48 protein-coding genes (2 of these 48 cut by a window edge) are annotated in these 56,218 nt (G+C 67.9%); 27 read left to right on the top strand and 21 right to left on the bottom strand.

What is annotated here, in order from left to right:
* Nucleotides 1-1,017, top strand: partial view of a glycerophosphodiester phosphodiesterase gene (locus ACRSCF_RS30595; RefSeq protein ID WP_244387681.1) — the 3' portion only. 147 nt of this gene lie to the left of the window's left edge; the window shows 1,017 of its 1,164 coding nt (coding positions 148-1,164); its start codon lies off the left edge, out of view; it ends in the stop codon at nt 1,015-1,017.
* Here the strand turns inward: ACRSCF_RS30595 and ACRSCF_RS30590 are convergent.
* Together ACRSCF_RS30590 and ACRSCF_RS30585 are read right to left on the bottom strand one after the other, a co-directional pair.
* A complete protein-coding gene (locus ACRSCF_RS30590) occupies nt 1,001-1,642 on the bottom strand; it encodes an NAD(P)H-dependent oxidoreductase (protein ID WP_034365457.1) in 642 nt (213 codons plus the stop codon). The genes ACRSCF_RS30595 and ACRSCF_RS30590 overlap by 17 nt on opposite strands.
* A 38-nt stretch (nt 1,643-1,680) precedes the next feature.
* A complete protein-coding gene (locus ACRSCF_RS30585) occupies nt 1,681-2,070 on the bottom strand; it encodes a MerR family transcriptional regulator (protein WP_034365460.1) in 390 nt (129 codons plus the stop codon).
* A 123-nt stretch (nt 2,071-2,193) separates the two neighbouring features.
* On the opposite strand from ACRSCF_RS30585, the gene ACRSCF_RS30580 reads away from it, so the two are divergent.
* On the top strand, nt 2,194-3,708 hold the full coding sequence (locus tag ACRSCF_RS30580; protein ID WP_203400183.1) for a M20 family metallopeptidase: 1,515 nt from the start codon (nt 2,194-2,196) through the stop codon (nt 3,706-3,708).
* Nucleotides 3,708-4,592 (top strand): alpha/beta hydrolase, encoded by an 885-nt coding sequence (locus ACRSCF_RS30575; protein WP_244387680.1) that lies wholly within the window; start codon nt 3,708-3,710, stop codon nt 4,590-4,592. The genes ACRSCF_RS30580 and ACRSCF_RS30575 overlap by 1 nt, the downstream gene beginning before the upstream one ends.
* On the opposite strand, the gene ACRSCF_RS30570 is transcribed toward ACRSCF_RS30575, so the two are convergent.
* Both ACRSCF_RS30570 and ACRSCF_RS30565 read right to left on the bottom strand, forming a co-directional pair.
* On the bottom strand, nt 4,579-5,331 hold the full coding sequence (locus tag ACRSCF_RS30570; RefSeq protein WP_016454204.1) for a 16S rRNA (uracil(1498)-N(3))-methyltransferase: 753 nt from the start codon (nt 5,329-5,331) through the stop codon (nt 4,579-4,581). The genes ACRSCF_RS30575 and ACRSCF_RS30570 overlap by 14 nt on opposite strands.
* 13 nt (nt 5,332-5,344) lie before the next feature.
* Nucleotides 5,345-6,442: an aminoglycoside phosphotransferase family protein gene (locus tag ACRSCF_RS30565; RefSeq protein ID WP_244387679.1), complete on the bottom strand. Its 1,098-nt coding sequence runs from the start codon at nt 6,440-6,442 to the stop codon at nt 5,345-5,347.
* A 92-nt stretch (nt 6,443-6,534) separates the two neighbouring features.
* Between ACRSCF_RS30565 and ACRSCF_RS30560 the strand changes: the two genes are divergently transcribed.
* The 3 genes from ACRSCF_RS30560 to rsmA all read left to right on the top strand — a co-directional run bounded on the left by ACRSCF_RS30560 (nt 6,535) and on the right by rsmA (nt 11,283).
* Entirely contained in the window at nt 6,535-8,970 is a 2,436-nt protein-coding gene (locus ACRSCF_RS30560) for an LPS-assembly protein LptD (RefSeq protein WP_034365500.1), read from the top strand.
* A 41-nt stretch (nt 8,971-9,011) separates the two neighbouring features.
* Entirely contained in the window at nt 9,012-10,439 is a 1,428-nt protein-coding gene (locus tag ACRSCF_RS30555) for a peptidylprolyl isomerase (RefSeq protein WP_034365467.1), read from the top strand.
* A gap of 76 nt (nt 10,440-10,515) precedes the next feature.
* Nucleotides 10,516-11,283: a 16S rRNA (adenine(1518)-N(6)/adenine(1519)-N(6))-dimethyltransferase RsmA gene (gene rsmA / locus ACRSCF_RS30550; protein WP_017404994.1), complete on the top strand. Its 768-nt coding sequence runs from the start codon at nt 10,516-10,518 to the stop codon at nt 11,281-11,283.
* A gap of 66 nt (nt 11,284-11,349) precedes the next feature.
* Here rsmA and ACRSCF_RS30545 read toward each other — a convergent pair whose 3' ends face one another.
* The 10 genes from ACRSCF_RS30545 to ACRSCF_RS30500 form a co-directional block, all read right to left on the bottom strand.
* Nucleotides 11,350-11,775 (bottom strand): barstar family protein, encoded by a 426-nt coding sequence (locus tag ACRSCF_RS30545; RefSeq protein ID WP_013804792.1) that lies wholly within the window; start codon nt 11,773-11,775, stop codon nt 11,350-11,352.
* A gap of 149 nt (nt 11,776-11,924) precedes the next feature.
* Nucleotides 11,925-12,344, bottom strand: coding sequence for a ribonuclease domain-containing protein (locus ACRSCF_RS30540; RefSeq protein ID WP_016447232.1), 420 nt, complete (start codon nt 12,342-12,344; stop codon nt 11,925-11,927).
* Between the two features lie 309 nt (nt 12,345-12,653).
* The gene (locus ACRSCF_RS30535; protein ID WP_016447231.1) at nt 12,654-14,963 is read right to left on the bottom strand and encodes an NADP-dependent malic enzyme; all 2,310 of its coding nucleotides are present in this window, start codon (nt 14,961-14,963) and stop codon (nt 12,654-12,656) included.
* Between the two features lie 208 nt (nt 14,964-15,171).
* Entirely contained in the window at nt 15,172-16,638 is a 1,467-nt protein-coding gene (locus ACRSCF_RS30530; RefSeq protein ID WP_016454206.1) for a M81 family metallopeptidase, read from the bottom strand.
* Nucleotides 16,635-17,930 (bottom strand): Zn-dependent hydrolase, encoded by a 1,296-nt coding sequence (locus ACRSCF_RS30525; RefSeq protein ID WP_034365470.1) that lies wholly within the window; start codon nt 17,928-17,930, stop codon nt 16,635-16,637. Before ACRSCF_RS30525 ends, ACRSCF_RS30530 begins: the two co-directional genes overlap by 4 nt.
* 32 nt (nt 17,931-17,962) lie before the next feature.
* On the bottom strand, nt 17,963-18,673 hold the full coding sequence (locus ACRSCF_RS30520; RefSeq protein WP_034365473.1) for an ABC transporter ATP-binding protein: 711 nt from the start codon (nt 18,671-18,673) through the stop codon (nt 17,963-17,965).
* Nucleotides 18,670-19,449, bottom strand: a complete 780-nt coding sequence (locus tag ACRSCF_RS30515; RefSeq protein WP_012207823.1) for an ABC transporter ATP-binding protein — start codon at nt 19,447-19,449, stop codon at nt 18,670-18,672. Before ACRSCF_RS30515 ends, ACRSCF_RS30520 begins: the two co-directional genes overlap by 4 nt.
* Entirely contained in the window at nt 19,446-20,438 is a 993-nt protein-coding gene (locus ACRSCF_RS30510) for a branched-chain amino acid ABC transporter permease (RefSeq protein WP_016447228.1), read from the bottom strand. The genes ACRSCF_RS30515 and ACRSCF_RS30510 overlap by 4 nt, the downstream gene beginning before the upstream one ends.
* Nucleotides 20,439-20,443: 5 nt before the next feature.
* A complete protein-coding gene (locus ACRSCF_RS30505; RefSeq protein ID WP_016447227.1) occupies nt 20,444-21,304 on the bottom strand; it encodes a branched-chain amino acid ABC transporter permease in 861 nt (286 codons plus the stop codon).
* Between the two features lie 194 nt (nt 21,305-21,498).
* Nucleotides 21,499-22,704 carry an ABC transporter substrate-binding protein gene (locus ACRSCF_RS30500; RefSeq protein ID WP_034365479.1) on the bottom strand — a complete coding sequence of 402 codons (1,206 nt, stop codon included), beginning with the start codon at nt 22,702-22,704 and terminating at the stop codon, nt 21,499-21,501.
* A gap of 244 nt (nt 22,705-22,948) precedes the next feature.
* Between ACRSCF_RS30500 and ACRSCF_RS30495 the strand changes: the two genes are divergently transcribed.
* Together ACRSCF_RS30495 and ACRSCF_RS30490 are read left to right on the top strand one after the other, a co-directional pair.
* Nucleotides 22,949-23,953, top strand: coding sequence for a FadR/GntR family transcriptional regulator (locus ACRSCF_RS30495; protein ID WP_034365481.1), 1,005 nt, complete (start codon nt 22,949-22,951; stop codon nt 23,951-23,953).
* Nucleotides 23,954-24,062: 109 nt separating this feature from the next.
* The gene (locus ACRSCF_RS30490) at nt 24,063-25,091 is read left to right on the top strand and encodes a Bug family tripartite tricarboxylate transporter substrate binding protein (RefSeq protein ID WP_016454212.1); all 1,029 of its coding nucleotides are present in this window, start codon (nt 24,063-24,065) and stop codon (nt 25,089-25,091) included.
* A gap of 79 nt (nt 25,092-25,170) precedes the next feature.
* Here ACRSCF_RS30490 and ACRSCF_RS30485 read toward each other — a convergent pair whose 3' ends face one another.
* Entirely contained in the window at nt 25,171-26,529 is a 1,359-nt protein-coding gene (locus ACRSCF_RS30485; protein ID WP_016447223.1) for an aspartate aminotransferase family protein, read from the bottom strand.
* Between the two features lie 246 nt (nt 26,530-26,775).
* Between ACRSCF_RS30485 and ACRSCF_RS30480 the strand changes: the two genes are divergently transcribed.
* Nucleotides 26,776-27,744 carry a LysR family transcriptional regulator gene (locus ACRSCF_RS30480; RefSeq protein ID WP_016447222.1) on the top strand — a complete coding sequence of 323 codons (969 nt, stop codon included), beginning with the start codon at nt 26,776-26,778 and terminating at the stop codon, nt 27,742-27,744.
* 411 nt (nt 27,745-28,155) lie between these two features.
* Here ACRSCF_RS30480 and ACRSCF_RS30475 read toward each other — a convergent pair whose 3' ends face one another.
* Nucleotides 28,156-28,428 (bottom strand): DUF2061 domain-containing protein, encoded by a 273-nt coding sequence (locus tag ACRSCF_RS30475; RefSeq protein WP_034365483.1) that lies wholly within the window; start codon nt 28,426-28,428, stop codon nt 28,156-28,158.
* 138 nt (nt 28,429-28,566) lie between these two features.
* Between ACRSCF_RS30475 and ACRSCF_RS30470 the strand changes: the two genes are divergently transcribed.
* The 5 genes from ACRSCF_RS30470 to sigJ all read left to right on the top strand — a co-directional run bounded on the left by ACRSCF_RS30470 (nt 28,567) and on the right by sigJ (nt 35,580).
* The gene (locus ACRSCF_RS30470) at nt 28,567-32,355 is read left to right on the top strand and encodes a PAS domain S-box protein (protein ID WP_244387678.1); all 3,789 of its coding nucleotides are present in this window, start codon (nt 28,567-28,569) and stop codon (nt 32,353-32,355) included.
* On the top strand, nt 32,352-33,353 hold the full coding sequence (locus ACRSCF_RS30465) for an HD-GYP domain-containing protein (protein ID WP_016447218.1): 1,002 nt from the start codon (nt 32,352-32,354) through the stop codon (nt 33,351-33,353). Before ACRSCF_RS30470 ends, ACRSCF_RS30465 begins: the two co-directional genes overlap by 4 nt.
* Before the next feature lie 87 nt (nt 33,354-33,440).
* The gene (locus ACRSCF_RS30460) at nt 33,441-33,983 is read left to right on the top strand and encodes a GNAT family N-acetyltransferase (RefSeq protein ID WP_244387677.1); all 543 of its coding nucleotides are present in this window, start codon (nt 33,441-33,443) and stop codon (nt 33,981-33,983) included.
* A 102-nt stretch (nt 33,984-34,085) separates the two neighbouring features.
* Nucleotides 34,086-34,586 (top strand): NUDIX hydrolase, encoded by a 501-nt coding sequence (locus ACRSCF_RS30455; RefSeq protein WP_017407282.1) that lies wholly within the window; start codon nt 34,086-34,088, stop codon nt 34,584-34,586.
* A gap of 70 nt (nt 34,587-34,656) precedes the next feature.
* The gene (gene sigJ / locus ACRSCF_RS30450) at nt 34,657-35,580 is read left to right on the top strand and encodes an RNA polymerase sigma factor SigJ (protein ID WP_034365486.1); all 924 of its coding nucleotides are present in this window, start codon (nt 34,657-34,659) and stop codon (nt 35,578-35,580) included.
* On the opposite strand, the gene ACRSCF_RS30445 is transcribed toward sigJ, so the two are convergent.
* The 3 genes from ACRSCF_RS30445 to fur form a co-directional block, all read right to left on the bottom strand.
* A complete protein-coding gene (locus ACRSCF_RS30445) occupies nt 35,581-36,795 on the bottom strand; it encodes a DUF1501 domain-containing protein (protein ID WP_074921138.1) in 1,215 nt (404 codons plus the stop codon).
* A gap of 16 nt (nt 36,796-36,811) precedes the next feature.
* Nucleotides 36,812-38,389 (bottom strand): DUF1800 domain-containing protein, encoded by a 1,578-nt coding sequence (locus tag ACRSCF_RS30440; protein ID WP_244387676.1) that lies wholly within the window; start codon nt 38,387-38,389, stop codon nt 36,812-36,814.
* A 143-nt stretch (nt 38,390-38,532) separates the two neighbouring features.
* Nucleotides 38,533-38,958, bottom strand: a complete 426-nt coding sequence (gene fur, locus ACRSCF_RS30435) for a ferric iron uptake transcriptional regulator (protein ID WP_013804774.1) — start codon at nt 38,956-38,958, stop codon at nt 38,533-38,535.
* Nucleotides 38,959-39,114: 156 nt separating this feature from the next.
* On the opposite strand from fur, the gene ACRSCF_RS30430 reads away from it, so the two are divergent.
* The 4 genes from ACRSCF_RS30430 to ACRSCF_RS30415 all read left to right on the top strand — a co-directional run bounded on the left by ACRSCF_RS30430 (nt 39,115) and on the right by ACRSCF_RS30415 (nt 41,889).
* Nucleotides 39,115-39,663 (top strand): outer membrane protein assembly factor BamE, encoded by a 549-nt coding sequence (locus ACRSCF_RS30430; RefSeq protein WP_016447212.1) that lies wholly within the window; start codon nt 39,115-39,117, stop codon nt 39,661-39,663.
* A 123-nt stretch (nt 39,664-39,786) separates the two neighbouring features.
* Nucleotides 39,787-40,623, top strand: a complete 837-nt coding sequence (dapB, locus tag ACRSCF_RS30425; protein ID WP_047219245.1) for a 4-hydroxy-tetrahydrodipicolinate reductase — start codon at nt 39,787-39,789, stop codon at nt 40,621-40,623.
* A gap of 30 nt (nt 40,624-40,653) precedes the next feature.
* Nucleotides 40,654-41,385, top strand: a complete 732-nt coding sequence (locus ACRSCF_RS30420) for a MotA/TolQ/ExbB proton channel family protein (RefSeq protein WP_203400179.1) — start codon at nt 40,654-40,656, stop codon at nt 41,383-41,385.
* Nucleotides 41,386-41,409: 24 nt separating this feature from the next.
* Nucleotides 41,410-41,889, top strand: coding sequence for an ExbD/TolR family protein (locus tag ACRSCF_RS30415; RefSeq protein ID WP_016447209.1), 480 nt, complete (start codon nt 41,410-41,412; stop codon nt 41,887-41,889).
* A gap of 13 nt (nt 41,890-41,902) precedes the next feature.
* Here ACRSCF_RS30415 and ACRSCF_RS30410 read toward each other — a convergent pair whose 3' ends face one another.
* Complete coding sequence (locus ACRSCF_RS30410; RefSeq protein ID WP_034365503.1) at nt 41,903-43,147, bottom strand: mechanosensitive ion channel family protein; 1,245 nt, start codon at nt 43,145-43,147, stop codon at nt 41,903-41,905.
* Nucleotides 43,148-43,499: 352 nt separating this feature from the next.
* On the opposite strand from ACRSCF_RS30410, the gene leuS reads away from it, so the two are divergent.
* The 3 genes from leuS (at nt 43,500) to holA (ending at nt 47,957) form a co-directional block, all read left to right on the top strand.
* Nucleotides 43,500-46,235: a leucine--tRNA ligase gene (gene leuS, locus ACRSCF_RS30405; protein ID WP_034365489.1), complete on the top strand. Its 2,736-nt coding sequence runs from the start codon at nt 43,500-43,502 to the stop codon at nt 46,233-46,235.
* A gap of 157 nt (nt 46,236-46,392) precedes the next feature.
* Nucleotides 46,393-46,899 carry an LPS assembly lipoprotein LptE gene (gene lptE, locus ACRSCF_RS30400; protein WP_016447206.1) on the top strand — a complete coding sequence of 169 codons (507 nt, stop codon included), beginning with the start codon at nt 46,393-46,395 and terminating at the stop codon, nt 46,897-46,899.
* Nucleotides 46,900-46,904: 5 nt separating this feature from the next.
* Nucleotides 46,905-47,957, top strand: a complete 1,053-nt coding sequence (gene holA, locus ACRSCF_RS30395) for a DNA polymerase III subunit delta (protein ID WP_133072709.1) — start codon at nt 46,905-46,907, stop codon at nt 47,955-47,957.
* A gap of 10 nt (nt 47,958-47,967) precedes the next feature.
* Here holA and ACRSCF_RS30390 read toward each other — a convergent pair whose 3' ends face one another.
* The gene (locus tag ACRSCF_RS30390) at nt 47,968-48,270 is read right to left on the bottom strand and encodes a hypothetical protein (protein WP_016454224.1); all 303 of its coding nucleotides are present in this window, start codon (nt 48,268-48,270) and stop codon (nt 47,968-47,970) included.
* A 178-nt stretch (nt 48,271-48,448) separates the two neighbouring features.
* Here ACRSCF_RS30390 and ACRSCF_RS30385 point away from each other — a divergent pair, with 178 nt between their 5' ends.
* The 6 genes from ACRSCF_RS30385 to ACRSCF_RS30360 all read left to right on the top strand — a co-directional run.
* The gene (locus ACRSCF_RS30385) at nt 48,449-49,729 is read left to right on the top strand and encodes a glutamate-5-semialdehyde dehydrogenase (RefSeq protein ID WP_012207797.1); all 1,281 of its coding nucleotides are present in this window, start codon (nt 48,449-48,451) and stop codon (nt 49,727-49,729) included.
* Between the two features lie 89 nt (nt 49,730-49,818).
* Nucleotides 49,819-51,276, top strand: a complete 1,458-nt coding sequence (gene trkA / locus ACRSCF_RS30380) for a Trk system potassium transporter TrkA (RefSeq protein ID WP_016447202.1) — start codon at nt 49,819-49,821, stop codon at nt 51,274-51,276.
* A 9-nt stretch (nt 51,277-51,285) separates the two neighbouring features.
* Nucleotides 51,286-52,752 carry a TrkH family potassium uptake protein gene (locus tag ACRSCF_RS30375; RefSeq protein WP_016447201.1) on the top strand — a complete coding sequence of 489 codons (1,467 nt, stop codon included), beginning with the start codon at nt 51,286-51,288 and terminating at the stop codon, nt 52,750-52,752.
* 81 nt (nt 52,753-52,833) lie between these two features.
* Nucleotides 52,834-54,129, top strand: coding sequence for a glutamate--cysteine ligase (gene gshA / locus ACRSCF_RS30370; protein WP_012207794.1), 1,296 nt, complete (start codon nt 52,834-52,836; stop codon nt 54,127-54,129).
* Nucleotides 54,130-54,226: 97 nt separating this feature from the next.
* On the top strand, nt 54,227-56,095 hold the full coding sequence (locus tag ACRSCF_RS30365) for a potassium transporter Kup (protein ID WP_026062036.1): 1,869 nt from the start codon (nt 54,227-54,229) through the stop codon (nt 56,093-56,095).
* A gap of 50 nt (nt 56,096-56,145) precedes the next feature.
* On the top strand, nt 56,146-56,218 hold the beginning of the coding sequence (locus tag ACRSCF_RS30360) for a benzoate/H(+) symporter BenE family transporter (protein WP_034365490.1). Its footprint extends 1,109 nt past the window's final position; only the first 73 of its 1,182 coding nucleotides appear in the window; its start codon is at nt 56,146-56,148; its stop codon lies off the right edge, out of view.

Genomic DNA, 56,218 nt, shown 5'->3' with positions numbered 1-56,218 from the left:
GGCGCATCGGCGCTGCGGCCAGAGCACACGCTGGAGGCATACCGCGAGGCCATACGCGCGGGCGCCGACTTCATCGAGCCCGACCTGGTCATCACGCGCGATGGCGTGCTGGTGGCGCGGCATGAGAACGCCATCGCCATCCTGGCGGCCGACGGCAGCCTCAAGGAGGCCACCACCAATGTGGCCGACCGTCCCGAGTTCGCGGCGCGCAAGACCACCAAAACCATCGACGGGCAGGCGATCACGGGCTGGTTCGTGGAGGATTTCACGCTGGCCGAGTTGAAGACGCTGCGTGCGCGCGAACGCATCCCGGCGATCCGCCCGGCGAATGTGCAGTTCAATGACCGTTTCGAGGTGCCCACGCTGCAGGAGGTCATCGACCTGGCCCGAGCCGAGAGCGCACGCACGAGCCGCACCATCGGCATCTATCCCGAGACCAAGCACCCGAGCTACTTCCAGTCCATCGGCCTGCCGCTGGAGCCCGCGCTGCTCAAGCTGCTCGCGGACAACGGCTGGAACCATGCGCAGGCGCCGGTGTTCGTGCAGTCCTTCGAGGTCGAGAACCTGCGCTGGATCCGTGCGCGCAGCAACCTGCGCCTGGTGCAGTTGCTGGCGCCCAAGGGCAAGCCCTATGACAGCGTGGCACGCGGCACGGGCCCCGGCTATGCCGACATGGTCACGCCCGCAGGCCTGGCCGAGATTGCGCGCTACGCCAACGGCATAGGGCCGAGCAAAAGCATGGTGATCCCTGTGGTGCAGGGTGCGAATGCCGCGCCCACTGCGCTGGTGGCCGATGCCCATCGCGCGGGGCTGCTGGTCCATCCCTGGACGCTGCGGCCCGAGAACGCCTTCCTTCCCCTGAGCCTGAAATCGCCGCCCGCACAGGACGGCGCCCGGCGTGGCAATGCGCGCGCCGACATGGACGATTTCCTGCGCACGGGCATCGATGGCATCTTCACCGACGACCCGTCGGTGGGGCGAGCCGCCATTGACGCTTTGCTCAAGTCGCGGCCTTGATCGGACGTGCTGCCGTGCGCCGGCCCGCTGCCTGCGCCTGCTCCAGCCACTGCTGGCGGCGTGCGGCATCGGCGCCGAGCACGGGTCCGAAACTGTGTATGCGCACGGGCCGGATGCCGCTGAACTCCAGGATGGCACGGCGCATCTGGTGATGGCCCGGCATGTGCGCCAGCCAGCGGTAATACCAGGGCGGGGAATCCATGCTCACCAGCAGATCGGCGGTGCGGCCGGCCAGCAGCCGGTCCCACAGCATCGAGCCCTTGCGGTACTTGAAGGCGAAGCCCGGCAGAAAGATGCGGTCGATGAAGCCCTTGAGCAAGGCCGGCAGGCCGCCCCACCAGGTCGGATAGACCCAGGCCAGGTGGCTGGCCCACAGGATGTCGGCCTGGGCCTGCTGCAGGTCAGGCTCCAGGGGCTGATCCTGGCGATAGCCGGCGCGCAGCAGCGGGTCGAAGTCCAGTTCGCCCAGGCGCAGCGTGCGCACTTGGGCACCGCTGTCGCGTGCGCCCTGGGCGTAGGCATCGGCCAGGCCGGCGCACAGGCTGCCGGCCGACGGGTGGCCGAGGATGATCAGGATGCGCTGGGGATGATGGGGGTGCGGGGTGCTTGGAAACATGGCGGCCATGTTCGCCTTGCCCCAAGGGGCAGGGTCAAGACCCTGGATCAAGCCATGGCGGTTTCGCAGGCGCGTTCTCTGGAATCCGCCGGCTCCAGGCGGCATTCGAGCAGCTCACGCTCCAGTGCGGCCAGCTGCGCCTGCAGTCCCTGAAGGTGCTGCATCTGCGCCTGCACCTGCTCGCGGCGGCCGCGCAGCAGCCGGGCCAGCGCGTCCCAGCTGTCGGCGTGGTCCAGGCGCTGCAGGCCATGCAGCTCGTCGAGCCGAAAGCCCAGCCCCAGCGCCTGGCGGATGCGCTGCACCAGCACCAGGTCCTGCTGTCCATACACGCGGTAGCTGCCTGCCCGCGCCACGGCACCGAGCAGGCCCCGTGATTCATAGAGCCTGACGGCCTTGGGCGAGCAGCCGGCGCGTCGGGCGAGTTCTCCGATATACATGGGGCGTGATCGTAGTCGCTGGCGCCGGGCTCTCATGGTCTGCATGGCGTTGGCGCACAATGACCGGATCGCGGCGCTGGCTTCGCTCGAACGGTGCGCCCATCCCTGACACGAGGACCCACCATGAATGCACGCACTCCTTCACAACTGCTGCAGCCCGCAGCCGCGCTGGACCGGATCAGCCGCTCCTGGGACGAGCGCATCGTCCCGGCGCTGACCGAGTACATCGCCATTCCCGCCAAGTCGCCCATGTTCGCGCCCGACTGGGAGCAACAGGGCCACCTGGAGACCGTGCTGCGCAATGCGGCCGACTGGGTGCTGGCGCAGAGGGTGGCCGGCCTGACGCTGGAGATCGTGCGCCAGCCGGGCCGCACGCCAGTGCTGTTCTTCGAGGTGGAAGGCACGCAGGACAAGGCGGCCTCCAGCCCCACGGTGCTGATGTACGGCCATCTGGACAAGCAGCCCGAGTTCGACGGCTGGCGCAGCGATCTGGGTCCGTGGACGCCCAAGTACGAGAACGGCAAGCTCTATGGCCGTGGCGGCGCCGACGACGGCTATGCGGTCTACGCCAGCATTGCCGCCGTGCAGGAGCTCAAGCGCCAGGGCGTGCCGCACCCGCGCATCCTGGGCCTGATCGAGACCTGCGAGGAAAGCGGCTCGCGCGACCTGTTGCCCTATGTCGATGCCCTGCGTCCGCGCCTGGGCGATGTGGGCCTGGTGATCTGCCTGGACAGCGGCGCCGGCAACTACGACCAGCTGTGGCTGACCACCAGCCTGCGCGGCATGGCCAGCGGCACGCTGAAGGTGGAGATCCTCACCGAGGGCGTGCACTCGGGCGATGCCTCGGGCGTCGTGCCGTCGTCCTTCCGCATCCTGCGCCAGGTGCTGGACCGTCTGGAGGACAGCAAGACCGGGCGCCTGCTGCCCGCCAGCTTCCACTGCGAGGTCCCGGCCGACCGCATGGCCCAGATGCGCGCCACGGCGGCCATCCTCGGCGAGGAGACCTATGCGCGCTTTCCCTGGGCGCACTACGACTGCGGCGGCTCCACGCTGTTTGCCCTGCCCACCACCACCGACCCGGTGCAGGCGCTGGTCAAGCGCACCTGGGAGCCCACGCTGAGTGTCACAGGCGCAGAGGGCCTGCCCGCGCTGCAGGATGCCGGCAACGTGCTGCGGCCCTACACGGCCTTCAAGCTCAGCCTGCGCCTGCCGCCCCTGGTTGATGCCGCCGCCTGCGTGCAGGAGATGAAGGCGCTGCTGGAGGACAACGCGCCCTACCAGGCCCGTGTGACCTGGCAAGGGCTGTCGGGTGCCAGCGGCTGGAATGCGCCAGCTATGGACGGCTGGTTCGAGGACGCGCTCAACGCCGCCAGTCAGGCGCATTTCGGCGCTTCCTGCGGCTACATCGGGCAGGGCGGCACGATTCCGCTGATGAACATGCTCAGCCAGGGCTTTCCCAAGGCCCAGATGATGGTCTGCGGCGTGCTCGGCCCCAAGAGCAACGCCCACGGTCCCAATGAATTCCTGCACGTGCCCTATGCCAAGAAGCTCACGGCCGCCGTGGCCCAGGTGATCGCCGCCATGGCCGGGACGCAGGCAGCTTCCGAAGCCGGTGCCGGCACTGCCGGCGTGGCGTGATGGCAGCGTCTGCCCCCGCACCCGTTCCGGCATCTGCCTCGCAAGGCCAGGTCACGCGCCTTGCGTCCAGCGACGGCGCCGAGCTGTCACTGCGCGACTGGCCCGTGGACGAGGGCCCGGCGCGCGCCACCGTGCTGCTGGTGCACGGCCTGGGCGAGCACATCGGCCGCTATGCGGCGCTGGCCCAGCGGCTCAATGCCTGGGGCTATGCCGTACGCGGCTACGACCAATATGGCCACGGACGCTCGGCAGGGCCGCGCGGTGGCCTGACGGGCGACAACCGGCTTCTGGACGACCTGGCGGCCGTGGTGGATGACACGCGCGCCCGGCAACCGGCCGGCCAGCCGCTGGTGCTGTTGGGCCACAGCCTGGGCGGCCTGGTGGCGGCGCTGTTCGTGGCCCGGGCCATCCGGCCTGTCGATGCGCTGGTGCTGTCCTCGCCAGCCCTCGATGTGGGTCTGTCGCCGATCCAGAAATTGCTCGTTGGCACGCTGCCGCGCCTGCTGCCCGATCTGCGCGTGTCCAACGGCCTGCAGATTCCGTATCTCTCGCACGACGTGGCGGTCTGCGAAGCCTACCGCGCCGATCCGCTGTGCCACGACCGCATCAGCGCACGGCTGGCGCGCTTTCTGGCGCAGGGCGGCCCGCAGGTGCTGGCCCGTGCGGGCAGCTGGAGTGTGCCCAGCCTGTTGCTGTGGGCAGGGGACGACAGGCTGGTGGCGCCGGCCGGCAGCCAGGCCTTTTCCGACCGTGCGCCGCCGGCCGTGGTGCAGGCGCAGTGCTTTGACGGCGCCTACCACGAGCTGTTCAACGAAAGCGATGCCTTCGCCGCGCCCGTGTTCGCCAGGCTGCGGCAGTGGCTGGGCCGGTTCAGTCCAGCGTGAGCGCCGCCAGCGCGGCCAAGGGCGCGGTTTCCGCGCGCAGAACGCGTGGACCCAGCGTGACGGGCACGAAACCCTGGGCGCGGGCCAGGGCCTCTTCGGCCGGAGAGAGGCCCCCTTCGGGGCCCGATAGAAAGACCACGGGCGCATCCTCGGCCGTGGCGTCCACGATCTCGCCCAGCGGCCGGGTTCCCTCGCCCAGCGACAGCAGCAGCCGCAGCGTGCCGGGCGGCAGCTGTTTCGCGCCGCCCTCCAGCCAGTCTTGCAGGTCGGTGGGCGCATGCAGCGGCGGCACGCGGTTGCGTGTGCACTGCTCGCAGGCCGACACGGCCACGGCCTGCCAGTGCGCCAGCTTTTTCTCGGCGCGCTCGCCCTTGAGCTTGAGCACGCTGCGCTCGGCCACCAGCGGCGTGATGCTGGCGGCGCCCAGCTCGGCGGCCTTCTCCACCAGCCAGTCCATGCGTTCGTTGGCCGTGATGCCTGCCAGCAGGTGCACGGGGCGCAGCGGTTCGCGTTCCACGGCGTGGTGCGCGCCTATGCGCACGGCCACGTCGCTGCGGCCCATGCGCAGGACCGTGGCCTCGAACTCGCCGCCGCTGAAGCCTTCGCCGGCACGGCCCTGAAAGAGGGTGATGCCGTCGCCGGGCTGCAGGCGCAGCACCTGCACATGGCGCGCCGCACCGGGCGGCAGTTCGATGTCGTCGCCGCTGCGCAGCGCGATGGGGCAGTGAAAGCGTGGCATGGCGTACCTGTCCTCAAACGCGCCCGTAGGCCCAGCCCACCTGGGGCTGGATGTTCTCGATCTGGTCCACCAAGCGCAGCAGCGGCGTCAGCTCGCGGTAGCGGCTGCAGGTGGCGCGGATGTAGTGGATGAAGCGCGGCGTATCCGCCAGGTAGCGGGGCTTGCCGTCTCGCAGTGTCAGCCGTGCAAAGATGCCGGCCACCTTGAGGTGGCGCTGCAGCCCCATCCACTCCACGCCACGGTAGAACTCGCCGAAATCGTCGCCCCAGCCGCTTTGGCTGCGCGCGCCCACCAATCCCGACTTGCGTGCCTTTTCCCAGTAACGCACGGTAATGTCGATGACAAAGTCCTCTTCCCAGCTGATGAAGGCATCGCGCAGCAGGCTGGCGATGTCATAGGTCACTGGGCCGTAGACCGCATCCTGGAAGTCCAGCACGCCCAGCGGGCCGCTGGCGGTCACGGGCTGCATGAGATTGCGCGTCATGAAGTCGCGGTGCACGAAGACGCTGGGTGCCGCCAGGTTGTGGGCCACGATCTGGTCGAAGGCCTTGGCCAGCGTGGCCTGCTGCCTGTCGTCGAGCACGGTCTCGCGGTGGCGCGCGATGTACCAGTCGGGGAACAGCTGCAGTTCGCGGCGCAGCAGGGCGTCGTCATAGGCGGGCAGCACGTCGGGGCGCGAGGCGGTCTGCCAGGCCAGCAGCACCTCCAGCGCCGAGCGGTACCAGGCTTCCGCGTCCTGGGGCTTTTCCGGGTCCAGCGCTTCGATGACGGTGTGGCCGCCCAGGTCGGACAGCAGCATGAAGCCGTGCACGGCGTCCCAGTCCAGGATCTGCGGCACGGCCAGGCCGGCCGAGGCCATCAGCGCCTGCACCTTGGCGAAGGGCGCGCAGTCTTCCTTGTCCGGCGGTGCATCCATGACGATGAGGCTGGCGCCGGCGGCGGTGTCCAGGCGCAGATAGCGGCGAAAGCTGGCATCGGCCGAGGCAGGGCGCAGGGTTTCGGGGCGCAGCGCGTGGTGGGCGGACAGCGGGGCCAGCCAGGCGTCGAAGGCGGCATGGCGGGCGGGGTCGGCCCAGACAACGCCGGCCGTGGGGGTGTTTGGATGGCTCATGGATAATCGCGATTCTACAAACCGCCACCCCGGCGAATGCCCGGCGGTGATGCTAGGCTTGCGCCTTTGTCCACCCGCCGCTGTTGACCACCGTGTACCTCCGACCGCCGCTCCCCGATCCGCTGGCTGCCCGCGCGCCCGCGCGCCCCGCTGTACGCCCGCTGGCCTGGCTTGTGGCTCTCGCATGGGCCGGTGGCTCGACGCTGGCCCAGGCCCAGCCCGCTGCGGCCGATGAAGGCCGGCTGCAGCAGGTGCGCCCGCTGCGCCCCAGCACGCTGATGCAGGAAACCTACCCTGAGGCGGTCCGCTCCCAGCAGCCCGTCTACGTGCGCGGTGACGCGCTCAGCGGCCAGCCGGACATCAATGCGGTGATCGAGGGCAATGCCGAACTGCGCCGCGGCGACACCATGATCCGCGCCGACCGGCTCGAATACCAGGTGCCCGACGACCGCGTCAATGCCTCGGGCGCCGTGCACATCAACCAGGCCGGCAATGTCTACGAAGGCTCGCAGCTGGACCTGCAGGTCGATGCCTTCAAGGGCTTTTTCGACAACGCCGGCTACCGCTTCCTGGCCAACGGGGCCTACGGCAAATCCTCGCGCGTGGACTTCATCGACCGCGACCATGCCGTGGTCCATGACGCGACCTACACCACCTGCCAGCGCGATGACGAAGCCACCTGGCAGCCGGCCTGGATGCTGCGCGCCCGGACCTTGCACATCGACATGGCCGAGGAAGTCGGCGTGGCCGAAGGCGCGGCCCTGCAGTTCAAGGGCGTGACCGTGCTGCCCGTGCCGCGCATGAGCTTTCCGCTGTCGGACAAGCGCAAGTCGGGCCTGCTGCCCCCCACCATGGGCCTGGACAAGCTCAGCGGCATCGAATACACGCAGCCCTACTACTGGAACCTCGCGCCCAACCGCGACATGACCCTGTATCCCTCGGTCATGAGCAAGCGCGGGGTCAACCTGGGCGCCCAGTTCCGCTATCTGGAGCCCACCTATTCGGGCGAGGCCTACGCGGCCTACATGCCGGGCGACCGCCAGCGCGACCGTGACCGCTGGGCCTACTCGCTGCAGCACCGGGGCGTCATCAGCTCGCCCATCGGCGGCCTGGGGTTGAACATGAACCTCAACCGCGTCAGCGACGACAACTACTGGCGTGATTTCCCGCTGGCCGCCCGTACGCTGCGCGAGCGCCTGCTGCCCAGCGACGTGAACCTGTCCTGGGCGCGTGGCGACGGGGTGCTGACCCTGCGCAGCCTGTACTGGCAGACCATGCAGGACGCATCGGCGCCCATTGCCCCGCCCTACGGCATGAAGCCGCAACTGCAATGGCGCTACACGCCGCTGGACCTGCCGCACGGCCTGGACTTCAGCTTCGTGGCCGACACCACGCGCTTCGAGATCGACAAGCCCCTGGCCGGCATGACCTACAACAACGGCCAGCGCAGCTACATGCAGGCGCAGCTGAGCCGTCCCTTCCTGTCGCCGGGCGCCTTCATCACGCCCAGGATCCAGTTGCACACCAGCAACTACCAGGTGGACCGCCTGATGAGCAACGGCAGCCGCAATGCCTCGCGCACGCTGCCCACGGTCAGTGTGGACAGCGGCCTGGTGTTCGAGCGCGACACCACGCTGTTCGGCCGCCAGCTGCTGCAGACCTTCGAGCCGCGCGCCTTCTACACCTACACGCCCTACCGCGACCAGAGCTTTCTGCCGCTGTACGACACGGCGCGCAACGACTTCAACTTCGCGAGCATCTACTCCGAAAACGACTACAACGGCCAGGACCGCATTGCCGACAACCACCTGCTGACCCTGGGCGCGACCACACGCCTGATCGACGGGGCCACGGGCGCGGAGAAGGCGCGCTTCGGCATTGCGCAGCGCGTGCGTTTCTCCGACCAGAAGGTCATCCTGCCCGGCGAGGTGCCTGCCACCAGCCGGCTGTCCGACGTGCTGCTGGGTGCGGCCATCAACTGGACCGATGCCTGGTCCACCGAAGGCACGACCCAGTACAACCGCGACCTGAACCGCCCGGTGCGCACCACCTTCGGCGCGCGCTACAGCCCCAGCTCCTACCGCACGGTGAACGTGGCCTACCGTACCCAGTACGACACCGTGGCACGCACCGATGCCAGCAAGCTGGTCGATGTGGGCTGGCAATGGCCCATCAACGACCTCTGGGGCGACAAGGGCCGTGACCTGGGGGCCGGCCGTGGCCAGGGCGGCGGCCGCTGGTACACGGTGGGCCGGCTGAACTACAGCCTGAAGGACCGCAAGCTCGTCGATACCGTGGTCGGGCTGGAGTACGACGGCTGCTGCTGGATTGGCCGCGTGGTGCTGGAGCGCCTGCAAAGCTCCATCACCCAGTCCAACACCCGGCTGCTGTTCCAGATCGAGTTCGTAGGCTTCTCGCGGCTGAGCCTGGGTGCCGACCCGCAGCGCAGCCTCAAGCAGAATGTGCCGCGCTACCAGTACCTGCGCGAGTCGGTGACGCCGCCCAGCCGCTTCACCAATTACGATTAGAGCCAAGGCTCCAAACACGCTTTTTGCAAGGCATCTCTCCCATGCGTTTTCTTTCCCAGACCCATTGCTGCGCAGCGGCCGCTGTGGCGCTGGCCTTGCTGGCCACCACAGCCCAGGCGCAAGGCCTGCGTGTTCCGGGCCAGTCCAGGGCGCCCCAGGCCGGCGATGCCTCCGTCTCGCGCGCGCTGGACGCCACCAACCAGCCCTTGTCGCGTGATCGCGGCGGCAATGCCGGCGTGCGCTCGGCCGACTACATCGTGGCCGTGGTCAACTCCGAGCCCGTGACCAACAACGAGGTGCGGGCCCGCATGGCGCGCGTGGCGCAGAACATTGCCGAGCAGGGCGGCCAGATGCCGCCCGAGGCGCTGCTGGCCCGCGAGGTGCTGGAGCGGCTGATCGTGGAAAAGGCCCAGCTGCAGGAAGCCAAGGACACGGGCCTGCGCGTGGATGACTACGCCGTGGACCAGGCGCTGACCAATGTGGCGCGGCAAAACGGCCTGGACAAGGCCGGCCTGCAGTCACGCCTGCGGGCCGAGGGCGTGAACGAAAAGCAGTTCCGCGAAGAACTGCGCCGCCAGATCACGCTGCAGCGCCTGCGCGAGCGCGATGTGGACGGCCGCGTGCGCGTGACCGAAGCCGACATCGACCGCTACCTGGCCGAGCAGCGCAGTGGCGGCGCCGACAAGGCGCCGGCGGCCGTGAACCTGGGCCACATCCTGATCGCCGTGCGCGAGGATGCCAGCCCCGCCGAAGTGGCCGAGCGCGAAGCCCGCGCCAAGCAGGCTGCCGAGGCGGCCCGCACGCAAGGCGACTTCCTGGCCGTGGTCAAGGAGTTCTCCGATGTGCCCGACGGCCAGGGCGGCGGCGCCATGGGCATGCGCCCGCTGGACCGCTACCCCGAACTGTTCACCAAGGCCGTGGGCCAGACGCCGCAGGGCGGCATCGTCGGCCCCTTCCGTTCGGGCGCGGGCTTTCACGTGCTCAAGGTGCTGGAGAAGTCGCAGGCCGGCATGCCTTCCGTGGTCACGCAAAACCATGCGCGCCACATCCTGCTGCGCATCGGCGACCAGATGACCGAGGCCGATGCCGCCAAGCGCCTGGCCGACTACAAGCGCCGCGTGGACAGCGGCCAGGCCAGCTTCGAATCGCTGGCCCGCGAGTTCTCGCAGGACGGCAGCGCGCGCAACGGCGGCGATCTGGGCTGGGCCTCGCCCGGCCAGTTCGTGCCCGAGTTCGAGCAGGTGCTCAATGCGCTGCAGCCCGGGCAGGTCAGCGACCCGCTGGTCTCGCGCTTCGGTGTGCACCTGATCCAGCTCATCGAGCGTCGCCAGGCCGCGCTGACGCCGCGCGAGCAGCGCGACATGGTGCGCAACGTGGTGCGCGAGCGCAAGCTCGAAACTGACTACCAGACCTGGCTGCAGGAGCTGCGTGGCCGCGCCTACGTCGAGTACCGCGAGCCCCCGCAATAAGACACCCCCCAAGCAGCCATGGCTGCGGCAGTCCACAATGGAAGGCGGTGCCATGGCGCACCGCCTTGCTTTTTCTATGAAACACATTCCTCGCAAACGCTTCGGCCAGAACTTCCTGACCGATGGCGGCATCATCGACGGCATCGTGCGTGCCATCGATCCCCGGCCGGGCCAGTCCATGGTCGAGATCGGTCCGGGCCTGATGGCCCTGACCCAGCCCCTGGTCGAGCGCCTGGGCCGGCTCACCGTGATCGAACTGGATCGCGACCTGGCCGTGCGCCTGCGCCTGCACGAGCAGCTCGACGTGGTCGAGTCCGACGTGCTCAAGGTGGACTTTCGCGCCATCGCTGCGCGCCTGGGCGTGCCCAAGCTGCGCATTGCGGGCAACCTGCCCTACAACATCTCCAGCCCCATCCTCTTTCACCTGCTCGAGCAGGTGGACGTGGTCGAGGACCAGCACTTCATGCTGCAAAAGGAGGTCATCGACCGCATGGTGGCCTCTCCGGCCACGGCCGCCTATGGGCGGCTGACGGTCATGCTGCAGTGGCGCTATGCGATGGAGAGCGTGCTGTACGTGCCGCCCGAGAGCTTCAATCCGCCGCCCAAGGTGGACAGCGCCGTCGTGCGCATGGTCCCGCGCGAGGCGCCGGCGGCCCTGGACGCGAAGCTGCTGGAGGAGATGGTGCAGGTGGCCTTCAGCCAGCGGCGCAAGATCCTGCGCAACACGCTGGGGCGCTGGCTGGAAGCCAAGGGCTTTGACGGGGAGTTCGACCTGCAGCGCCGCGCCGAGGAAGTGCCGGTGTCCGAGTACGAGGCACTTGCAGCCCGGTTCACGCGCAGCTAGACGCAGGTGGCGCACGGCGCCAGCGCCCACATGGGACGCTGGCGCCGTGCAATCAATGTGCGGCTCTTACAGGAAAGAGTAGAAGCAGCGGAACGGGATCTTGCGCTCGGCCCAGTACTCGGCCGCGTCGCGGAAGCTGTCCAGCAGCTGCTCGCGCACTTCCTTGTCGAACTTGGGCGTGGTCGGGATCTGGTCGAGCACGAGCACAAAGCCCGGCTGCGGGCCGGCCTTGTGGATGGGGTCGGTCAGGCAGTCGTAGAGCGCGTCGAAGTTCTTGCCGAAATGCGCGGGGAAGAAGAACTGCGTGGCCAGCAGCTCCAGGATGTCGGCCTTGGTCTGCGCATGGGCCAGGTTGGCATACAGGAAATGGCACCCCAGCGTCTCGGCCGCCTGTTGCAGATCCTCCACCCTGTAGGCGCGGATGGACTGCACGATGTTGGCGCGCACGTTCCGCAAAGGGGTGTCCGGGATCTTACGAAGTGGTGCATCCATCTCCGTGGCTCTTTCTCTAACGTGGATGTGGCCTGCGGGTACGGGCACCTGGCCTGCGGCGTCCCCGGGCTGTGGATGAAATGCAGACCCCTGCCAGCGCACTGCGTCGGACGCGGAGGGTCGAACTGGCTGCAAAGACTGGGTCGAGGTCATTCGATGATCTTGCGAAAGCTGCTGTAGTGGTCGCTGGTGTAGTAGCAGGCATCGGGCTGCTGGGGCTCTCCGCCGCAGACGATGCGGCGGGCTCCGCGGTCACGCGAGCCGGGCGTGCGCACCGTGTACTCACGGTAGTAGCCGCGCGACTGGCGCGGCAGGATGCGCTCGCGGTTGCCGAACACCGTGCCGTCCTTGTCGTGGGCAAAAGGCCCGCCGCGCAGGATCAGCGTATAGGTGGAACGGCCTTCGCGCGGCAGCTCTGACAGAGTGACGGTGGCCATGGCCGCCGTCGAATCCGCGCTCTCGGGCGCCGAGCGGCGCGCATCAGCGAGCGAGGGCGACAGCACAAAGGCGGCCCCGACGATGAGCGCTAGACCGGACTGGTACGCCTTGGCGGCGGCTGCCTTCAGCATCAACTACACCTTTCAGAAATCCAGGGAAGCCCTGAAATCTCGACCCGCTAGTGTGACGGAACACCCCTCAAAATGCAAGTTCTGCCTAAAAAACAGGCAGCTTGACCGAGGAAATGTCTGGGGATTGAACAGTGAGAAGGCAACTCTGCGCCTGAGTTGCCTTCCATTCAATGCAAATGCCGCCCGTTGTCTCAAAAACGCGCGCGGCCAAAACGAGGGACACCGAGCAAGGGCCGCCCCGCAGCGAGGGTGTCGTCCCCCTCCCGCGAAGCGAGAGAGGGGGAAGCGGCGAAGCCGCTCAGGGGGTGCTTAACGGTTAGCGTTAGCGTCCGCCACCGTCAGCGCCGTCATGTTGACGATGCGGCGCACCGTCGTGCTCGGCGTGAGGATGTGCACGGGACGGGCGGCGCCCAGCAGCACGGGGCCGATGGCAATGCCGCCGCCAGCGGCCTGCTTGAGCAGGTTGTAGCTGATGTTGGCCGCGTCGATGTTGGGCATGACCAGCAGGTTGGCATTGCCCAGCAGCGTGCTGTTGGGCATGAGCTGGGCGCGGGCCTTGCCGTCCAGGGCCACGTCGCCGTGCATCTCGCCGTCCACTTCCAGCCAGGGGGCCTGCTCGCGCAGCAGCTCCAGGGTCTGGCGCATCTTGACGGCGCTGGGCTGGTTGCTGGAGCCGTAGTTGGAGTGCGACAGCAGGGCGGCCTTGGGCTTGACGCCGAAGCGCATCATTTCCTCGGCGGCCATGATGGTGATTTCAGCCAGCTGCTCGGCCGTGGGGTCGTAGTTGACGTGGGTGTCCACCAGGAAGACCTGGCGGTCGGGCAGCAGCAGGCCGTTCATGCAGGCATAGGTCTGCACGCCGGCGCGGCGGCCGATCACCTGGTCCACGTACTGCAGGTGGTGCGATGTCTGGCCCCAGGTGCCGGTGATCAGGCCGTCCACTTCGCCCTTGTGCAGCAGCATGGAGCCGATCAGGGTCAGGCGGCGGCGCATCTCGATCCTGGCGATGGGCACGGTGATGCCCTTGCGCTCGGTCATGCGGTGGTAGGTCTGCCAGAAGTCGCGGTAGCGCTCGTCGTGCTCGACGTTGACCACGTCGTAGTCCTGGCCCTCCTTCAGGCGCAGGCCGAACTTCTCGATGCGCTGGGCAATGATGGCCGGGCGGCCGATCAGCGTGGGGCGCGCAATGCGCTCGTCCACCACGATCTGCGCGGCGCGCAGGATGCGCTCTTCCTCGCCTTCGGCATAGGCCACGCGCTTCTTGGTGGCCTTCTTGGCCGTGGCGAACAGCGGCTTCATCATCGTGCCCGAGGCGTAGACGAAGGTCTGCAGATGGGCGCGGTAGGCGTCCATGTCCTGGATCGGGCGCTGGGCCACGCCGCATTCGGCGGCAGCCTGGGCCACGGCCGAGGCGATCTTCATCATCAGGCGCGGATCGAAGGGCTTGGGGATCAGGTACTCAGGACCGAAGCTCAGCTGCTCGCCCACGTAGGCTGCCGCCACTTCCTCGCTCTGCTCGGCCTGGGCCAGTTCGGCGATGGCGTGGACGGTGGCGATTTCCATCTCGGTGGTGATGGTGGTCGCGCCGCAGTCCAGCGCACCGCGGAAGATGTACGGGAAGCACAGGACGTTGTTGACCTGGTTGGGATAGTCCGAGCGGCCCGTGGCGATGATGGCGTCGCTGCGCACGGCCTTGACGTCTTCGGGAACGATTTCGGGGTTGGGATTGGCCAGCGCGAAGATCACCGGGCGCGCGGCCATCTTGACCACCATGTCCTGCTTGAGCACGCCGCCAGCGGACAGGCCCAGGAAGACGTCGGCGCCTTCGATGACCTGGCCCAGGGTGCGCAGCTCGGTGGCGCGTGCGAACTGGGCCTTGTCCTCGTCCATCAGTTCGGTGCGGCCTTCGTAGACCACGCCGGCCAGGTCGGTGACGAACACGTTCTCCCGGCGCAGGCCGACCTTGAGCAGCAGGTTCAGGCAGGCCAGGGCAGCGGCGCCCGCGCCCGAGGCGACGAGCCGGACCTCCTCGATCTTCTTGCCCGCGACCTTGAGCGCGTTGACCATGGCCGCAGCCACGGTGATGGCTGTGCCGTGCTGGTCATCGTGGAAGACGGGGATCTTCAGGCGGCGGCGCAGTTCGCGCTCCACGAAGAAGCACTCGGGCGCCTTGATGTCTTCCAGGTTGATGGCGCCGAAGGTGGGCTCCAGCGCGGCGATCACGTCGACCAGCTTTTGCGGGTCCTTCTCGTTGATCTCGATGTCGAAGACGTCCACGCCCGCGAACTTCTTGAACAGGACGGCCTTGCCTTCCATCACCGGCTTGGAGGCCAGCGCGCCGATGTCGCCCAGTCCCAGCACGGCCGTGCCGTTGGAGATCACGGCCACCAGGTTGCCGCGCGCCGTGTACTTGAAGGCGGCGGCCGGATCCTTGACGATCTCTTCGCAGGGCGCTGCCACGCCGGGCGAGTAGGCCAGGGCCAGGTCATGCTGGTTGGCCATGGGCTTGGTCGGCACGATGGTCAGCTTGCCGGGCTTGGGAAACTCGTGGTATTCGAGTGCGGCACGGCGCAGCTGGGCACGTTTATCGGAAGGGGTCGGGGCCGTGTTGTCGGACATCAAGCGTCTCCAGCGAAGGCATGGCCAACGCACGCGCGGATCAGCCCGCGTGCCGTCGGCCGAGGTAGGGGGGAACCGATTGTAGGCCGACAGGCAATAGCCGGGCCCTGCTGTGAAACTGTTGTGATGCCTGGTTGCCCAATGTCCTGCGGCGGCGGCGGTCTTTGCTTGCGCGGCGCCGCAAAGCCGGGCAATCACATGGCGTCCATCAGATGGCGTCCAGCGGAAACACCGGGCGGCTGACCCGGGCGAACGGAAAGCGCGAATAGTCCGAGGTGGTCACGCCGGGGCTGTCGCACTCGACCAGGCCGGCCGACAGCGGCACGAAGACGGGCCGGCAATACATGCGCGACTTGAGCAGCACGAAGCGAAAGCGCGTCGGGTCCATGCCCACGCAGTGGAACACGCCCAGGTCCCAGGGCTCGTGCGTCTGCTCGGTGATCACGATCTGCGCTGCGCCCGTGTCCAGGCAGACCGTGCGGCCCATGTGGCAGCGCTGGCCGGTGTAGATGGGGCCGCTGACCGTGTAGGCGCCGTCGCTGACGGCGCGCACCGTGCCGCGCAGCCGCAGCGGCTGCTTGTGAAGGCCGATGCGTTCCAGCGAGACCTTGTTGCCCAGCGCGATCTCCACCTCGGCGCCTTCGCCCGCCGCCGTGAGCGAGGCAACCGCTTCGGGGTCGCACAGCGGGCCCACGGCAATGCCTGACAGGCCCAGCTCCAGCGCGGTCTGCAGCACGTCCATGGTGTCGCAGGTGCCGCCGGACATGCAGTTGTCGCCATGGTCGAGCAGCAGCACGGGGCGGTCGGCGCCGTCGGCCAGGGCCTGGGCGCGGCGCAGCGAATCGGCCAGCGGCTCGCTGCGGTAGACGAAGTCGGCGCGGCGCTGCCAGATCCGGGCGGCCAGCGCGTCCACGCTCGCCTGGGTGGCCGCGCGTTCGTCGGTCCTGCAGGTGGCGACCACGCTCACGCAGGGCGCGGCGATGTCGGCCAGCGAGAAGCCGCCGAACACCGAGACCGCGGGCAGGCCCTCCGCTTCCAGGGCGCGCGCTGCGTTCACGGCGTCCAGCATGGGGCCGTCCAGCGTGGTGCTGCGCAGCGTATGGCTCATCAGGGGCAGGCGGTGCCAGCACACGGCGTAGCGCGCGCGGCCGGCCAGCATGTCCAGCAGCAGGCGGCCCGCATGCTCGCCGGTCTCGTACATGTCGATGTGCGGATAGGTCTTGAAGCCCACCATCACGTCGGCATTGCCCACCATTTTTTCGGTGATGTTGCCGTGCAGGTCCAGCGCCACGCCAACGGGCACGCCGGGTGCGGCGGCGCGCACGCGTTCGAGCAGGTCACCTTCGCCGTCGGCGCTGTTCTCGGCCACCATGGCGCCGTGCAGGTCCAGCAAGATGGCATCGCAGCCCGGCGCGGCCGCCACGATGCGGTGCGTGAGTTCGTCATAGGCGGCCGCATGCACGGGGCCGCTGGGATTGGAGGTGGCCGATACCGGCGTGACCAGGGTGGCGCCCGCCGCCTCGGCCAGGTCGATGAAGGCGGCCATGGCCGTGCGCATGCCCTTGTTGGCCGAATAGGCCGCCTCGCCATAGGTGGGCGCAAACGCCTCGATGGGCGTGGGCACGGGCGAGAAGGTATTGGTCTCGTGGTTGAGCCGGGCGATCAGGATCTTCATGCCGGCACCCCGCCGTCCGCTGCCTGCACCACGCCCGCGGCCGCCAGCATGGCGCGCAGCAGCACGTTGCAGCCGGCCTCCAGGTGGGCGGGCTCGGCATCCTCGATCTCGTTGTGGCTGATGCCGTCGGCGCAGGGCACGAAGATCATGGCGGCAGGCGCCACGCGCGCCAGGTAGACGGCATCGTGGCCCGCGCCGCTGACCACGTCCATGGCGCTGTAGCCCAGGTCGGCCGCATTGGCGCGCACGGCCTCCACCAGGTGCGGCGTGAAGGGCTGGGGCGGGAAGTAGACGACCTGCTCCACGCCAATGGTCACGCCACGCGCGGTGGCAATGCGCTCGCAGGCCGCGCGCAGTGCGGCATCCATGTCCAGCAACTGGCCGTCGTCCGGCGCGCGCAGGTCCACGCTGAGCTTGACGCCGCCCGGGATCACGTTGCGCGAGTTGGGAAACACCTCCAGCGATCCCACGGTGCCGCGCGCATGCGGCAGGCGGTCCAGGGCGATGCGGTTGACCTCGGCCACAATGCAGCTGGCGGCCAGCAGGGCGTCGCGGCGCAGCTCCATGGGCGTGGGGCCGGCATGGGCCTCCATGCCCTGCACGCTGACGTCGTACCAGCGCTGGCCCAGCGCGGCGTTGACCACGCCGATCACGCGTTCATGGTTTTCCAGCACCGGGCCCTGCTCGATATGGGCCTCGAAATACGCGCCCACCGCAGGCGCCGGGCCGGCCGGCCCGGCATAGCCGATGGCGCGCAGCGCCTCGTCCACGCTCACGCCCTGGGCATCGCGCTGGGCCAGCGCATGCTCCAGCGTGAAGGCATTGACGAACACGCCCGAGCCCATCATCACAGGCACGAAGCGCGAGCCTTCCTCGTTGGTCCACACGACCACTTCCAACGGGGCGCGCGTGCGCACCCCGCCATCGTTGAGCGTGCGCAGCACCTCCAGCCCGGCCAGCACGCCGTAGTTGCCGTCGAACTTGCCGCCCGTGGGCTGGGTGTCGATGTGGCTGCCCGTCATCACGGGCGGCAGCGCATCGTCCAGGCCTGCGCGGCGCGCGAAGATGTTGCCGATGGCATCGACGCGGATGCTGCAGCCAGCCTCGCGCGCCCACTGCACGAAGAGATCGCGCCCCTGGCGGTCCAGGTCCGTCAGCGCCAGGCGGCACACGCCGCCCTTGGGTGTGGCGCCTATGCGCGCCAGGTCCATCAGCGATTGCCACAGGCGGGCGCCGTCGGTGCGCAGCCCGGCCGCAACGGCGGCGGCTGCAAGAGGGGTACTGAGATCCATGAATGACTCCTGGGAATGCGAAAGGCGGTTGATCAGGCGATCCCTACACCGAGATACCGGTCCTTGATGGCGTCATCGGCCAGGAAAGCGGCATTGCCTGCCTCGTGCGCAATCGCACCCTGTTCGATGATGTAGTGGCGGTCGGCCAGCTGGGTACAGACCTCCAGGTTCTGCTCCACCAGCAAGATCGCCACGCCAGCGGCCTTGATGGTCTTGAGCTGGGCCACGATCTCCTCCACGATCACGGGCGCCAGGCCCTCGACGGGCTCGTCCAGCATGAGCAGGCGCGGCGCGTTCATCAGGGCGCGGCCTATGGCCAGCATCTGCTGCTCGCCACCCGACAGCTGCCCGCCGCCGTTGCCGCGCCGCTCCTTGAGGCGCGGGAAGATGCGGTAGATGTCGGCCAGCTGCCAGGGCGAGCGTTTGCGCTGGCCCAGCAGCAGGTTCTCCTCCACCGTGAGCAGCTTGAAGATGCCGCGGTGCTCGGGCACCAGGCAGATGCCGCGCTGGGCCACCTGGTGCGTGGCCAGCCGGTGCACGGGCTCGCCGCCGAAGCGGATCTGCCCCTGCGAGGGCTGCATCACCCCCGCGATGGACTTGAGCGTGGTGGTCTTGCCCGCGCCGTTGCGGCCCAGCAGCGTGACCAGTTCGCCGTCCTGCACCTGCAGCGACACGCCCTGCAGCACATGGCTCTTGCCGTAGTGGGCGTGTATGCTCTCGACCGAAAGCAGGGGACCGCTCATGCCTTTCCTCCCGTGATCATGTTGCCCAGATAGGCGCTGCGCACACGCTCGTCGGCGCGGATCTCGTGGGGCAGGCCTTCGGCCAGCACACGGCCCTGCTGCATGACGGTGATGGTGTCGGAGATGTCCATGACGATGTTCATGTTGTGCTCGATGAGCACCACGGTGTGCTCATCCCTGAGGCCCTGGATCAGGCGCTTCATCTCGTCCAGGTCATCGATGCCCATGCCCGAGGTCGGCTCGTCCAGGAAGATGGCCTTGGGCCGCGCGGCCAGGGCCATGCCCACCTCCAGCCGCCGCTGCTGGCCGTGCGAGAGGTTGCCGGCCGGCGTGTCCGCATGGCGCTCCAGGCCCAGGCGCGAGAGCACGCTGGCCACGGTGTCGGCCAGGGCGCGAGCACCCACGGGCGCGTTCCAGCAGTCCAGCGCCCTGGCGGGCGCCACGCCCTGGGCGGCCAGGCGCAGGTTCTCGCGCACGGGCAGGGTCAGGAACAGGCTGGTGACCTGAAAGGACCGTGCCATGCCACGCCGCACGCGGCGGTGGTCGGGCTCGCGCGTCACGTCGTGGCCGTCGAACACGATGCGCCCGCCGCTCACGCTCTTGGTGCCCGTGAGCATGTGGAACAGGGTGGTCTTGCCCGCGCCGTTGGGGCCGATCACCGAGTGCACGGTATGGGCGCGCACCTTGAGGTCCACGCCGCCCAGGGCGACGAACTTGTCATAGCGCTTCTCGACGCCCACGGCCTCGAGCAGGATGGGAGATGCTGCGGCGCTCATGCCTGGCCTCCTTTGGTTTCTGCAGCGGCCGCCTCGGCATCTGCCGGCCCTTTGCGGCGCACCAGGGCCCACAGGCTCTCGCCCAGGCCCCACAGGCCGCGCTGCAGGCCCAGGCTCACGATCATCAGCACCACGCCCAGCAGCAGCAGCCAGCGTGGCCACAGGGTGGACAGCCAGTCGCCCAGCAGCACATAGAAGGCCGCGCCCAGCACCGAGGCCAGCAGGTTGCCCGTGCCGCCGATCACGGTCATCACCAGGATCATTTCGCTGGTGTGGTACTCGGCATTGGACAGCGGGGCGATGCCCGTCATCATGGCGTGCAGCGCGCCGGCCAGGCCCGTGACTGCGCCCGAGATCACGAAGGCCTGCAGCTTCAGCAGCCTCAGGTCGTAGCCCACGGCGGCGGCGCGCTCCTCGTTGTCGCGCACGGCCAGCAGCGTGCGGCCGAACATGGAGTCGCAGACGCGGCGCAGCAGCCAGAACACCACCAGAAAGAGCACGGCCACAAAGCCGTAGTACTGCCAGGGCGTGGCCAGCGGCCACAGCGTCTGGCCGGCCACCGCGAGGGCGGGGCGGGGCACATCGAGCAGGCCGTTGTCGCCGCCGGTGATGTCCGTGGCCGAGTAGGCGATGAAGTAGAACATCTGCGCAAACGCCAGGGTGAGCATCACGAAATAGGTTCCGCGCTGGCGTATGGCCACCCAGCCGACGATGGCCGCGCCCACGGCGCCCATGGCGGTGGCGGCCAGCAGGGCCAGCGGCATGGGCAGGGGCCAGCGTGTCAGCAGCAGGGCGATGGTGTAGCTGCCCAGCCCGAAGAAGATGCCCTGCCCGAAGGACAGCAGCCCCGTGTAGCCCAGCAGCAGATTGCAGCCCATGGCCGCGAGGCCGAAGATCAGCACTTCGCTGGCCAGCGAGCCCGACTGCATGCACAGCGGCATGGCCACCACGATGGCCAGCGCGAGAAGGAGATGGGAATGCCTGGTCATGGTCTTCATCCTTTGCGGCCCAGCAGGCCATGGGGTCGCAGCAGCAGCACGGCGGCCATGGCCACGTAGATCATCAGGCGCGCGCCCTCGGGCCACAGCGTGCTCATCACGCTTTGCACGATGCCGATCAGCAGGCCGCCGACCAGTGCGCCGCCGAAGCTGCCCAGCCCGCCCACGACCACGATCACGAAGGCCACGCCCAGCGCCTCCACGCCCATGAAGGGCTCTGCGCCGCGTATGGGCGCGGCCAGCACGCCGGCCAGCGCCGCCGTGGCGGCGCCCAGCGCGAACACCAGGCTGAAGATGCGCAGCACGTTCACGCCCAGCAGGGACACCATCTCGGTCGATTCGCTGCCCGCGCGCACCGCGCTGCCCAGCCGCGTGCCTTCCAGCAGCCACCACAGCAGCACGGCCAGCACGGCGGTGAAGCCGATCACGAACAGCCGGTACTTGGGATAGACGAAGCTGCCCCACATCACCACGCCCTGCAGCAGATCGGGCACGGCCACGCTGTCGCCCAGCGGGCCCCATTGCACGATCACCAGCTCCTGCACCACCAGGGCCAGGCCCACGGTGACGATGATGTGGAACTCATGCGCCTTGGCATACACATGGCGCAGCATGAGCTTTTCCACCAGCCAGCCCAGCGCGCCCACGGCCAGCGGCACCACGATCAGGGACAGCCAGAAGCTCATGCCCCAGCGCGTCATCTGGTAGCAGAAATAGGCGCCCAGCAGGTAGAAGGCACCGTGCGCGAAATTCACGAAACGCAGCAGGCCGAAAACGATGGACAGGCCCACGGCCAACAGGAAATACAGCATGCCTATGCCGATCCCGTTGATGGTCTGAAGCAGATAGATGCTCATACAGGGTCCGAAACGATGGACGAAGGAGGCGAAGTGCCCGGTGGCTCTGAAGCACGCCGGTCATGGTGCTGTGCCTATGAAACTGGCGCAGCCTAAGTGAGGGACACCGAGGAAGGGCCGCCCCGCACCGAGGGTGTCGTCCCCCTCCCGCGAAGCGAGAGAGGGGGAAGGCGCGCAGCGCCTCAGGGGGAGCTCTAAACCAGCTTGCAGCCGGTCTGGTCTACGGGCAGGAAGGACTTGCCGGAGCTGACCACATCCACGTAGTCGTCCTTGTTCTTCATCTTGGACTTGGCCTTGCCCTTGAGCAGGTAGTAGTTCTTGAGCACCTGGTGGTCTGCCTTGCGCACCTCTTCCTCGCCCGTCAGGCCCTGGTACTTCATGCCTTCCAGCGCGGCGACCACGGCCTTGGGGTCGACCGTGCCGGCCTTGACGATGGCATCGATCATCAGCTTGGTGCAGATGTAGTGGCCGGCCAGGCTGTAGTTGGGATTGGCCTTGAACTTGTCGTTGCAGCGCTGCACCAGATCACGGTTGAGCGGCGTGTCCACCGTGTGCCAGTACTGGGCGCCGAAGTACACGCCGTCGCACAGGTCGGCGCCCAGCGACTCGAACTGCTCCAGCCCCGAGGCCCAGGCGATCAGGATGGTCATGTTCTTGTTCATGCCGAAGCTGATGGCCTGGCGCAGCGTGTCCGAGGACTGGGCGCCGAAGTTCAGCAGCAGCAGCACGTCGGGCTTGGCGGCCACGGCATTGGTCAGGTAGCCGCTGAACTCCTTTTCGGTCAGCGAGTGGTAGCTGTTGCCCACATGCTCGATGCCCTTTTCCTTGAAGATGTTCTTGGCCGCCGTCAGCAGGCCGTCGCCGAACACGTACTGCGGCGTGATGGTGTACCAGCGCTTGGCCTTGGGCAGGGATTCGATCAGCGGGCGCACGGTCTGCTCGATGGCGCCGAAGGTGGGTGCCGACCAGCGGAAGGTGGCGCTGTTGCAGTCCTTGCCCGTGATCTCGTCTGCGCCTGCGGTGGTGATGAAGATGCCGCCGGCCTTCTCGGCCTCCTTGCCCATGGCCAGCGCCTCCGACGACAGGATGCCGCCTGCGAAAAAGCGCGTGCCCTGCTGCTGCGAAGACTCCTGCAGCTTGCGCACGGCCGTGGCGGGCTTGCCCTCGGTGTCCAGCACGGTATAGGCCAGCGGGCGGCCCAGCGCCTTGCCGTATTGCTCTATGGCCAGCTTCATGCCCAGGTCCGCGTACTTGCCGTTGGCCGCGAAGGCGCCCGACATGGGCACGGGGCAGGCGAACTGGATGCTGTCCTTGGACTGCGCCCAGACGCTGCGGCCCAGGCCCAGCGATGCGGGCAATGCGCCCAGTGCCGAGAGTTGCAGGAGGTGACGACGTTGCATGGGATCTCCGTGATGGGGACTGAAGGCGCTGCGGCCCGGGTACGCTTTTCAGAGCAAGTTGCATGCCAGTCGAAACGGGTGCGTGCAGGCTCCTTGATTCATATTTATAGTGATAAATACAAGGAATAGGGCGCGTGCTAACCCTAGGCGCAAACGCCCACGCGCCATGGCGGTGCATACTGCACCAAACCCGTATGCAGACTGGGCGCGGACACGATCCGGTGCCCTTCCGGAGAACACAACAATGGCTACACCCAAGTCGGCCCCCCTGGCGATCCGGCAGCTCAAGCGCCCGGATCTGGTGGCCCAGGAGATCAAGCGCCTGATCACCGAAAAGAACCTCAGCCCCGGCGACCGCCTGCCGCGCGAAAGCGAGCTGCAGGCCCAGTTCCAGGTCAGCAAGGGAACGATCCGCGAGGCCCTCAAGTCGCTGGAAGTGCAGGGGCTGATCACCATCTCCACGGGCCCTTCGGGCGGGGGCATGGTCGTGGAGGTGCCGCTGGACCGCACGCTGCAGTTCATGCAGAACTACCTGTTCTTCCAGGAGGTGACCATCGACGACATCTACACGGTGCGCCAGATGCTGGAGCCCGAGCTGGCGGCAGGCGCCGTGCCCCATCTGACCGAGGCCGATTTCGAGGCCCTGGAGCACAGCATCGCCTGCTGCGATCCCACGCAAAGCAGCGACGACCTGGTGAGCCAGCGGCGCGAGGACGTGAACTTCCACGACATCCTGGCGGCCGCCAACCCCAACCCGTTCCTGCGCTTCACCTGCGAGCTGATCAACGAGATGATCCGCCAGCTCATCGTCTTCGCCAACCGTACTCCGCAGGCCGAGCACCGGCGCTTCGGCGAGGCCAATGCGCAGTTCCACCGCAGCATCGTGCAGGCCGCGCGCGAGCGCGATGCTGCGAAGGTGCGCGCATTGATGCAGGAGCACATGCGCGATGCGGCCAGCAGCGTCAAGCGCATGAAGGGCCGCATCCAGGGCCGGCTCATCCTCGATGCCGACAGCCTGCGCAGCCCGCGTCCGCGACGCGCCGTGCAGCCGGTGGAAAAGGCCGCAGCGACAGCGCCAGGGACTGCGTCAAAAACAACGGCAAGGGCGAGCACAAGGACCACCGCGAAGGCCCCCGCAAAAACCATCCCAAAGGCCTCCGCAAAGACGGCTGCGAAGACTCCGGCAAAGTCGCCTGCGAAGGCCACGTCCGCGCGTCCCGCTGCCGCACGCAAGCGCGCGGCCTCCTGAGCTGTCCCGCACCGGTCATCGGCGCCCCACGCCACGCGTTTCGCGCTGCCCGCTGCTGGTATGCTGCCGCGCGCTTGGCCTTCACGCATTCCCCTCACGAGACAACAGCATGAGACAAACCCCTTTCGCATCCTCCCGCACCCCGGTGCGCCGCGCAGCCCTGTGGCACGCCCTGGCCGGCGGCCTGGCGCTGGCGGCCACGCTGGCGGCGCCCCTCGCCCATGCCCAGGGCGCAGGCAGCTATCCGTCCAAGACCATTCGCCTGGTCGTGCCCTTCGCACCCGGTGGCTCCACCGACATCCTGGGCCGCCTGCTGGCGCAAAAGCTGGGCGAGAGCATGCACACCACGGTGGTGGTGGACAACAAGCCCGGTGCCAACGGCACCATCGGCTGCGACCTGGTGGCCAAGGCGCCGGCCGACGGCTACACCGTGGTGCTGGGCGACGTGGGCTGCATGGCCATGGCCAAGGGCCTGTATACCAAGCTGCCCTATGACCCGCTGCGCGACTTCGCGCCCATCAGCCTGGTGGCGCGCAGCCCGCTGGTGCTCACCGTGGGAGCGCAAAGCCCGTTCCACTCGCTCAAGGAGCTGACGGCGGCGGCCCAGGCCCAGCCCGGCAAGCTCAACTACCCCTCGTCGGGCACGGGCGGACCCAACCATCTGGGCGCCGAGCTGTATGCCATGCAGGCCAAGGTCAAGATCGGCCACGTGCCCTACAAGGGCAGCGCGCCTTCGGTGGTGTCGCTGGCCGCCGGCGAGACCGACTTCGGCTTTCTCACGGCCGTGACCATTGCCGCGCAGCTCAAGGCCGGCAAGGTGCGCGCGCTGGCCGTGGCCCACAACGAACGCCTGCAGTCCATGCCCGACGTGCCCACCATGTCGGAGGCCGGCCTCAAGGACTTCACGGCCGATGCCTGGTTCCTCGCGGCCGTGCCCGCAGGCACGCCCAAGCCCATCGTGGACCGGCTCTACGCCGAGATCGCCAAGGCCCTGCCCGCGCCCGAGGTCAAGGAAAAGCTGGACGCCATGGGCGTGCTGCCCTCGGGCCTCAAGCCCGATGCCTCGGCCCAGTTCCTGCGCGTGGAAGTGGACAAGTGGCGCGATGTGATCAAGAACGCGGGCATCACGCTGGACTGATTTCGCAGCCTTGCCGTTGCCATGCAAAAAGCCCCTGCGGCCTCACGGCCCAGGGGCTTTTCTCATGTGCCGGAGATGCTCAGTTCGTTTCGGTCAGGGCATCGCCCAGGGCGCTGACCAGCCGCTCGATCTCGGCCTTCTCGCTGATGAAGGGCGGCGCGATCTGGATGGTGTCGCCGCCGTAGCGCACGTAAAAGCCCTTGTCCCAGCACTTCATGGCGATCTCGTAGGGACGGCGTGCCGGCTCGCCGGGCAGCGACTCGATGGTGAAGCCCGCAGCCAGGCCGAAGTTGCGGATGTCGGCCACATGCTTTGCTCCCTTGAGGCTGTGCACGGCCTGCTCGAAGAACGGGGCCAGCGCGCGCACGCGGCCCGGGCCGTCCTCGCGCTGCAGCAGGTCCAGCGCGGCCACGCCCGCCGCGCAGGCAATGGGGTGGGCCGAGTAGGTATAGCCGTGCGGGAACTCCAGCATGTACTCGGGGCCGCCCGCTGCCATGAAGGTGTCGTAGATCTCCTTGCTGGCCACCACGGCGCCCAGGGGCTGGGCGCCATTGGTCACCTGCTTGGCGATGTTCATGATGTCGGGCGTGACGCCGAAGGCCTCCGCTCCCGTCATGGCGCCGCAGCGGCCGAAGCCCGTGATGACCTCGTCGAAGATCAGCAGGATGTTGTTCTGCGTGCAGATCTCGCGCAGGCGCTGCAGGTAGCCGGCCGGCGGAATCACCACGCCGGCCGAGCCCGAGAAGGGCTCGACGATGACGGCCGCGATGTTGCTGGCGTCATGCAGGGCGATCAGGTCCAGCAGCCGGTCGGCCAGCGCGCGGCCATCGGTGGCAGGCATGCCTTTGTGGAAGGACCCCAGCGCCGGCTGCGTGTGCGGCAGGTGGTCGGCCTCCACGCCCTGGCCGAAGGTCTTGCGGTTGCCCACCATGCCGCCGACGGAGATGCCGCCGAAGTTCACGCCGTGGTAGCCCTTCTCGCGCCCGATCAGCCGGGTCTTGCCGCCCTGGCCCTTGGCGCGCCAGTAGGCGCGTGCCATCTTCAGCGCCGTGTCGGCGGCTTCCGAGCCCGAGCCCGTGAAGAACACATGGTCCAGGCCTGCGGGCGTCAGCTCCTTGATCTTGTTGGCCAGCGCGAACGAGGCCGGGTGGCCGAACTGGAAGGCCGGCGCATAGTCCAGCTGCTGGGCCGCGCGGCCGATGGCTTCGGCGATCTCGCGGCGGCCATGGCCCAGGCCCGAGCACCACAGGCCCGACAGGCCGTCGAAGATCTTGCGGCCGTCGGCATCGGTGTAGTACGCGCCCTGGGCGCTGGTGATCATGCGCGGGCGCGCCTTGAACTCGCGGTTGCCGGTGAAGGGCATCCAGTGGGCCTCGAGCCAGGCGGCATCGGTGCGCGTGGCGGGGGCGGCGCTTTGTTCGGTGGGAACCAGGGTCATGGCGATCTCCTCGAGCCTAGGGAAGAAATGTGGATCGGCCCATTGTGAGCGCGCTGTTTGATTTCGCGAAGAGCACGATATCGAGGTTTACTTGCATATTTCTGCAAGTGACCAAGCGCCTGCCGGTCGCGGCATGGCGTGCGCGCATTGGGGGAATCCGTCGCCACTGCCGCCCCGTGGCTCCCCTATAGTGGCTCCCCTGTAGCGGTGGCCATGTCCGGCAAGCACACCGGGAGGCGAATGGCGATGGCGGAATTTTCTCTGGAGACCCCTGCGAGCCGCCGGGCACGCGATGGCCGTGCGCGCGCGGCGCTGGGCCAGCTGGGCGACATGGATCTGCGCCTGCTGCGCGTGTTCAAGGCCGTGGTCGAGTGCGGCGGCATGTCGGCTGCCGAGCTGGAACTGAACATCGGCAGCTCCACGCTGAGCCGCCACATGAAGGACCTGGAAGAGCGCCTGGGCCTGACGCTGTGCCGGCGCGGGCGCGCCGGCTTCGCGCTCACGCCCGAAGGCCACCGCATCTACGAGGCCACGCTGCAGCTGCTGGGCGGCGTGGAGGGGTTTCTGGGCCAGGTGGACGACATCCATGGCCGGCTGGCCGGTACGCTGGACGTGGCGCTGTTCGACAAGACCGTGGGCAATCCGCAGTCACGCATTCCCGAGGCGATAGGCCTGCTGCACGATCAGGCGCCGCAACTGCACCTGCGGCTGCACGTGGCCTCGATACAGGCCATCGAGCGCGGACTGATGGAGGGGCGCTGGCAGGTGGGCGTGCTGCCCTCTGCACCCAGTTCGGGCGCGCTGGACAGTGCCCGGTTGTTCGGCGAGCGCATGCAGCTGTACTGCGCTCCCGGCCATCCGCTGCATGGCGCCGACCATGGCGGGCTGGACTGGGACAGCCTGGGCGCACATGCCTTTGCAGGCCTGGGCTACCAGTCACCCAATATGGCGCTCAGCCACCAGGCCGGCCTGCAGCGCCAGGCCACGGGTTTTGACCAGGAGGCCATTGCCATGCTGGTGCGCTCGGGCCGCTACCTGGGATTTCTGCCCGACCACTATGCACAGGCCATGGAGGGCCAGGGTCTGCTGCAGGCCGTGGCCCCCCACCGGTTCTTCTATCTCTGTGATTTCTTCGCGGTCTGGCGCAGTGCCGTGGTGCCTGGGCGTGCAGCCCGTGTGTTCATCGACGCGCTGCTGGGCGTGCACCGTGAATGAACGGCTTTGCCACAGCCTTGGCAAGAGGAAAATCACAGGTTTGCGAAGAGGCTATACACAGCTTTTCACACAGCTTGTGCACATATTTTCCAGCGTATGCGCTTGACAATGTTTGGCATTGTGACCGGCGCCGGGGCTTCAGTCCGCCCCGATGCGGTCGAAAGGCATGTATGGATTCCGTGCCGGCCATGGGCCGCACGGGCAGCGCCTTGATACCAACGATTTCGCATTTCCCGGGTTCTTGCCACCATGCGCCGCCATGTCCACCTCTCTTGCCGCCACGGCAGGGCCGGGTTTCAGCCCGTGCCGCCATCGACCATCCTTGCCAGGGTTTCGGTCAGCCAATTGCCGAATGAGGCGTCCGCGCTGAAGGACCGCAGGGGCGTGGGCATGTTCGTGCTCCTGGCGGGTTCAGGCCGCAGCCGCAGTGGCTGTTGCGGGCGGCGCCATGCCGGCGCCCGCGTCGGCACGGCGGCGCAGGCCGCGCTCCCACAGCTTTTCATGGAAGAAGAAGGCCACGGCCTGCACCGTGGGCTCCAGCAGGCTGAGCGTCAGCGCGGCCCAGAGATTGCGGGTCACGGCATAGGCCACGGCCGCTGCCACGGTGACATGGATGACGTAGTAGCTGGCAGTCTTCAACAGCGTGCGGCGGTGGTGGTGAAGGGTCTGGCGGATGCGGCTCATGGGGCTCTCCTCGGGATGAGACTCCATGCTAGGTGCGCGAAATAGTTATGGCCAATCGAAAATGATCATCAAAGTTATAAATACTATCGATGGCCGGCGGTTGCGTGCTGCGGCCTTGTGCCATGCCGGGGGCGCGCCATGAGCTGGGACCAGATTTTCGTGCTCGGCTGGGCGCCGCATCCGCAATGGTTCCAGTGGCTGCATCCGGGCCTGGTGACGCTGTCGGTGCTGGTGGCCGTGGCCACGTCGGTGATGGCCATGCAGATTGCCGGGCTGGCGCGCGATGCCGCGTCGCCGCGCATACGCCGCGTGGGCGTGCTCACGGGCGCCTTCTGCCTGGGCGCGGGCATCTGGGCCATGCACTTCATCGGCATGCTGGCCTTCGTGCCCTGCACCTTTGGCGACTACGACCCCTGGATCACCACGCTGTCCATGCTGCCCAGCATGCTGGCGTCCTGGCTGGCGCTGACGCTGATGGTGCGGCCGCAGCTGTCCACGCAGGCGCTGGTGGGCGGCGGCGTGCTCATGGGGCTGGGCATTGGCTCCATGCACTACATCGGCATGGCGGCGGCCCAGACCTGGACCTCGATGCTCTACGACCCCTGGGGCGTGCTGCTGTCGGTGATCGTGGCGGCAGGCATGGCCATGCTGTCGCTGTGGGTGCGCTTCAGGCTGGGCAACACGGGCCGGCTGTGGCCCACGCTGGTGGCCGGCATCGTCATGGGCCTGGCCATTTCCTGCATGCACTATGCGGGCCTGTATGCACTGCGCCTCAAGCCCGAGATCGATGTGCTGGCGCAGATGGAGTCGCCCACGCATGCGCTGCTGGTGTTCTCCATCGTCGGCATGGTGGTGCTGATCTTCGGTCTGGTGTTCGCGGTCAACATGACGCTGCGCTACCGCCAGATCTACCGCCAGGTGCAGCGCAGCGAATCGCGCCTGCGCGCCGTGGTGGAGACGGCAGTGGACGGCATCGTGATGATCAACGGGCGCGGCAGCATCGTTTCGTTCAACGGCGCGGCCGAGCGGCTGCTGGGCTGGACGGCGCAGGAGGTGGTGGGCCGCAGCGCCAGCCTGCTCATGCCCGCGTCGGGCTGCGATGGCGATGGCGGCTCGCTGCAAAAGCATCTGGCCACGGGCTTTGCGGGCCTGCTGGGCTCCAGCCGCGATATCAACGCCATGCACAAGGACGGCACGCAGATCGCCGTGCGCCTGGCAGTGGGGCGGGTGGCGATTGCCGGCGATCCGCTGTACGTGGGCTTTGTGACCGATATCCGCGAGCGCCGCCAGATGCTGCAGTCGCTGCGCCGCAGCGAGGAGCAGTACCGCACCCTGATCAACAACGTGCCCGGCACCACGTTCCGCTGCCTGTACGACGGCAAATGGACGCCGCTGCTGCTCAGCCGCTCCATCGAGGAGTTGACGGGCTGGACCGAGCAGGATTTCACCGATGGCCTCACGGGCTGGGACCGGCTCATCCACGCCGAGGACCGCGACCGGCTGGAGGCTGCGGTGGCGCATTCTCTGGCGCGGCGCCAGACCTACAACGCCGACTACCGCCTGCTGCACCGCGACGGCAGCACGCGCTGGGTGTCCGAGACCGGGCGCGGCGTCTTCAACGAACAGGACGAACTGACCTGGATCGACGGCGTGATCATGGATCAGACGGCGGCGCGCGCGCGCAATGCCGAGTTCGAGGGCACGGTGCGCGCCATCGACCTGTCGCTGGCCACCATCGAGTACGACCTGCGCGGCCATGTGCTGCGCGCCAACCGCAATTTCCTGGACCTGTTCGGCTACCGGCTCGACGAGGTCGCGGGCCGCCACCACGGCATGTTCTGCGAGCCCGGCTATGCGCATTCGCCCGAGCATGTGCAGTTCTGGCGCCGCCTGGCCGAGGGCGAGTTCCAGGCCGGCGAGTTCCTGCGCTGCGGGCACGAGGGGCGGCGCATCTGGGTGCAGGCCACCTACAACCCCATACGCGGTGCCGACGGCCGGCCCTACAAAATCGTCAAGCTGCTCACCGACATCAGCGCCCAGCGCAAGCTGGCCCAGGAGCTGGTGCTGGCCAAGGAGCATGCCGAAGCCGCGGCCGCCGCGCGCAGCACCTTCCTGGCCAACATGAGCCACGAGATCCGCACGCCCATGAACGCCATCATCGGCTTCACCGAGGCGTTGCGCGAAACGGCGCTGCAGCCCACGCAGGCGCGCTACCTGGACACGGTGCACTACGCGGCGCGCTCCATGCTGCGCCTGCTCAACGACATCCTGGACACGGCCAAGCTCGACAAGGGGGCGGTGGAGCTGGAGATAGAGGACTTCTCGGTGCGCGAGCTGTGCCAGCAGATCCTGGCATCGCTGCGCATCACGGCCGATCGCAAGGGCCTGGACCTGCGCCTGGACTACGACCCGCACACGCCGGCCGCGCTGCGCGGCGACGGCATGCGTGTGCAGCAGATCCTGGTGAACCTGCTGGGCAATGCCGTGAAGTTCACCGAACGCGGCCATGTGCTGCTGCGCGTGCGCTACGAGCAGGGCGTGCTCCAGCTCGATGTGCATGACACGGGCATAGGCATCGCGGCCGAGAAGATCCACCGCATCTTCGACCCCTTTGCCCAGGCCGACGCCTCGACCACGCGGCGTTTCGGCGGCACGGGCCTGGGCACGACCATCTCGCGCCAGCTGGCCGAACTCATGGGCGGCAGCATCCAGCTGCACAGCACGGTGGGCGTGGGCACGGTGTTCGAGGTGCGCCTGCCCCTGCCGGTCGGCGAGAGCCCGCTGTCCGAGCGAGGGGCGGCCAGCCGCGGCCTGCCGCCGCTGCACATCCTGGCCGTGGACGATGTGCCCGAGAACCTGGAGCTGCTGCAGATCAACTTCTCCAGCCAGAACCACCAGATGGTGCTGGCCCACGACGGTGCCGAGGCGCTGCGCTGCGTGCAGGCGCAGGAGCCGCCTTTCGACGTGGTGCTGATGGACCTGCAGATGCCGGGCATGGACGGCCTGGCGGCGGCGCGCGCCATCCGTGTCTGGGAGCGGCAGCTGCAGCGCCGGCCCGTGCCCATCGTCGCGCTGTCGGCCAGCGTGCTGGAGAAGGACCGCAGCGACGCCACCGCCGCCGGCATGGACGGCTTTGCCTCCAAGCCGCTGGACATGGCGCGGCTGCAGGCCGAGATCGCACGCCTGCTGTCGCTGCAGGTGGCGCTCAAGGAGGCCAGGCCGCCCGCGCCCGCCAGCGCCCAGCCGGGGCTGCCTGATGTCACGGTGGACTGGGCCTCGGGCATTGCGCTGTGGGGCCGGGTCGATCCGCTGGTGGCCGCCATTCGGCGTTTCCTCAACGAACAGCTGGACCTGGCCGACCGCCTGCGCCGTGCCCTGCAGCGCCCCGGACCCGAGGCCTTGATCGGCCTGGCGCACCGCGTGCGCGGCGCGGCCGGCAACCTGGGCCTGCAGGCCGTGTACCGGCTGGCATCGCGCCTGGAAGGCCTGGCGCAGGAGGGCGCCGGGCAGCCGCAGCTGCTTGCCCTCATCGACCAGCTGCACCAGGCGCTGGATGCCGTCGCGCGCGAGCTGCGCCAGCGCCACCCGGCCGCCATGCCGATGGCCGAGGCACAGGGGGCGGCATCGGGCGAGGCGCCGGGCCAGGCGCAGGGCCATGCGTGGGCGCAGGCCGAGGGCGATGCGGCGCCCCAGGCGGGCGCACCCGCCCTGCCTGCCGATGCCCGGCCCTGGCTGGAGCGCATCGTGGCCGCCTTGCACAGCGGGGAGCTGGACGGGCAGGCCATGCAGGCCCTCGTGCGCATGCTGACGGCCGAACAGCTTCAGCCGCTGCAGCAGGCACTGGATAATTTCGACTTCGAGCGCGCGCAGGAATGCGCCCAGCAGTTGCAGCAGCAACTGCCCTCGAACGATGGAGACAGAGCATGAATGCGCCCAATCTATTGGCAACGGACAAGCGCCCGCGCCTGCTGCTGGTCGATGACGACCCGACCAACCTGCATGTGCTGCGCCAGATCCTGGGCGAGGATTACCGGCTCTCGTTCGCCACGGACGGGCGCAAGGCTCTGCAGCTGGCCCAGCACCAGCCGGACCTGATCCTGCTGGACATCATGATGCCCGAGCTGGACGGCTACGCCGTGTGCCGCCAGCTCAAGGCGCAGGCCGACACGGCCCGCATCCCGGTGATCTTCATCACCGCCCTGTCTGACGGACAGGACGAGGCCCTGGGCTTTGCCTCGGGCGCGGTGGACTACATCGTCAAGCCCGTGCGCGCGCCCGTGGTGCGGGCGCGGGTGCGCAACCACCTGTCGCTGGTCAAGCTCGACGAGCTGCGCAGCACGCGGCTGCAGATCGTGCAGCGCCTGGGCCGCGCGGCCGAGTACCGCGACAACGAAACCGGCATGCACGTGATCCGCATGAGCCACTACGCAAAGACGTTGGCGCTGGCGGCCGGCTGCACCGACGAGTGGGCGGACGACCTGCTCAACGCCGCGCCCATGCACGATGTGGGCAAGATCGGCATCCCCGACGCCATCCTGCTCAAGAACGGCCCGCTGACGGCCGAGGAATGGACCGTCATGCGCCGCCATCCGCAGATCGGCGCCGAGATCATCGGCGAGCACGATTCCCAGGTGCTGCAGATGGCCTACAGCATCGCGCTGACCCACCACGAGAAATGGGACGGCACGGGCTATCCGCAGGGCCTGGCGGGCGAGGACATCCCGCTGGCCTCGCGCATCGTGGCCGTGGCCGACGTGTTCGATGCCCTCACCACGGAACGCCCCTACAAACACGCGTGGACGGTGGACGACGCCATGGATCACATAGAGCAGCAGGCCGGCGCCCACTTCGACCCGCGCCTGGTGCCGCTGTTCATCGGCCTGCGCCCGCAGCTGGAAGACATACGCGAGCGCTGGAAGGATTGACGGGGAACCGATTCCGGCAGGGTGCGCCGGGGCTTGGGCAATCGCTTACCCTGGGCGGCCTGTCTCCGGCACCTGCCTGTCCTGCCCATGTCTTGTTCGCCTTCTCCCTCCTCTTCCTTGCCTGCCGCTGACCGCTTCCATGTCCGCGCACTGACCGCCGCCGACCTGCCCGGTCTGCTGGACATCCAGCGGGCCTGCTATGGCGAGGACTATGCCGAGAGCGGCGAGGTCTTTGCGCGGCGCCTGGCCGGCACGGCCCATTGCTCGCTGGCACTGGAGCAGGGCGGCCGTGTGCGCGCCTATCTCGCGGCCTACCGCAGCCTCATGGCCAAGATCACGCCGCTGCACGGTGACTTCGAGGCCGTCGAGCAGGCCGACACCCTGTACCTGCACGACATGGCCGTGCACCCCGAGGCCGCAGGCCAGGGCCTGGCCCGTGCGCTGCTGGCTCCGCTGTGGGAGCGGGCGCGCGCCGAGGGCCTGCGCCACACGGCCCTGGTGTCGGTGCAGGGCTCGCGCGGCTACTGGGAGCGCCATGGCTATGCCGTGCAGGCGTTGACCGATCCGCTGCAGCAGCAGCACCTGGTGAGCTACGGCGACGGTGCGCTGTACATGGCCCGGCCGCTGTAGGGCGGTGCTATGGGGCGCTACAGGGCGCCGTGTCGCGTGGTGGTCTGCAAGGAGCGGTGATGGGGTTTTTGGCCGGGGACGGGCCGGCCGCCTCTGGTCATAATGCGCGCCATGCCCGATCGCTGGAAACCCAATGTCACTGTGGCGGCCATCATTGAGCGCGATGGCCGTTTTCTGCTGGTGGAAGAAGACACGGCCGATGGCGTGCGCTACAACACCCCCGCCGGCCATCTCGACCCTGCCGAGTCGCCCATCACCGCCTGTGTGCGCGAGGTCGATGAGGAGACGGCGCACGACTTCGTGCCCACGGCCCTGGTCGGCGTCTACCTGAACCGCTTCGTGCGCACGCGCACCGGCTCCGACATCACCTATCTGCGCTTTGCCTTCACGGGCGAGCTGGGTGACTTCCGGGCCGGCCAGCCGCTGGACGACGGCATCATCCGCACGGTCTGGATGACGCTGGACGAACTCAAGGCCTGCACCGCCCAGCACCGCAGTCCGCTGGTGATGCAAAGCATAGAGGACTACCTGGCCGGCCGCCGCTACCCGCTGGAGCTGATCCACACCGATCCCAGCGTGCTGCAGGCTCCGCAGCCCCACTGAGTCACCAAGGCACCGAGCACCATGCCGGCCCTGTCTGTCACACAACGCCACGCTCCCGCGTCTTGATGGCATGCAGACCTCCTCCGCCACCGACTATCCCCTGGCCCTGTTCGAGCGCCACCGCCCGCGCCTGTTCGGCCTGGCCTACCGCATGCTCGGCCAGCGCGCCGATGCCGAAGACCTGGTCCAGGAGGCCTGGCTGCGCTGGCATGGCGCCAAGCGCGCCGGCATAGAGCAGCCCGAGGCCTGGCTGGTCTCCGTGACCACGCGCCTGGCCATAGACCGGCTGCGCCGCCTGCGCGCCGAGCGCGAGCACTACCAGGGCTTCTGGCTGCCCGAGCCCCTGGTCCAGCCCTGGGCCGAGGAGTCCGCACCCTCGGCCGAAGACCTGCTGGAGCGTGCCCACGACGTGTCCACGGCGCTGATGTTCGTGCTCGAGCAGCTCACGCCCGACGAGCGCGCCGCCTTTTTGCTGCGCGAGGTCTTCGATGCCGACTATGCCGAGGTGGCCCAGGCCCTGGGCCGCAGCGAGGCCGCCTGCCGCCAGCTCGTGCACCGCGCCCGCACCCATGTTCAGGCCGGCCGCCCGCGCTTTGCGGCGCCGCCCGAGGCCCATGCCGCGCTGCTGCAGCGCTTTGCGCAGGCCGTGCAGGGTGGGGACTTTGCGCAGATCCAGGCGCTGTTCGCGCCCGATGCCGAACTCATCAGCGACGGCGGCGGCAAGGTGCCCTCGTTCGGCCGCGTGCTGGAGACCGGCCGGCGCCTGGCCCTGCTGTACTTCGCCACCACGCGCCGCATGCGGCGCAACGGCCAGCGCCAGACCCTGCACCTGGCTCGCATCAACGGCCTGCCGGGCCTGCTGCGCTGCATCGACGGCGAGCTGGAATCCGTGCAGACGCTGCTGGTCGAAGACGGCCTGATCCGCCGCATCTACACGCTGCGCAATCCCGACAAGCTGTCCTGCGTGCCAGTGCCGCCGCAGGCGCTGCCGTAGTCAGACGAGTTGCAGGTCGCGGGGCGTCGCGCCTTCGAAGACACGCTGCAGCTGGGCCGGGCTCAGTCCATACATGCGCTGGAACAGGCCGCCCAGCACGGCGCGGTACTCGTTGAGCACGGGATGGTCGCGGTTCTGGAACAGGTTTTTCTGGTTGACCTCGACCTGCTCTCCCACGATGCGACCGCCCGCGCGCGCGGAAAGCCCGCCGCCCAGCAGCCAGTAGGTCGTGCCGTGGCCGTGGTCCGTGCCCTTGTTGCCGTTCTCGCGGAAGGTGCGGCCGAATTCGCTGATCACCACCACCACCGTATGGCGCCAGGCCTCGGGACCTATCTCCTGGGCAAAACCGGCCAGGCCCCGGCCCAGCTCGTCCAGCCGTCCGGCCAGCGCGCCTGTGGCGCCGCCCTGGGCCACATGCGTGTCCCAGCCGCCCACATCCACAAAGCCCAGGTCGAAGCGATCGCGCATCAGGGCCGCCATGCGCTGCGCCACCAGCGCAAAGCCCCGCGCGCTGATGGCGTCGCGCCCGGCCTGGTCCATCTCTTCCTGCACGCTGCGCTGCACTGCATCGCGCACGGCAAAGCCCTCCTGCACGGCCGTGGCCAGGGCAGTGCCTGCGTACATGGCGGCAATGGCCTGGCTGCGTCTATCGTCCAGCCCGCCCTTGCCCACGGACGCCAGGGCCATGTTGGCGGACGGCAGGCTGCCACGCAGCAGCAGTGGCAACTGGGGCGTGAACGACATGGGCGACACCGGGCCCCGCCCGTCCTGCCCCAGCACCTGGGCCAGCCGGTTCAGAAAGCCCGACTGGTAGCTGCGGCGCCCGTCCAGGCCCTGGCCCAGTTCGATGGAGTCCTGTGTCTCGAAATGGCTGCGCGACAGGTCGTGCGTGCCTGCAAAGGGCACGAAGCAGGCCTGGCCGGCCTGGAACAGCGGATGGATGCTGTCCTCCAGCATCGGGTGCAGGCCCCAGCGGCCATCCAGCGCCAGCGCGCCGCCGGCCTCGCCGGGACGGGGGATGGCAATGCTGGGACGGGCCTCGTAGTAGAAGTCGCTGTGCGTGGGCACCAGCAGACTGTTGCAGTCATAGGCACCGCGCAGAAACACCAGCAGCAGGCGCGGCGTGGCTGGCTGGAGGGCGGCCGCCTGCAGCCGGCCCAGGTGGGCGGCAAAGGGCAGGGCCGATGCCATGGTCAGGAAGTGGCGTCGCTGCATGGAAAGTCTCCGGGGTTCAGCGGAACATCATCTCGGGTGCGGACAGGAAGTAGGTATTCCAGTCCGCCGGATTGCGGGCCTGGGCCAGTGCCGCCTGCGTGGCTTGGCTCCACTGGGGCAGGCGCTGGCGCACGCTGGCCCGTTCCGACAGCATGGGGTAGGGCGGCTTCTCCAGCGCCTCCTTGGGGTCGGCGCGAAACAGCACGGCGCTGCGCGTGGCGATCTGGCGCGCCACCTCGAAGCGTGCCGCCATCTGGCCCGAACTGGCCCAGTCGGACTGCATCTGCGGATAGCCGTCCGGCGTCTCATGCGCGTAGAGGTTCTGGCCCAGCCGGTTGATCCAGCCCAGCACGGGCGCCACGTCGGCCGCCACGCGCTGGTCCACCGACAGCCGCGTGGCGGCCAGCACGTAGTGCAGCGGATCGCGGAACTTGCGGCCAAAGCGCGCGGCCTCCGGATCGGTCAGCAGCGCCGCCACGGTGGCTGCGATGTCGCCCCGGCTGCGCGTGAAGGCCTGTGCCGTGCGCTGCACCAGGGCCGGCGGCGGATCGTCGGCAATGAAGAACACCGCCAGCTTGTGCGCGATGAACTGCGCCGTGGCCGGCGCGGCGACGATGCGGTCCAGCGCCTCCTGGACCTCGGCCATGCCGCGCGCGTGCAGGGGCTGGCCCAGGAAGGTCTTGGCTCCGTAGTCGTGCCGGTTGGGATTGAACTCGAAGAATCCCGAGCGCAGGTAGTCGCCCTGGCGCCCGGCGCGCATGCGCGGCGGCGGCGTGCCGGCCGGCTGCAGATTGATGCCCACGCCTGTCAGGATGCGCGCCATCTCCTGCACGTCGGCCTGGGTGTAGCCGCTGCCCACGCCCATGGTGTGCAGCTCCAGCAGCTCGCGCGCGTAGTTTTCGTTGATGCGGCCCGCCGCATTGCTGGCGTTGTCCAGGTAGCGCAGCATGGCCGGGTGGCGCAGCGAGGCCTCCAGCAGGCTGCGGAAACTGCCCAGCGCATTCGGGCGTATGGCCTGCTCCTCGTAGTCGCCCACCCAGGCGCGGATATCGGCCTTGCGCAGGCTGACGCTGAAATGGTTCATCCAGAACCAGGTCATCTGCTCTTGCAGCTGTGCCGGCGAGTACAGCGCGCGGATCACGAAGCGCTTCTGGGCATCGCTGCCCAGCTGGTTCAGCGTGCGCTGGTAGGCCTGCTGCCGCGCGGCTTTTTCATCGGCCGATGCGGCGTCCTGCACGGCCTTGCGCTGGTCGTCCAGCTCCAGCAGCACCTGGTCCATGGGGCGCTGGCTGATGCCCAGCCCATCAATGCGCTGCTGCGCCTGCGCAGGCAGCGGCTGAGGCCCCGGCTGCAGTTGCCGTGCCAGCCAGGCCTTGAGGCCCAGGCGCTGCAGCTGCGCATCCTCGCTGTCGGTGGCGCCCCAGGTGACGCGGTCCAGCCATTGCTGGCGCTGCGCGGCGGTGAGCGGTGCCTCGGCCACTCCCTGCAGCGCGGCCGCTGCGGACGACGGCGGGGCCTGCAAGGGCGCACAGCCTGTGGCCAGGACGATGGCGGAGAAAGTGAGAGCGATGGCGAACGGCGAAGTGCGGCGCATGGTGTCTCGGTGGGTAGGGGGCATCCATTGGACGCCAGCATCCTCCACCCATGTGCTTCGCCCTGTAAAGCGCCGGTAGCAAAAAGTAAAAGGCAAAAAAAAGCGGAGTGCTCCACACTCCGCTTTTTCTGAGGGACCCGGCCTTATTTGCTGGGCCGGCTCGCGCATTCAGCGCACTGTCCGTACAGGGCCATCGAATGGTCCTGGATCACCCAGCCCTTGGCTTTGGCGATCAGGTTCTGGCGCTTTTCGATATCGGGATCGTAGAACTCCTCGACCTTGCCGCAGCTGGTGCAGACAAAGTGGTCGTGGTGCTGGCCTTCATTGAGCTCGTAGACGGCCTTGCCGCTCTCGAAATTGCTGCGGATGAGGATGCCTGCCTGCTCGAACTGCGTGAGCACGCGGTAGACCGTGGCCAGGCCGATGTCCGAACGCTCGTCCAGCAGCACGCGGAACACGTCTTCGGCCGTCATGTGGCGTTGCGCACCCGTCTGGAAGATCTCCAGGATCTTCAGGCGGGGCAGCGTGGCCTTCAGGCCGGTACTCTTGAGTTCGTCGATGTTCTTCATGTCTGGGTCTTTGGCAGAGACTGCCCGCTGGGCTGCCACCACGGCAGGTGCGGGACGGCGAACAAAATGGCCCTGGTGCCAGGGGCGTCGCATGATCGCAAGCCCCGGGGACCAGCCGCTACAATGATCCACGATCATATCCCTATGCTGATACCAATGCATGTTCAAGCCCGTTGCCGCGCCAGTGCGGCCCTGATGCTGTTGATCGGGGTGGCGCTGGCAGGCTGCAGCAGCCTCGATGGCGCCGCGCACCGAGTCGCCAATGTCGTCACTCCCTACAAGGTCGAGGTCGTCCAAGGCAACTTCGTCTCCCGCGAACAGGTCGAGGCCCTGCAGCCCGGCATGAGCCGCCAGCAGGTGCGTGACATCCTCGGCACGCCGCTGGTCACCAGCGTATTCCACGCCGACCGCTGGGAATATGTGTTCACCATCAAGCGTCCCGGCGTCGATTCCCAGGTGCGCAAGCTGACCGTCTTCTTCAACGGCGACCTGTTCGCGCGCTCCGAAGGCGACGAAATGCCCACCGAGGCCGAATTCGTCGCCAGCCTGGGCTCCAAGAAGAAGCTGGGCAAGATTCCTCAGCTGGAAGCCAGCGAGGAGCAGCTGTCCAAGTTCCCCGCTGCCAAGCCGGTCGAAGAGCCCGTGGCCGCCGAGCCGCCGCCCGCGGCGGCCAGCTATCCGCCACTGGAGCCCGGCGCCCGCTGATATCGCCGCCCGCGCGCCGCAAGGCATGCGGGCGTTTTTCCGTGGATGGCGGCTGCCGCGGTGCCTGCCGTGCGCCCGGGCAGCCACTTTCCACGCATTGAGCCTTTGCATCTCTTTCCCGACATGAACGCCACGACCGCCACTTCCTCCAGCAACAACCAGCGCCTGCGCGTGGCCGTGGCCGGCGCCTCCGGCCGCATGGGCCGCATGCTGATCGAGGCCATCGCGCAAAGCGATGACCTTGCGCTGACCGCCGCGCTGGACCGTCCCGACAGCCCTGCGCTGGGCACCGATCCCTCGGCCTTCCTGGGCCTGGCCAGCGGCATCGTCATCGAAAGCGATGTGCGCGTCGCGCTGTCCAAGGCCGACTGCCTGATCGACTTCACGCGCCCCGAGGGCACGTTGGAGCACCTGGCCATCTGCGCCGAACTGGGCGTCAGGCTGGTCATCGGCACCACGGGCTTCAGCGACGAGCAAAAGGCCCGCATCGCCGAGTACGCCCAGCGCACGGCCGTGGTGCTGTCGCCCAACATGAGCGTGGGCGTGAACGTGACCTTCAAGCTGCTGGAGATGGCGGCCAAGGCCCTGTCCAGCGGCTACGACATCGAGATCGTCGAGGCCCACCACCGCCACAAGGTGGATGCGCCTTCGGGCACCGCCCTCAAGATGGGCGAGGTCATCGCCGAAGCCCAGGGCACGAAGCTGGCCGACCGCGCCGTCTACGAGCGCTTCGGCCACACCGGTGCGCGCGAGGACAACACCATCGGCTTTGCCACCGTGCGCGGTGGCGACATCATCGGCGACCACACGGTGCTGTTTGCGGGCACGGGCGAGCGCATCGAGATCTCGCACAAGTCCAGCAGCCGTGCCGGCTATGCCCAGGGCAGCCTGCGTGCCGCGCGCTTCCTGGCGGGCAAGACCAGCGGCCAGTACGACATGTACGCCGTATTGGGCCTGTGACGAGGCTCGCAGCACGGGCAAGGTAAGACCATGAGCGGTCCACTCTGGCTCTGGTGGCAGCAAGGCGATGCCGTCGCGCGCGGCACGGCGCTGCTGCTGCTGGCGCTGTCGGTGGCCAGCTGGGTGGTCATCGTCTGGAAGGTCTGGTTCATGGCCGCCAGCCGGCGCCGCGTTCCCCAGGCCATTGCGGCCTTCTGGAGCGCGCCGGACCTGGCCTCGGGCCAGGCCCGCATGGGCGAGGGGGATCGCCAGCAACTGGTGGCACCCATGGCCGAGGCCGTGACACAGGCGCTGGCACCCATGGGCAGCGGCCTGGCGCTTGCGGGACGCGCGGCGCATTCCGTCCGCCTGACGCGGGAGCTTCGCCAGGCGCTGCAATCGGCCAGCCACCAGCTGCAATGGGGCCAGACCCTGTTGGCCACGGTGGGCGCCACGGCACCTTTTGTCGGCCTGCTGGGCACCGTCTGGGGCATTCACCACGCGCTGGCCACGCTGGCGGGCAGCGGGCAGATCGGCATCGAACAACTGGCCGGCCCGGTGGGCGAGGCCCTGGTGATGACGGCGGCCGGACTGGCCGTGGCCCTGCCGGCCGTGCTGGCCTACAACCTGCTGGGCCGGGCTGCGGCCCAGATGGAGGCCCTGCTGGAAGGCTTTGCCCATGACCTGCAGTCCATGTTCGGCACCCAGCCGGCGGAGCAGGCGCCGCACGATGACGGCATGGCCGTCGCCGGCCTGCCGGCCGGCCCCATGGAAGCGCCCTGACGGGGCGGCTCGCCAGGAGCGCACATGGCCTTTGGACGACTGAGCGGCAAGGAAAGCTCCTCCCAGCCCATGCACGCCATCAACGTCACCCCGCTGGTGGATGTGATGCTGGTGCTCGTCGTCATCTTCATCCTCGCGGCACCCATGCTGGCCGCCTCGCTGCGCGTGCAATTGCCCCAGGCCCAGGGCACCCAGCCCATGGCCGCCGCGGGCGAGGACGATGCGCTGCTGCTGGAGGTCGATGCGAAGGGCGCGCTCTGGATGCAGGGCCAGCCCGCCACGGCGGATGCGCTGCGTGAGCGCCTCGCTCAGCTCGGCGCGCGCAACCCCCAGGCAGAACTGCAACTGCGTGCCGACCAGGCCGTGCCCTATGGCCGCGTGGCCGAACTCATGGGCTGGGCCCACGCGGCAGGGCTGACGCGCATAGGCTTCGTGGCCGAGCCGGCGCGAAACCAGGATGGAAAACCCGCAGCCGTCCTGGGTCCCACCGGCGCCGGGCGCTGAAGCGATCAGGCGCTCAAGCGCCGCCGGGCCTGCGCCCGCGAACCAAGTCCTGTCCTTCGGGCCAGCGCTCGTTGCCCGCCAGCCGCAGATGCTGGCCATGGTCCGAGGAGCGCTGGTACAGACTGAGCCCGAACAGCGGCAGCATGCCGATCAGGTGATCGAAGATCGCGCCCTGTATGGCCTCGTACTCCACCCAGACCGTGGTGCTGGTGTAGCAAAACAGCTCCAGCGGCACCCCCATGGGAGAAGGCTCCATGGTGCGCACCAGCAGGAACATGTTCGGTGTCTTGTGGATGTGCGGATGGCGCAGCAGGTAGGCGTATGCATAGGCCTTGAACGCGGCCAGATTGCTCAGATGCTGCGCTGCCATCTCGCTGCCCGCCGGCGCATCGGCCATGCGCAGGCCGCCATCACTGCTCCAATAGTCCTTGAGGGGCTCGAGCAATGACAATTTCTGCCGCTGCTCTGCCGTCAGCAGGCGGATGGTGTGGGCGTCTATGTGCAGCGAGCGGCGAATGCGGCGCCCGCCCGACTCGAACATGCCGCGCCAGTTCTTGTAGCTGTCGCTCATCAGCCGCCAGGTCGGAATGGTGGTGATGGTCTTGTCCCAGTTCTGCACCTTGACCGTGTGCAGCGCGATGTCGATCACGAAGCCGTCGGCGCCGACCTGGGGCATCTCGATCCAGTCGCCCACGCGCAGCATGTCGTTGGAGCCCAGCTGCACGCCGGCCACGAAGGACATGATGGTGTCCTTGAAGATCAGCATCAGCACGGCCGAGGCCGCGCCCAAGCCGGACAGCAGCAGCAGCGGCGAGCGGTCCACCAGGGTGGCGACGATGAGCACGATGGCGATCAGGAACACCAGCAGCTTGCCCAGCTGCACATAGCTCTTGATCGAGTGCGCCTGCGTGGCCTTGCGCTCTTCCTTGAGGTCGTGCGCCTCGTTCATGGCATTGAGCAGGGCGCTGATCACGCGGGCCACGTGGTAGATGGTGCAGGCGATGGCCAGGTTCAGGATCAGGGTGGCCCACTGCGGCTGCAGCTGCGGTATGGCCTGCACGCCCGACTGCATGACCAGCGAAGGCACGGCCTTGGCCAGCCGCTGCAGCACGCTGTCGTGCAGTAGCACCTGGGCCCACTCCATCTCCACCAGCGTGCTGCGCATGCGTGGCAGCACGCGCAACAGCAGCCATTGCACGACAAAACCCGCGGAGCGGGCCAGCAGCACCAGCGCGCACAGCGCAGCCAGGGCCTGCATGACGGGATCCCAGCCGGAAATCAAAGACCAGTTCAGCAAGAGAAAACTCCAGGGCGCAGAGAAACCTGCCGCGCGATGGCGGCATGCCCGGGGATGTCCGTATCCGTTCCTGCGCAAGTCCGGGCTGGCGATGGCGGAACGTCTGCGGCGCACTGCCACAGAGGGTGCCAAGCATACGCAGCGCGGCTTTTCCCCGCGCGGCGGCCGGGCAACCGGGTGCCGATGGCGCAGTACCGCCTGCGGGCTTGTGGGCTGCTTGCGGCACCGGCGGGCCGGGGCCCTAAAATCGTCGGTTGATTCCGGCCATCCGGCTCGTCCGGCCACCTTGTCCGGCCCTTGGGGCCGCAGCACCATGCAAGAGAAATACAACCACATCGACGTTGAGCGCGCAGCGCAAGACCACTGGTCCGCCCGCGACGCCTACCGCGTGACCGAAGACCAGGCCAAGCCCAAGTTCTACGCCTGCTCCATGCTGCCCTACCCCAGCGGCAAGCTGCACATGGGCCATGTGCGCAACTACACCATCAACGACATGCTGGCGCGCCAGCTGCGCATGAAGGGCTACAACGTCCTCATGCCCATGGGCTGGGATGCCTTCGGCCTGCCGGCCGAGAACGCGGCGCTCAAGAACAAGGTGCCGCCTGCGCAGTGGACCTACGACAACATCGCCTACATGAAAAAGCAGATGCAGGCGATGGGTCTGGCCATCGACTGGAGCCGCGAAGTGGCCACCTGCGATCCCGACTACTACAAGTGGAACCAGTGGCTGTTCCTGCAGATGCTGGAAAAGGGCATTGCCTACCGCAAGACCCAGATCGTGAACTGGGACCCGGTGGACCAGACCGTGCTGGCCAACGAGCAGGTCATCGACGGCCGCGGCTGGCGCACGGGCGCGCCGGTCGAAAAGCGCGAAATCCCCGGCTACTACCTGAAGATCACCGACTACGCCCAGGAGCTGCTGGACCATGTCCAGGTGGGCGGCGACAAGGCCACGCTGACCGGCTGGCCTGAAAAAGTGCGCCTGATGCAGGAAAACTGGATCGGCAAGAGCGCGGGCGTGCGCTTCGCCTTCACCCACGACATCCGTGGCACCGACGGCCAGCCCATCCAGGACGGGCGCCTGTATGTGTTCACCACGCGCGCCGACACCATCATGGGCGTGACCTTCTGCGCCGTGGCGCCCGAGCACCCGCTGGCCCAGCATGCCGCGGCATCGCAGCCCAAGCTCGCGGCCTTCATCGAAGAATGCAAGAAGGGCGGCACCACCGAGGCCGAACTCGCGCTCAAGGAAAAGGAAGGCCTGCCCACGGGCCTGTTCGTCACCCATCCGCTGACGGGGGCCCAGGTCGAGGTCTGGGTCGGCAACTACGTGCTCATGAGCTACGGCGACGGCGCCGTCATGGGCGTGCCCGCGCATGACGAGCGCGACTTCGCCTTTGCGAAGAAGTACGGCATCGCCATCCGCCAGGTCATCGCGGTCGAGGGCGAGACCTTCAGCACCGAGGCATGGGCCGACTGGTACGGCGACAAGCAGCGCGCTGTCTGCATCGAATCCGGCGAACTCGACGGCCTGCCCCATGGGGCTGCCGTGGACAAGGTGGCCGAACTGCTGGCCACCAAGGGCCTTGGCGAGAAGAAAACCACCTGGCGCCTGCGCGACTGGGGCGTGAGCCGCCAGCGCTACTGGGGCACGCCGATTCCCATCATCCACTGCGAGGACTGCGGCGCCCAGCCCGTGCCTGCCAAGGACCTGCCCGTGGTCCTGCCCCAGGACCTGGTGCCCGATGGCTCGGGCAACCCCCTGGTCAAGAGCGAAGCCTTCCACGCCGGCGTGGTCTGCCCCTGCTGCGGCAAGAGCGCGCGCCGCGAGACCGACACCATGGACACCTTCGTGGACTCGTCCTGGTACTTCATGCGCTATTGCGACGCCAGGAACAGCGAGCAGATGGTGGGCAAGGGCACGGACTACTGGATGCGGGACCAGCATGCCGCCACCGGCGGCAGCGGCATGGACCAGTACATCGGCGGCATCGAGCACGCCATCCTGCACCTGCTGTACGCGCGCTTCTGGACCAAGGTCATGCGCGACCTGGGCCTGGTCAAGGTCGATGAGCCCTTCACCAAGCTGCTGACCCAGGGCATGGTGCTCAACCACATCTACAGCCGCCGCACGGCCAAGGGTGCCAAGGAGTACTTCTGGCCCAAGGATGTCGAGCATGTGTTCGACGAGACCGGCAAGATCGTGGGCGCCAGGCTCAAGGCCGAGGTGGACAGCGCCGACGGCCTGCTGCCCGTGGGCACGGACATCGACTACGAGGGCGTGGGCACCATGTCCAAGTCCAAGAACAACGGCATCGATCCGCAGGAGCTGATCGAGAAGTACGGCGCCGACACCGCGCGCCTGTACACCATGTTCACCGCGCCGCCCGAGCTGACGCTGGAGTGGAACGATGCCGCCGTCGAAGGCAGCTACCGCTTCCTGCGCCGCGTCTACAACTTCGGCGCCAAACTGTCGCAGATGGACATGGCCGGCGCCGTGCAGAGCGTGGCCGGCGCCAAGTCGCTGGACGACGTGGCATTCGGCAAGGCCGCCAAGGCCCTGCGCCTGGAGATCCACACCGTGCTCAAGCAGGTGGAGTACGACTACCAGCGCATGCAGTACAACACCGTGGTCTCGGGCGCCATGAAGATGATCAACGCGCTGGAGGACTTCAAGTCCCACGACGACGCGGGCGCCCAGGTGGCGCTGATCGAAGGCTTCGGCATCCTGCTGCGCGTGCTCTACCCGGCAACGCCCCACCTGGCCCATGTGCTGTGGAGCGAACTGGGCTACGCCGCCCACCTGGGCGATGTGCTGGACGCGCCCTGGCCCCAGGTCGATCCCCTGGCCCTGGTGCAGGACGAGATCTCTCTGGTGCTGCAGGTCAATGGCAAGCTGCGCGGGGCCATCCTCGTGTCCTCGACGGCCGACAAGGCCGAGATCGAGCGCATTGCCCTGGCCAACGAGGAATGCCAGAAGTTCACCAATGGCGCGGCGCCCAAGAAGGTGATCGTGGTGCCGGGCCGCCTGGTCAACGTCGTGGTCTAGGCCATGGCATGCCCCCTGAGGCGCTGCGCGCCTTCCCCCTCTCGCTTCGCGGGGGGGACGACACCCTCGCTGCGGGGCGGCCCTTGCTCGGTGTCCCTCGCTTTGGGCGCGACCGTTGCAAGGGCTGTGAGTGGCGCAAGCGCCTTGGAGAACTGATATGCAAAAACGTACCCTGCTCACCGCCCTGGCCCTGGCTCCGCTGCTGGGGGCCTGCGGCTTTCGCCTGCGGGGGGTGCCGACCTTCGTGTTCCGCTCGCTCTACATCCAGGCGGGCCGGGGCTCTCCGGTGGCGCGGGAGCTGTCGCGCAACCTGGCCAGTGCCAGCGACAAGCTGACCGTGCTGCGCGATCCGGCATCGCCCGACGATGCGGATGCGATCTTCCAGATCATCAGCGAGCGGCAGGAGCGGGTCATCGTCGGCATGAACGCGCTGGGCCAGGTGCGCGAGTTGCAGCTGCGCCTGCGCGTGCGCTTCAAGCTGCGCACGCCCAATGGAGACGAGCCGATCCCCGAGACCGAGATCCTGCAGCAGCGCGACGTGACGTACAACGAAACCAATGCGCTGTCCAAGGAGGCCGAGGAGGCCATGCTCTACAAGGACATGCGTACCGACATCGTCCAGCAGTTGCTGCGCCGCCTGTCGGCCGTCAAGAGCCTGACCTGAGCCCCATGCAGCTTGCCCTGAACCAGCTCGGCGGCCATCTGGCCAAGGGATTGCGCTCGCTCTACGTGCTGCACGGCGACGAGCCGCTGCAGCAGCAGGAGGCTGCCGACGCCATCCGTGCCGCCGCGCGCGCCGCGGGCTACACCGAGCGCAGCAGCTACACCGTGGCCGGCGCCCATTTCGACTGGAGCGCCGTGCTGGCGGCGGGTGGCTCGCTGTCGCTGTTTGCCGATCGGCAGATCATCGAGATCCGCATTCCCTCGGGCAAGCCCGGCAAGGACGGCGGCGCCGCGCTGCAGCAGATCGCCGAGGCGGCGCGCGGCAATGACAGCACGCTCACCCTGGTCATGCTGCCGCGCCTGGACAAGGCCACCAGGACCGGCGCCTGGTTCAGCGCGCTGGAAGCCCAGGGCATGACGCTGCAGATCGATCCCATAGAGCGCGGCCAGCTGCCGGCCTGGATTGCCCAGCGCCTGGCAGCCCAGGGCCAGCGCGTGGCACCCGGCGAGGAAGGCCAGCGCACGCTGCAGTTCTTTGCCGACCGCGTCGAGGGCAACCTGCTGGCCGCACACCAGGAGATCCAGAAACTGGCCCTGCTGCACCCCGCCGGCGAGCTGAGCCAGGCGCAGGTGGAGCAGGCAGTGCTCAATGTGGCGCGCTACGACGTGTTCAAGCTGTCCGAGGCCGTGCTGTCCGGCCAGTTGGCGCGCGTCTCGCGCATGCTCGACGGCCTGCAGGCCGAGGGCACGGCCGAGGTGCTGGTGCATTGGACCCTGGCCGAGGACATCCGCTCCATCTGCCGCGTCAAGGACGCCATGGCCGCAGGTCAGCCCCTGCCCATGGCCCTGCGCGCCCAGCGCGTCTGGGGCGTCAAGGAGCGTTTGTTCGAGCGCCTGCTGCCGCGCATCACCGACGTCCAGGCCGCGCGCCTGCTGCAATCGGCCCACGCGGTGGACGGCATCGTCAAGGGCCTGGCCTTCGAGGGCTGGCCCCGCGACGGCTGGCAGGCCCTGCGCCGCCTGGCCATGGACCTGGCCCAGGCCGGCGCCAAAGGCTGACGTACCGTTCCTAGCGCGTCTTTTCCAGCTGCGCCTGGGCCTTGGTGGCCCAGGTCTCCAGGTTGTCCAGCAGGTCCTTCTGGCTGAAGGAGCAGCTTTCCTCGCTGAACAGCGCGCTGGACTCCAATCGGTCCAGCAGATTGAGCAGCACTTCGCCGTAGCGCGGCGGCAGGGCCTGCAGCAACTCCGAGGAAGCCCTGGCCTGCTGCCCGAGCACGGCGGCCGGCAACTGCTGCTGTGCCAGTTGGGCGAAGCCCGCGCGCAACTGTGCGAGCTGCTGGGCGGCGAGAAGAGTGTCGTGGCTGGTGGACATGGCGGGAAAACCTCTGCGTACTGGGCAGCAGTGTAGGGTGGCCGCGACATCCTGCCGGCCGCCGGAACGCGGGGTTTGCCCTCTGGTGGCCGTGCGAGGACGCATCCCAGCCGCATGTTGGCGCGGGGCATGCCCGCTCTCGGTGCGCAAATGGGCGCAACTCGGCGAGAATCTCGGAATGAACGCGCTCAATATCGTCGAATACACCCACAACCTGGGCGTTCAGGCCAAAGTGGCCTCCGCCCAGATGGCCCGAGCCTCGGCTGCCGTCAAAAGCCGCGCCCTGCTGGCGCTGGCGCGCCTGCTGCGGGAGAACGTGGAGCCGTTGCAGACCGACAACGCCCGTGACCTCGACCGCGCCGTGGCCAACGGCCTGTCCGCTCCCATGGTGGACCGCCTGCGCCTGACGCCCAAGGTGCTGGAAACCTGTGCCCAGGGATGTGAGCAGCTGGCCTCCATGGCCGATGTGATCGGCGAGATCATCGGCATGAAGCAAATGCCCAGCGGCATCCGCGTAGGCCAGATGCGTGTGCCGATCGGCGTGTTCGGCATGATCTACGAAAGCCGCCCCAACGTGACCATCGAGGCGGCCAGCCTCAGCATCAAGAGTGGCAACGCCTGCATCCTGCGCGGCGGCTCCGAGGCCATCGACTCCAACAAGGCGCTGGCTGCCCTCGTCGCCAGGGCGCTGGCCGAAGCCGGCCTGCCCGAGCACGGCGTGCAGCTGGTGCAGACCACGGACCGCGAGGCCGTGGGCCAGCTCATCGCCATGCCCGACTACGTGGACGTCATCATCCCGCGCGGCGGCAAGGGCCTGATCGAGCGCATCAGCCGCGAGGCCAAGGTGCCCGTCATCAAGCACCTGGACGGCAATTGCCACACCTATGTCGATGATCCCTGCGACATCGCCATGGCCGTCAAGGTGGCCGACAACGCCAAGACCAACAAATACAGCCCCTGCAATGCCAGTGAAAGCCTGCTGGTGGCGCGCGGCGTGGCCGCCGAGTTCCTGCCGCAGATCGGCGCCATCTACGCCGCCAAGGGGGTCGAGATGCGCGGCTGCCCCGAATCGCTGGCCATCCTGAAGTCCGTGGCCGGTGCCCAACTGGCCGAGGCCACCGAGCAGGACTGGAGCGAGGAATACCTGGCGCCCATCATCAGCGTCAAGATCGTCGCGGGTGTGGACGAAGCCATCGCCCACATCAACCGCTACTCCAGCCACCACACGGATGCCATCCTGACGCGCGACCACATGCATGCCCAGCGCTTTCTGCGCGAGGTGGACTCGGCCAGCGTCATGGTCAATGCCAGCACGCGCTTTGCCGATGGCTTCGAGTACGGCCTGGGCGCGGAAATCGGCATCAGCACCGACAAGTTCCATGCGCGCGGTCCTGTGGGCATCGAAGGTCTCACCTCGCTCAAATACGTGGTGCTGGGTGAAGGCGAAGTCCGCACCTGACCGGACCTTGCTGCGCGCCGGCAGGCACCCTGCCGGGACGCCCCGCGCCGGGATGCCCCGCGCCGGCACCGCAGCACCGCAATGAACCCATGAAAATCATCATTCTTGGCGCCGGCCGTGTGGGCTACAGCGTGGCCGAAAGCCTGGTGTCCGAACGCAACGACATCACGGTGATCGACACCGATGCGCGCCGCCTGCGCGAGCTGGAGTCGCGCTTCGACCTGCGCGGCGTCGTGGGCAGCGGCATCGATCCCCATGTGCTGGCCGAGGCCGGCGCCAAGGACACGGACCTGCTGATCGCCTGCGCCGCGCTCGACGAAACCAACCTTGTGTGCTGCAAGCTGGCCCAGGTCCTGTTCGAGATTCCCACACGCATCGCGCGCGTGCGCTCCTCGGGCTTTGGCGAGGACGAGGCGCTGCTGGGCAAGGAAGGCTTTGGCGTCGACCGCATCATCTGCCCCGAGGAATCGCTGACCAACTACATCAGCAAGCTCATCGAGTTTCCCGAAGCCATGCAGGTGCGTGCCTTCGCGGGCGGGCGGGCCGCACTGGCCTCGGTGCGCGCGCGCGACGGCGCCCCCGCCGTCGGCAAGCGCATCGGCGAGCTGCGCGACTGCATGCCCGAGCTGGCCATGCGCATCGTGGCCATCTACCGGCGTTTCCTGGACGAGCCCGACCGCTTCGTCCGCTGCGACGGCAACACGCGCATCGAGCCCGGCGACGAGGTCTTCATCCTGGCCGCACGCGAGCATGTGGCCGAGGTGCTGCGTGCCATCCACCAGCCTGCCGGCCGGCCTTCGCGCCCGGTCTACCGCATCATGGTCGCCGGCGGTGACCAGGTCAGCCAGCGCCTGGCGCTGCAGCTGTCGCGCGTGCCGGGCCGCTTCCACATCAAGATCATCGAGCCCGACGAGCAGCGCTGCCAGGACCTGGCCTCGCTGCTGCCGGCCGAGGTGCTGGTGCTGCACGGCGATGCCACCGACGAGGACCTGCTGGCCGATGAAAGCGTGGAGGACGTGGACCTGTTCCTGGCCCTGACCGACGACGATGAGAACAACATCATGGCCAGCCTGCTGGGCAAACGCATGGGCGCGCGGCGCGTGCTGTCGCTGATCACGCGGCGTGCCTACGCCGACCTGATGCACGGCACGCAGATCGACATTGCGCTGTCGCCGGCCCAGGCCATGCTTGGCGAACTGCTGGCCTATGTGCGCCGCGGCGACGTGCAGGCCGTGCACAGCCTGCGCCGGGGCGTGGCCGAGGCGCTGGAGATCGTGGCGCGCGGCGACCGCAAAAGCTCGCGCGTGGTCGGCCGCAAGGTCGAGGACCTGCGCGTGCCCGAGGATGCCCACATCGGCCTCATCGTGCGCGGCATACCCGAAGGCGTGCCGGCCGACGAAATCGCGGCCGGTGCCGAGCCCGAGGTCATCATCCCGCGCAGCACCACCGTGATCGAGAGCGGCGACCACGTGATCTTCTTCCTGCCCCACAAGCGGCTGGTACGGGACGTGGAGAACCTGTTTCGCGTCAGCGCCACCTTCTTCTGAGCCGACACCATGCGCGACCTGTTACCCGTCCTGCGCGTGCTTGGCATGCTCATGGTCATGTTTGCGCTGTCCATGCTGCTGCCCTTTGCAGTGTCCTGGTTCACCGACGACGGCATCTGGCGCATCTACCCCTGGGCCATCGGCATCACGGCGGCGGCGGGGCTGTCGCTGTGGATAGGCCTGGACCACTTCCGGCGCGAGCTGCAGCCGCGCCACGGCGTCATCCTCGTCACCCTGGTCTGGGTGGTTTTGCCGCTGTGCGCCATGCTGCCCCTGGTGCTGGGCATGGGCCATGTGGGGCTGAGCATCAGCTTCACCCATGCCTATTTCGAGGCCGTCTCGGGCCTGACGACCACCGGCGCCACCGTGCTCACGGGGCTGGATGCGCTGCCCGTGTCCATCAATGTCTGGCGCACCTTCCTGCAATGGTTGGGCGGCATGGGCATCCTGATCCTGGCCGTGGCCATCCTGCCCCTGCTGGGCGTGGGGGGCGCCCAGCTGTTCCGTGCCGAAGCCGCTGGTCCCATCAAGGACACCAAGCTGACGCCGCGCGTGACCGAGACCGCCAAGGGCCTGTGGGGCGTGTACGGCGTGTTCTCGCTGGCCTGTCTGCTGGCCTTCTGGGCGGCAGGCATGTCGCCGCTGGATGCGCTGATGCACATGTTCGCCACCGTCAGCCTCGGTGGCCTGTCCTCGCATGACACCAGCTTTGCGTATTTCGACTCGCCGTTGATCGAACTGACCGCCCTGGTCTTCATGCTGCTGGCCAGCTGCAACTTCGCGCTGTACTTCGTGGCCATGCGCAAGGGCCGCTGGGACGGCTTCTGGCGCGATCCGGAAATGCGCGCCACGCTGGCCGTGCTGCTGGGAGGCGGGCTGATCGTGGCGCTGCTGCTATGGGCCAAGGGCGTGTACGGGCCTGTGGAGGCCCTGCGCTACGGTCTCTTCCATGTGGTCTCGGTGGCCACGACGACCGGCTTCACCACGGTGGACTACCTGACCTGGCCCGTCTTTGCGCCCGTGCTCATGCTGCTGATGTCGGGTGTGGCCACCAGTGCGGGCTCCACGGGCGGCGGCATCAAGATGGTGCGCATGCTCATCCTGCTCAAGCAGGCGCGGCGTGAACTCACGCGGCTCGCGCATCCGCGCGCCTTGCAGCCCGTGCGGCTGGGCACCGGCGTGGTGGACAACCGCATGATCTTCTCGGTGCTGGCCTTCATGCTGGTCTATGGCGCCACCGTGATCACACTCAGCATGGTGCTGCTGCTCACCGACCTGGACCCGGTGACCGCCTTCTCCGCCGTGCTGGCCAGCGTGCACTGCATGGGGCCGGGCCTGGGCGCGGTGGGCCCGTCCTCCAACTATGCTGTGCTCACCGAATTCCAGACCTGGGTCTGCACCCTGGCCATGCTGCTGGGACGCCTGGAAATCCTCAGCTTCATGGCCTTGCTTTCGCCGGCTTTCTGGCGCCGCTGACGCTGCAAAGACTGGGGAAAACACCTAGACCATGGTCCAATCTCTACAATTGCCCCCCACCGTCGTACCCAGAGGGTCTTTATGGTTCCACATCTCATCACGGCCCTGACCGGCCCGATCAACGAGCTTGAGCAGCGCATCCTCGACTCCATGCCGGCGATCGAGCGCTGGTTCCGGCTCGAATGGATGGAACACACGCCGCCTTTCTATTGCTCGGTGGACATCCGCAACGCCGGTTTCAAGCTCGCACCCGTGGACACCAACCTCTTCCCCGGGGGCTGGAACAACCTGACCGACGAAATGCTGCCGCTGGCCGTACAGGCGGCCATGGCGGCGATCGAGAAGATCTGCCCCGAAGCGCGCAATCTGCTCATCATTCCCGAGAACCACACGCGCAACACGCACTACCTGGCCAACGTGGTGCAGCTCAAGCGCATCTTCAACATGGCCGGTCTGAACGTGCGCATCGGCTCCATCAGCCCCGATGTGAAGAAGACCACCACCGTCACCCTGCCGCATGGCGACACGGTGACGCTGGAGCCGGTGATCCGCAGCAAGCGCCGCATCGGTCTCAAGGATTTCGATCCCTGCACCATCTTGCTCAACAACGACCTGTCGTCCGGCGTCCCGGGCATCGTCGAGGAGCTGTACGAGCAATACCTGCTGCCGCCCCTGCATGCAGGCTGGAGCGTGCGCCGCAAGAGCCGCCATTTCCAGAGCTATGAGGAAGTGGCCAAGCGCTTCGGCAAGCTGCTGGGCATCGATCCCTGGCTGATCAACCCGCTGTTCGGGCGCAGCGAAGGCATCGACTTCGCCAATGGCGTGGGCATGGAAGGCCTGGCCGAACAGGTCGATGTGCTGCTGGCCAAGGTGCGCCGCAAGTACAAGGAGTACGGCATCAAGGAAAAGCCGTTTGCCATCGTCAAGGCCGACAACGGCACCTATGGCATGGGCGTGATGACCGTGCGCGATGCCAAGGAGCTGGCCGAGCTGCCGCGCAAGAGCCGCAACAAGATGGGCATGATCAAGGACGGCCAGACCGTGCACGACGTGATCATCCAGGAAGGCGTGCTCACCCAGGAGCGCATGAACAACGCCGTGGCCGAGCCCGTGGTCTACATGATGGACCGCTACGTGGTCGGCGGCTTCTACCGCATGCATCCCGAACGCGATGTGGACGAAAACCTCAACGCGCCCGGAGCCGGCTTCGTGCCGCTGGCCTTCCAGCACAGCACCCAGCTGCCCCAGATCGGCGCGCGCCCGGGTGCCAGCATGCCCAACCGCTTCTACATGTATGGCGTGGTGGCCCGGGTCGCCATGCTGGCGGCCAGCTATGAGCTGGAGGCGACCAACCCCAACGCGGAAATCTACGACTGATCGGGGTGCTGTCCGATGCGCTCGTCATCAGGACAGCGGACAATGCCGGCATTTCAATTGACTGAAGCCATCTCCCCACGGGATGGCGCATAGACCTGTGCAGAAAACCAAATCTTCGTTGGCCGCGCTCACCCTGGGCGCCATCGGCGTGGTCTATGGCGATATCGGCACCAGCGTGCTGTATTCGGTCAAGGAGGTCTTTGGCTCCGGCCATGTGCCGTTCACCCAGGAGAACATCTACGGCGTCCTGTCGCTGCTGTTCTGGACCCTGACGGTCATCGTCTCGCTCAAGTACGTGGTCCTGGTGCTGCGTGCCGACAACAACGGCGAAGGCGGCCTGGTCGCCATGCTGGCCCTGGCCTCGCAGACCGTCAAGGACAAGCCCCGCCTGCGCAACGTGCTGCTGCTCATCGGCATCTTCGGCACTTCGCTGTTCTATGGTGATGGCGTGATCACGCCGGCCATCTCCGTGCTCTCGGCCGTCGAAGGCCTGGAAGTGGTCTCTCCGCACTTCACCAAGGCCGTGATCCCGCTGACCCTGGTGATCCTCTTCCTGCTTTTCTGGTTCCAGAAGCACGGCACGGCGGGGATCGGTCGGTTTTTCGGCCCCATCACCCTGGTCTGGTTTGCCACCATCGCAGCGCTGGGCGTGCACCAGATCGCGGGCCATCCCGAAATCCTGGCGGCCATCAGCCCGCACTTCGCAGTGCGCTTCATCTGGGACAACCCCGGCACCAGTTTCATCATCCTGGGCGCCGTCGTGCTGTGCGTGACCGGGGCGGAGGCGCTCTATGCCGACCTGGGCCACTTCGGCAAGAAGCCCATCCGCCTGGCTTGGTTCTCCGTGGCCATGCCTGCCCTCACGCTCAATTACTTCGGCCAGGGTGCGCTGCTGCTGGCCAACCCGGCCGCCGTGAAGAATCCCTTCTACATGATGGCCCCGGCCTGGGCGCTGCTGCCCCTGGTGCTGATGGCCACCATGGCCACGGTCATCGCTTCGCAGGCCCTGATCACGGGCGCCTTCAGCGTCACGCGCCAGGTCATACAGCTGGGCTATCTGCCGCGCCTGGAAGTGCGCCACACCAGCGTGCGCGAGACCGGCCAGATCTACATGCCCCTGGTCAACTGGAGCCTGTTCGTGGCGATTGCGCTGGCCGTGGTGCTGTTCCGCTCCAGCGGCAACCTGGCGGCCGCCTACGGCATTGCGGTCACGCTGGACATGCTGATCACCACCACGCTGACCTTCTTCGTGATCCGCTACCGCTGGAACTACCCGCTGGCCCTGTGCATCGCGGCCACCGGATTCTTTTTCCTGGTGGACCTGGCCTTCTTCTCGTCCAACCTGCTCAAGCTGTTCGACGGCGGCTGGTTCCCGCTGCTGATCGGCGGCACGGTGTTCTCGCTGATGATGACCTGGCGCAAGGGCCGCGAGCTGCTGCACGAAAAGCTGCAGGCCGATGCCATCGACCTCAAGAGCTTCCTCGAATCGGTCTGGCGCCATCCGCCGGCGCGCGTGACGGGCACGGCCGTCTTTCTTTCCGGCGAACCGGGCACCGTACCCAACGCCCTGCTGCACAACCTCAAGCACAACAAGGTGCTGCACAACCAGAACATCTTCGTCACGGTGCGCAACCATGAAATTCCCTGGGTGGGCCTGGACAAGCGCACCGAGATCGAGGCGCTGGGCAGCGACTGCTGGCAGGTCATCATCAACTACGGCTTCAAGAACGAACCGGACGTGCCGGCGGCACTGTCCCTGCTGCGTCCCCGGGGTTGCCAGCTCGACGCCATGGAGACCAGCTACTTCCTGTCGCGCGATGTCATCATCCCGCGCATCAGCCACCGCATGGCGCCCTGGCGCGAAAAGCTGTTTGCCCAGATGCACCGCAACGCCAGCCGTGTCTCCGACTTCCTGCACCTGCCCAGCAACTCCGTGGTGGAGCTGGGCTCCAAGATCGAGCTGTAGGCGTCGCCAGCGCATCGCACGGTCGGCGGCTGTGGTGACAGAATCGCGCGATGCGCTTTTTCCGTGACTTGAGTCCCTCTGCCTTCGCAGCCGGCTTCGTGGCCGTGCTCGTGGGCTTCACCA

Source organism: Delftia sp. 11MD (genome assembly GCF_050907895.1).
GTDB classification, from domain to species: Bacteria; Pseudomonadota; Gammaproteobacteria; order Burkholderiales; family Burkholderiaceae_C; genus Comamonas; species Comamonas tsuruhatensis.
The sequence above is the reverse complement of the archived record's forward strand: the minus strand, read 5'-3'. Positions and strand labels throughout refer to the sequence as shown.

Excerpts from the sequence above, each read along its gene's own strand:
- ACRSCF_RS30590 (WP_034365457.1), bottom strand. The coding sequence starts at position 1,642 with ATGGCCGCCATGTTTCCAAGCACCCCGCACCCCCATCATCCCCAGCGC.
- ACRSCF_RS30585 (WP_034365460.1), bottom strand. The coding sequence starts at position 2,070 with ATGTATATCGGAGAACTCGCCCGACGCGCCGGCTGCTCGCCCAAGGCC.
- ACRSCF_RS30580 (WP_203400183.1), top strand. The coding sequence starts at position 2,194 with ATGAATGCACGCACTCCTTCACAACTGCTGCAGCCCGCAGCCGCGCTG.
- ACRSCF_RS30575 (WP_244387680.1), top strand. The coding sequence starts at position 3,708 with ATGGCAGCGTCTGCCCCCGCACCCGTTCCGGCATCTGCCTCGCAAGGC.
- ACRSCF_RS30570 (WP_016454204.1), bottom strand. The coding sequence starts at position 5,331 with ATGCCACGCTTTCACTGCCCCATCGCGCTGCGCAGCGGCGACGACATC.
- ACRSCF_RS30565 (WP_244387679.1), bottom strand. The coding sequence starts at position 6,442 with ATGAGCCATCCAAACACCCCCACGGCCGGCGTTGTCTGGGCCGACCCC.
- ACRSCF_RS30555 (WP_034365467.1), top strand. The coding sequence starts at position 9,012 with ATGCGTTTTCTTTCCCAGACCCATTGCTGCGCAGCGGCCGCTGTGGCG.
- rsmA (WP_017404994.1), top strand. The coding sequence starts at position 10,516 with ATGAAACACATTCCTCGCAAACGCTTCGGCCAGAACTTCCTGACCGAT.
- ACRSCF_RS30545 (WP_013804792.1), bottom strand. The coding sequence starts at position 11,775 with ATGGATGCACCACTTCGTAAGATCCCGGACACCCCTTTGCGGAACGTG.
- ACRSCF_RS30540 (WP_016447232.1), bottom strand. The coding sequence starts at position 12,344 with ATGCTGAAGGCAGCCGCCGCCAAGGCGTACCAGTCCGGTCTAGCGCTC.
- ACRSCF_RS30535 (WP_016447231.1), bottom strand. The coding sequence starts at position 14,963 with ATGTCCGACAACACGGCCCCGACCCCTTCCGATAAACGTGCCCAGCTG.
- ACRSCF_RS30530 (WP_016454206.1), bottom strand. The coding sequence starts at position 16,638 with ATGAAGATCCTGATCGCCCGGCTCAACCACGAGACCAATACCTTCTCG.
- ACRSCF_RS30525 (WP_034365470.1), bottom strand. The coding sequence starts at position 17,930 with ATGGATCTCAGTACCCCTCTTGCAGCCGCCGCCGTTGCGGCCGGGCTG.
- ACRSCF_RS30520 (WP_034365473.1), bottom strand. The coding sequence starts at position 18,673 with ATGAGCGGTCCCCTGCTTTCGGTCGAGAGCATACACGCCCACTACGGC.
- ACRSCF_RS30515 (WP_012207823.1), bottom strand. The coding sequence starts at position 19,449 with ATGAGCGCCGCAGCATCTCCCATCCTGCTCGAGGCCGTGGGCGTCGAG.
- ACRSCF_RS30510 (WP_016447228.1), bottom strand. The coding sequence starts at position 20,438 with ATGACCAGGCATTCCCATCTCCTTCTCGCGCTGGCCATCGTGGTGGCC.
- ACRSCF_RS30505 (WP_016447227.1), bottom strand. The coding sequence starts at position 21,304 with ATGAGCATCTATCTGCTTCAGACCATCAACGGGATCGGCATAGGCATG.
- ACRSCF_RS30500 (WP_034365479.1), bottom strand. The coding sequence starts at position 22,704 with ATGCAACGTCGTCACCTCCTGCAACTCTCGGCACTGGGCGCATTGCCC.
- ACRSCF_RS30495 (WP_034365481.1), top strand. The coding sequence starts at position 22,949 with ATGGCTACACCCAAGTCGGCCCCCCTGGCGATCCGGCAGCTCAAGCGC.
- ACRSCF_RS30490 (WP_016454212.1), top strand. The coding sequence starts at position 24,063 with ATGAGACAAACCCCTTTCGCATCCTCCCGCACCCCGGTGCGCCGCGCA.
- ACRSCF_RS30485 (WP_016447223.1), bottom strand. The coding sequence starts at position 26,529 with ATGACCCTGGTTCCCACCGAACAAAGCGCCGCCCCCGCCACGCGCACC.
- ACRSCF_RS30480 (WP_016447222.1), top strand. The coding sequence starts at position 26,776 with ATGGCGGAATTTTCTCTGGAGACCCCTGCGAGCCGCCGGGCACGCGAT.
- ACRSCF_RS30475 (WP_034365483.1), bottom strand. The coding sequence starts at position 28,428 with ATGAGCCGCATCCGCCAGACCCTTCACCACCACCGCCGCACGCTGTTG.
- ACRSCF_RS30470 (WP_244387678.1), top strand. The coding sequence starts at position 28,567 with ATGAGCTGGGACCAGATTTTCGTGCTCGGCTGGGCGCCGCATCCGCAA.
- ACRSCF_RS30465 (WP_016447218.1), top strand. The coding sequence starts at position 32,352 with ATGAATGCGCCCAATCTATTGGCAACGGACAAGCGCCCGCGCCTGCTG.
- ACRSCF_RS30460 (WP_244387677.1), top strand. The coding sequence starts at position 33,441 with ATGTCTTGTTCGCCTTCTCCCTCCTCTTCCTTGCCTGCCGCTGACCGC.
- ACRSCF_RS30455 (WP_017407282.1), top strand. The coding sequence starts at position 34,086 with ATGCGCGCCATGCCCGATCGCTGGAAACCCAATGTCACTGTGGCGGCC.
- sigJ (WP_034365486.1), top strand. The coding sequence starts at position 34,657 with ATGCAGACCTCCTCCGCCACCGACTATCCCCTGGCCCTGTTCGAGCGC.
- ACRSCF_RS30445 (WP_074921138.1), bottom strand. The coding sequence starts at position 36,795 with ATGCAGCGACGCCACTTCCTGACCATGGCATCGGCCCTGCCCTTTGCC.
- ACRSCF_RS30440 (WP_244387676.1), bottom strand. The coding sequence starts at position 38,389 with ATGCGCCGCACTTCGCCGTTCGCCATCGCTCTCACTTTCTCCGCCATC.
- fur (WP_013804774.1), bottom strand. The coding sequence starts at position 38,958 with ATGAAGAACATCGACGAACTCAAGAGTACCGGCCTGAAGGCCACGCTG.
- ACRSCF_RS30430 (WP_016447212.1), top strand. The coding sequence starts at position 39,115 with ATGCATGTTCAAGCCCGTTGCCGCGCCAGTGCGGCCCTGATGCTGTTG.
- dapB (WP_047219245.1), top strand. The coding sequence starts at position 39,787 with ATGAACGCCACGACCGCCACTTCCTCCAGCAACAACCAGCGCCTGCGC.
- ACRSCF_RS30420 (WP_203400179.1), top strand. The coding sequence starts at position 40,654 with ATGAGCGGTCCACTCTGGCTCTGGTGGCAGCAAGGCGATGCCGTCGCG.
- ACRSCF_RS30415 (WP_016447209.1), top strand. The coding sequence starts at position 41,410 with ATGGCCTTTGGACGACTGAGCGGCAAGGAAAGCTCCTCCCAGCCCATG.
- ACRSCF_RS30410 (WP_034365503.1), bottom strand. The coding sequence starts at position 43,147 with ATGCAGGCCCTGGCTGCGCTGTGCGCGCTGGTGCTGCTGGCCCGCTCC.
- leuS (WP_034365489.1), top strand. The coding sequence starts at position 43,500 with ATGCAAGAGAAATACAACCACATCGACGTTGAGCGCGCAGCGCAAGAC.
- lptE (WP_016447206.1), top strand. The coding sequence starts at position 46,393 with ATGCAAAAACGTACCCTGCTCACCGCCCTGGCCCTGGCTCCGCTGCTG.
- holA (WP_133072709.1), top strand. The coding sequence starts at position 46,905 with ATGCAGCTTGCCCTGAACCAGCTCGGCGGCCATCTGGCCAAGGGATTG.
- ACRSCF_RS30390 (WP_016454224.1), bottom strand. The coding sequence starts at position 48,270 with ATGTCCACCAGCCACGACACTCTTCTCGCCGCCCAGCAGCTCGCACAG.
- ACRSCF_RS30385 (WP_012207797.1), top strand. The coding sequence starts at position 48,449 with ATGAACGCGCTCAATATCGTCGAATACACCCACAACCTGGGCGTTCAG.
- trkA (WP_016447202.1), top strand. The coding sequence starts at position 49,819 with ATGAAAATCATCATTCTTGGCGCCGGCCGTGTGGGCTACAGCGTGGCC.
- ACRSCF_RS30375 (WP_016447201.1), top strand. The coding sequence starts at position 51,286 with ATGCGCGACCTGTTACCCGTCCTGCGCGTGCTTGGCATGCTCATGGTC.
- gshA (WP_012207794.1), top strand. The coding sequence starts at position 52,834 with ATGGTTCCACATCTCATCACGGCCCTGACCGGCCCGATCAACGAGCTT.